Origin of the sequence: Nonomuraea sp. NPDC005983, from assembly GCF_040614375.1 — a bacterium.
GTDB lineage: Bacteria > Actinomycetota > Actinomycetes > Streptosporangiales > Streptosporangiaceae > Nonomuraea.
The window spans coordinates 1-57,671 of the sequence record NZ_JBEXUP010000012.1 but is presented as its reverse complement, the minus strand read 5'-3'; the positions used below and the strand labels follow the sequence as shown (position 1 = coordinate 57,671).

Genomic DNA, 57,671 nt, shown 5'->3' with positions numbered 1-57,671 from the left:
CGGAGTCGCCGGTGGCTACGGCGGCCTCCATGACGTCGTGGTGGCCGAGGATGTCGAGTGCCTGGCCGGCGTGGTTGCGGCGCATGCCGTCGAGGTACGCCTGGTAGAGGAGGAGCCGCCGCTCCGGGTCGTCGGGCAGCAGGTGGCGTACGACCTGGTCGAAGACGAGGTAGGCGTGCGTTCCGGTGTTGATGGCGGTGGCCTGGCCGAACACCGTGTGGACGGTGGGCCGTCCTCGGCGCATCGGGGCGTTGTCCTCGACGTCGTCGACGATGAGGCTGGCGGTGTGCATCAGCTCGGCGAGCGCCGTCAGTGCCCGGTACGGCCGGCTGTCGACGCCCTGCATCTCCATCGCGGCGACAGCGGCGTAGCTGCGCCAGCCTTTGCCCATGGCGTCGGCCAGGTGCCGGACGGGCTTCACCAGCGAGCGGTGCAGCGGCTCGGCGACGACGTCGACCGGCCACCGGGGGCCGGGGGCGAGCCCCGCCAGCACCGTGATGGAGGCGTGCTCCGGAACGTCGGGATACAGGCGCACGACCTCGGCGTGGGTGACCTCGCGCAGTCCCTCCATGTGGCGTTCGAAGTCGAGGACGCGGTTGACCGGCTGGACCTCCAGCCGGCCGTCTCCGCGCACCGGCACGCCCCGCAGCTCTCCTTCGGCGGTCGCAGCGGCCTCCAGCAGGGCTCCCAGCCCGACGATGGTGTGGCGCTCCTGCTCGGGGAAGCAGGCGGCCACCCGCAGTGACAGACCCGCCTGGGGCGCGTCGATCCGCCAGACGGTGGGATAGGAGGTGAGCGTGGTCATGGACGTCCAGGACTCGCCCGGTTCGAGGCGCGCCGGCGCCTCCTGCCGGGTGCCGTCCGGGGCCACCAGCACCACGGACGTGGGTCGCCGGGCCACCTTGCCGCCGGCGACGTCGGCGGTGCCGGAATGGCAGGCCACCACGTCCCAGCCGTTGTCGAGGTGCAGCGCGACCCATGTCCGGTCGTGGTCGACCTGCGGGGCGGTGCCGTCCTGCGGCAGCTCGGCGGCGCCGAAGGCCCGCTGGTACAGGGCCAGGCCGGTCATCCGGACCGCCGGACGCCCCGTACGGGTCCACGTGGCGTCGGCCGCGAGACGGGGCACGAGGAAGGTGGAGCGCGTCTCGTCCACGCCGAGCGGTGCCCCCCGGTACAACGATTCCCGTACGGCGGGCTTGAGCGCCCTCAGCCGCAGCTCCCAGGTCTCGTGGTCGTCGCGCAGGACGACGTGGTAGGCGCCGTCGGCCGGTGCGGACATCTCTGCGACGCCGCCGAAGTCGAGGTGCAGCCGGTCGGCCGCCAGGGTGACCGGGCCGGGCAGCAGGCGGTCGGGGGCGATCGACCGCCCGCCGGAACACGCCTCCCGCACCGCCTCGCCGACCGACGGGTCCCACCCTCTGGAAGTGTCGAGGCAGATCAGCTCCACCGCGCCGGCATCGCGCCACGTCTGGCCCCGGTACGCCGCGCTCTCGGGCATGCTGTGCGTCCAGCCGCAGCCGTGGGAGAGCAGCGGGCTGCCGTCCGGCCTGGTGGTGCGGTGGACGAGGAAAGTGATCATCAGCCGGTGCTGTTCCCCGCCTTCGTCGCGCAGGCCGGCGGCGAACCGCCACGCGTCGTAACCACAGTCGCGGCGCGGGAGGTCGTGCATGGCCGCCTCCACGACGTCGCCGGACGCACCACGACGGCTCTCCGCTCCCCCGATCTCGACGTTCGGCTTTGGCACCATGTGTCCACGCTCCTTCGTCGGCGACAGTACGCAGTCGCTTGGTTGCGGATCGTCATCATGGTGGATGGGGTGCCACAGCGGCCACCCAGACGCGGACCCTGACCTCAGAGGGCTCCTCAGCTCACACCGTCAGCGCGACGTTGATGACGACGATGACGGCCAGGACCAGCAGGATCCACGTCCACTTGGTCATGACGACCTCCCCTCAGCACGCAGGACGATCCGGGCAGGGATGAGGATCGACGCCATGCCCAGCAACGACGTCGCCCCGACGATCACCAGGTACATCAACGGCGGAACGTACGGCAGCGCCGTACCGGTGAGGCCGTAGCTCACCGTCGCCAGCGGTAGCGCGGCCGCCAGCGTGCCCAGCCCGGCGGCGAGCGCCACGACCAGCAACGCCTCGGCGCGCATCATCCGCATGATCTGCCCGCGCGTGGCTCCTGCCAGCCGCAGCAGCGCGAACTCCCTGCCTCGCTCGCTCACCGACAGCACGAGGGAGTTGCCGACGGACACGGCGATGTATCCGAAGATGAGCACGAGAGGCAGCACGCTGGTCAGCAGGCCGGCGGCCTGGTCGCGCTGCGCGGCGGCGGACATGTCGCTCTGGGTCACGCCTGGATGCCGGGAGACCATGGCCGAGATGTCAGCGCCGGGACGCACTCGCAGCAGCACCGAGTCGTCCCGGCGAGACGCGGTGTGTTGCAGGATCAGGTCACGTGGCAGGGTGAGATCGCCGAACCCGAGCCCGCGCCGGTAGACGGCCACCACGCGGGCGCGCAGGGGTGTGCCGTCGCCGAGCCGGATGCTGATCGTGGAGTCCAGCTTCAGTCCGAGCGTCTCTGCGGCGCTGACGCTGACCGCCACCGTTCCCTTCCCCAGCGCATCGAGGCTGCCTTCGGTGACACCCAGGTCGAGCGCCCGCGCCGAGCTGATTCCCTGCGCCTGGTACTCCAGCGTTTCCGGGCTGTCCAGCATGGTCGTCTCCACGAGGGCGCCCGTACGGGCCACCGGGGTGACGGCCTCGACGCCCGGCCAGGTGCGCGCGTCGGCGGCCACCGCCGGATCCAGCCCGTACGGCCCGCCGCGCAGCACGTGCGTGGCGAGCACGCCTGCCGCCACGTCGCGCTCGGCTCCGGCGGCCGCGGTCGTGGCGGTGCCGAGTTGGATCAGCGCGAACCCGATGGCGAGGATCATCGGCGACACGGCGGACGCCAGGCGGCGCGAGCCGGACAGCGAGTTCGCAGCCGCCAAGTACCCTTCGGCACCGAACCTGCGGCGCAGCAGCGGCCCCAGCAGACGGGCGCCGCCGCGGACCAGCGGCGGTCCGAGTATCACCAACGAGATGATCATGATGAGCCCGCCCGAGGCGGCCAGCGCCACCCCGAAGATCCCGTGCAACCAGAGCGGCAGCAGCGCCGCTGCCGCTCCGGTGAGCAGGAGCAGCGTCCCGGCCGCCACGGCGCCCGGCCTCATGCGCGGCTGTTCCAGCGACGCCTCGGCCAGGGCCCGGGCGGGCGGAACGCGCAGCTCGCGGCGGCTGACGGCCCAGGCGGCGAACTGCCCTATCAGCACACAGGCGGCGATCGCGGCCACGTAGGGGATCGGCCCTGAGGACACGGCGAAGTCGGCGGGGACCATCCCGGCCCAGGCCAGCGCCTGTAGGAGCAGCCTGGCGAACATCGCGCCGGGCAGGCCGCCCAGCAGTCCGGCGATCAGCGCCATCACCAGCATCTCGTGCGCGAACATCTTGCTCACCTGGCGAGGCGAGGCGCCGACGATACGCAGCAGCGCGGTCTGGCGGCGCCTGCGGTGCGCGGCCAGCGAACGCGTGCCCGTCACCACCATCATGGTGATCATGATGGTCACGCCGATGAAGGAGCCTGCCATCGCCTGCAGGTCGCCGCGAGCCTGCCCGACGTCACCGAACTCGACGCCACTCCTGGACGAGCCGGTGACGACACGCACCTGCTGGCCCGACAGCGCCTGTTCGATCCGATCTGCCAGATCGTCGGCGTCCGGCGCGCCTGGCAAGGTCAGGACGCCGATCGCGTCGGCTTGGTGCGGCCTGCCGTACAACCTGGCGGCCTCGCCCTCGGTGAAGAACACCAGCGGCCGTCGGGCGGCGCCCGCGACCACGCCCACCACGCGGTAGGAGCCGATCTTGGCGTCGGCGGGGATCGTCTCCGAGACGACCACCTCGCCGTCGGCGGCAGGTGGGCGGCCCGAGCGCAGCCGCAGCGGGGCGAGCGCGGCCGAGGCCCAGCCGTGCCCCTGGGCGGCGACGAACTCCTCGCCCGCCACGTCCACGGGGAAGCCGACATCGGGGACGGCCGCGCGGACGCCCGGCACCCGCGCGATCCTGTCGGCCAGGGAGCGCGGTACCGGGGCACGTTCGGGCAGCGGCCTGCCGTCCACAGCGTCGAGGCCGCCGACGACGATCGGCGCGGCGGCGTAGCGTTCGGGCGCGACGCCGCCGCCGAGGCCTGACGCCAAGATGACGCCGCAGGCGGTGATCAGCGCGGAGGCGGCCAGCAGGGCGATGAAAGATCCGGCCAGGCCGCCTTTGTCTGCCTTGACGAGCTGCCAGATCACCAGTCCCCCAGCTTCGTCATGCGCTCGGCAACCAGGTGCGACGACGGCGCGTCGAGGTGCCCGGCCAGGCGGCCGTCGGCCAGGAAGACGACCCGGTGGGCGTAGGAGGCGGCCACCGGGTCGTGGGTCACCATCACCACGGTCTGACCGCTCTGATCGACCAGTTCGCGCAGCAACTCCAGCACCTGCCGGGCACTGCGGGTGTCGAGCGCGCCGGTCGGCTCGTCCGCGAAGATCACCTCGGGGGTCGTGATCAGCGCACGGGCCAGGGCCACCCGCTGCTGCTGCCCGCCGGACAGCTCGGCCGGGCGGTGGGTGAGCCGGTCGGCCATGCCGACCCGGGCCGCCGCCTCGGCCGCATGGCGGCGATCAACGGACCGCCCCGCCAGCCGCAGCGGCAGGGTGATGTTGTCGGCCACGTCGAGGGCGGGCAGCAGGTTGTACGCCTGGAAGACGAACCCGAGCCGCTCCCTGCGCAGCGCCGCCAGGCCGCTCTCGTCCAGCTCGCCGACCTCGACACCCGCCAACCTGACCCTGCCGGACGTCGGCCGCTCCAACCCTGCGGCGCACTGCAGCAGCGTGCTCTTGCCCGATCCGGAAGGTCCCATGACCGCCACGAACTCGCCAGCACCCACTTCGCAGGTGACCCCCGCGAGAGCGTCCACCCTGCCGTAGGTCTTGCGTAGTTCTTCAACCTGAATCACGGACGAAAACGTACGTTCGGCTGCATAGATGCCGATATCCCATCGACGGGTGAACCGAGGGTGGTGCTGGCACCACCCTGACATCGCAGCCCGCGTCATCCAGCACCTCGCGGTAACCAGCACTCCGCGGTAACCAGCACAATGTCGGTCGTGGACGTCCGCACGCGCTTTCTCGCCTCCTGCAGGGCGACCCGCTACCTGGTCACCGACCTGGGCCTGGGGCTGCTCGCGCTGATCACATTCGCGGCGGTCACGGCAGCCGCCGCGCTCACCCCGACCGGCGTGGGGCTTGCCGCCGTGCCGCCGCTGACGTCCTGGACGCGCAGGCTGGCCTCCCGGCAGCGGCGCAGGGCCGCCGCGCTGCTCGGCACCCCAGTGCCCGAGCGGTACCAGCCGCTGGAGGGGGCGCTGTCGCGGCGAGTACGCACCGCGCTGTCGGACCCGGCGGCCTATCGCGACGTCGCCTGGCTGTTCGTGCACGGAGTGGCAGGAACGGCGGCCGGATATCTCGCGCTGGCCCTGCCGCTGTTCGCTGTCAACGCCTTCACCGTGCCGCTGTGGTGGCAGGCGGTGCCGGGCACATCTCTGCTCGGCTACTCCATCGACTCCTGGCCCGCCGCGCTCAGCGGGATCGTCATCGGGCTCGGCTACGCGCTGCTCAGCCTTCTTGTGCCGGTACCGCTGGCGAAGGCGACCGCGCGGCTCAGCCGCGTCCTGCTCCGCCCGCCGAAGCAGGCCCAGCTGGCCGCCGTGAGCGCCGCCCGCGCCGCCGCGCTGGAGGCGCACGAACTGGAGCTCAAACGCATCGAACGGGACCTGCACGACGAGACGCAGAACCGCCTGGTCGCCGTGCTCATGAACCTCGGCATGCTGGAACGCGCGCTGGCCGAGGCCCCCGAGCCCGCCCAGCGGCTGGCGGTACGCGCGCATGAAGCGGCCTCCGACGCGCTGACCAACCTGCGCAAGGTGGTGCGGACCATCCACCCGCCTGTCCTGACCGAGCGCGGCCTCGACGGCGCCATCGCGGCGCTGGCCGCGAGCTCTCCCGTCTCCTGCGCCATCGCGGTCGACGACTTCCCGCGGCTGCCGGCCGCGGTGGAAACCGCCGCGTACTTCGCCGTCGCCGAGGCGCTGACCAACCTCGCCAAACACAGCGGTGCCACCTCCGCCCAGGTGCGCCTCAGGACCGAGACCGAGTTCCTGGTGGTCGAGGTCGAGGACGATGGTCGCGGCGGCGCCGGCGCCAGACCGGGCGGCGGGCTGGCGGGAATCGACAGGCGTGTGGCCGCTCTGGGCGGCCGTACGATGCTGATCAGCCCGCCGGGCGGGCCAACCGTGGTGAGAGTGGAGCTGCCGTGCGGGTTGTGATCGCCGAGGACGACGCGCTGCTGCGCGAGGGCCTGGCCATGCTCCTGGCCAGCGAGGACATCGAGGTGGCCGCCGCCGTGGACAACGCCGCCGACCTGCTCGGGGCCCTCGCCGCGCACGCACCGGACGCCCTCCTGGTCGACGTGCGGCTGCCGCCGGACTTTCGCGACGAGGGGCTGCGCGCCGCAGTCGAAGCCAGGACCAGGGTGCCGGGTCTACCGGTCCTGGTGCTGTCGTCGTACGTGGAGGACAGCTCCGCCGCCGAGCTCCTTCAGGACGGCGCCGGCGGGGTCGGCTACCTGCTCAAGCAGCGCGTCGGGAAGGTGAACGAGTTCGTCGACGCCCTGCGCAGGGTGGCAGGCGGCGGCACCGTCATCGACCCCGAGGTCATCGCCCAACTCCTGGTACGGCGCCGCGCGAACGACCCACTTCACCGGCTGACGCCTCGCGAACGGGAAGTGCTGGGGCTGATGGCCGAGGGACACTCCAACACGGGTATCGCCGAGCGACTGGTCATCAGCGACGGCGCGGTCAACAAGTACATCAGGAACATCTTCAGCAAGCTGGACCTGCCGCCCTCCGAGAGCGGCCACCGCCGGGTGCTGGCCGTGCTCGCCTATCTCAAAGCCTGACCCAGCCGGCTCTCAAGGCCTGACCCACCCAGCTGGGACGCCGTCCCGCGCCCCGACCGCGGCCCGGGACGGCGCCCACGATGCCCTGCAGGGCCGAGGACCTCTTGGGCGGGCCGCCCGGCGGGCCCGCGACGTCGAGAACGATGCCGTCTGTCGCAGCGCGTGGCCGCTCCTGCACGATGCCGCGGACGACGCCGGCGAGCGCGCCTCTGTCACGAAAGGGCAGCGCGGTTCTCTATCGCCATTTCCTGGGGTTAGACTGATCGTCAGTTGAACTGATGATTTGCGGAGCTGAACATGATTCTGATCACCGGCGGGCTGGGCTTCATCGGCACGCACACCACGCGGGCACTGCTCGACCTGGGCGAGTCCTGCCTGCTCGTCCAGCGCCGCGCCCCCGTGGCGCCCGAGTGGCTCGCCGACGACCGCATCGTCGTCGAGCAACTCGACCTCACCGACGAGACGGCCCTCCTGTCGCTCGGCGAGCGTCACAAGATCACCGGCATCGTGCACCTCGCCGGCTCCGTCCCCTGGCCGCCGGGGGCGTACCAGCCCCTGGAAGGTGCAGACAGGGCCGTGCGCAGCCTCCTGAACGTCTTCCGCGCCGCGAGCGAGTGGCAGGTGACGCGACTCGGGCTGGCCAGCACGATCGGCGTGTACGGCGGCGTGCCCGGCAGCGTCGCCCGCGAAGGCGCGCTCAAGGAGGACGTGCCACTGCCGATGACGTCCCCTCACCCGATCCCGGCGTTCAAGAAGATCGGCGAACTGCTCGGCGCCCACCTGGCCGGCGCCCTGGGTCTCGACGTGGTGAACTATCGCATCGCCGCCATCTGGGGCCCGCTCGGCCACCCCCACTCGCCGTTCTTCGCCGCGCCCCAGCTCGTGCACGCCGCCGCCCGCGGCGCCGTCCCCGACCTGTCGCCGCTGCGGGCCGGCGCGCACGCGGGCGACGGGATCGACCTGTGCTACGTGAAGGACTGCGGCCGGGCCATCGCCCTGCTCCAACTGTCGGACCGGCTGGCCCATCGCACCTACAACGTGTCCTCGGGCAGGCTGACGACCAACGCGGAGGTCATCGCGGCGATCCGGAAGCTCGTCCCCGACGCCCGCGTCGACCTGCCTGAGGGCCGCGACTCCGCCGCGCCCGGCACCTGGCTCGACACAACCCGGCTGCGCGAGGACACCGGCTTCGAGCCTGAGTACGACACCGAGCGGGCAGTCGCCGACTACCTGGCCTGGTTGCACGCCGGAAACGAGCGCTAGAAGACCATTGAAGATCTTGTGTTCTGGCCCCGTTCTTCCCGGGATGGGGCCACAGTAATAGATGTGCAGGGCGTGGCTGTAGTCGTCCCTCTTCGGTGGGTAATGTCACGCATATCGGAAAACGCTCGTGCGCCCGCAGGACCTGCTCGTCGCCAACGGCAAGGACCGGCGCCGTCGATGGGCCCTTGGCGCGCATCACCAAACGCTGTACCGGCGGCAGGGCACGGTGGTGGATTCCGGAGCGAGGGGGCGGGATGGGATGATGAGCCCACCATGACCGCCTCCCTGCCATTTCGCCTAGCCCGCGCCGCGGTGTTCGCCGTGGTCTGCCTGGGATTGAGTGTGCTGGCGCACCTCCTGGGCGGGGGGTCGGTCACGGGGCCGGTGATGGTCGGAGGACTGTTGCTGGCGTTCGCGGCGGCTGCTGCCGCCTCAGGGCGCGAGCGCCCGCTGGCGGTGATCTTGCCGCTGCTGGCAGGAATGCAGGCGGTGCTGCACGCGCTGTTCTCCATCGGCCACGCTTCTGCCGCACACGCGGCGCTCGGCCACGCCCACCAGGGGCTGGCGACCAGCGTCGGCATGCTTGTCGCGCATGCCGGGGCAGCAGTGCTGACCGCCCTGTGGCTGGCCCGCGGCGAGGCCGCCCTGTGGGGGCTGCTGCACCGGCTGGCCGCGCGGCTGTACCGGGTACTGCTGGCCTTCCTGTACCCGGTCCATGAGCCGGTCGCCGTAGTGACGGCGCCCGAGCCGGGCCGGCTGCGCTCGGTAGCACTGGCGCACGCTGCGCCCCGGCGCGGCCCACCGTCCACGCAGGTAGTCGTATTCTCCAGCTGATCTCTGCGGTGAGGCTGGAGGCCGTCACCATGCCCGGCCCCGGCCGGGCCCGCGCGGCCGCCGTCGTCGCGGCCGCGTCAAGCGACCCTGCGTGATCCGCCTACGGCACGGTGGCACCGCCACCGGCCGCCGAGGCCTGCCGTGAAAGGCCCCACCATGTACTCTCTTCGTCCGCGTGCCCTCCTCCTTCCCGCCGCGGCGCTCGCCGCGGCTGTGCTCGTGTCCGGCTGCGGCGGCCAGGACGCGACCTCGTCCACCACGTCCGCCTCACCGTCACGCCCGGCGGCCGCGGCGCCTACCTCCACCCCCTCGCCCGCCTTGACCATCACCGACCCCTGGGTGAAGACCAGCGAGAAGGGCATGACCGCCGCCTTCGGCACCCTGGTCAACAACACCGACACCGAACTGACGGTCGTCTCCGGAGCCTCGCCGCTGTCTCCCAAGATCGAGCTGCATGAGGTGGTGGATTCCGGCGGCAAGATGGTGATGCGCCCCAAGAAAGGCGGCTTCGTCGTCCCCGCCCACGGCTCCCACCAACTGGCGCCCGGTGGCGACCACATCATGTTGATCGGGATCACCGGGAAGGTGGAACCCGGTGCCGAGGTGCCCTTCACCCTGACTCTCGCCAACGGTGCCACCGTCCCCTTCACCGCGATCGGGAAGGAGTTCGCCGGGGGCAAGGAGGACTACCAGCCCGGCAAGGGCGGTATGGACATGGGCGGCGAGGACAAGAGCTGATGGATGCTCACACCGGTAGCAGACCCCGCCTGACCCGGCGGGGCCTGCTGGCCTCAAGCGCTGCCGCCGCGGCCGGAATCCTGGCGACGCCCCCATCCGCACATTCTGCTCAGGTTCAGGTGGACGGCTCAGCCGTGGAGCCCTTCCACGGCCCGCACCAAGCCGGGATCGCCACCACCCCACAGGCCCACGCCGTCTTCGTCGGCCTGGACCTGCGCAGCGGCGTCGGCCGTGAGGCGGTGGCCCGGATGATGCGGCTGCTGAGCGATGACGCCCGCCGCCTGAGTCAGGGCAATGCCGCCCTGGCCGACACCGAACCGGAACTGGCGGTGCTGCCCGCCCGGCTGACCGTCACCTTCGGATTCGGCCCCGGCCTGTTCGCCGCGACCGGCCTGGCAGATTCGCGCCCCGCATCGGTGAAGGCTCTCCCACGCTTCGCCATCGACAAACTGCAGCCACGCTGGAACGGCGGCGACGTGCTCGTGCAGATCTGCGCCGATGACCCGCTGACCGTGGCCCACGCCCTCCGCATGATCATCAAGGACGCCCGCGCCTTCACCCGCGTCCGATGGATCCAGCGTGGATTCCGGCGCGCCGCAGGCGTCCAGGCCCCCGAAACGACCCAGCGCAACATCATGGGCCAGCTCGACGGGACCGCGAACCCCGTCCCCGGCACTCCCACCTTCGACCGCGCGGTATGGGCCGGCAACGACGCGCCGGCCTGGCTGCACGGCGGCACCACACTGGTGCTTCGGCGTATCCAGGCCGAGTTGGAGACCTGGGACGCAGCCGACCGGGTCGCCAAGGAGTTCACCATCGGCCGACGCCTGGACACCGGCGCCCCGCTGACCGGAACCGCCGAACACGACTCCCCCGACTTCGCCAAGCTGACGGAGGTCGGGTTCCCCGTCATCTCCGAATACGCGCACATCAGGCGCGCGCACAGCACCGACCCGGGCAAGGGAATCTTCCGCCGCGTCTACAACTACGACGAAGGCCTCACCGCAGCCGGACACGCCGACAGCGGTCTGCTCTTCGCCTCCTACCAGGCCGATATCACCGCCCAGTTCCTGCCCATTCAGCAACGGCTGGCCGAGGCCGACCTGCTCAACGAATGGACCACGCCGATCGGATCGGCCGTGTTCGCCATCCCGCCGGGCTGCCCGCCCGGCGGCTGGATCGGACAGAGCCTGCTGACATGATCCGCTCCTTAGGACCGCGCCCACCAGGGACCGCCGACCCGCACCCCGCCACGACGTCGGCAAGAGCATCAAGCGAGAAACTACCCCCGCCCGGCGTGGACAGACAGGTTAAAGATCAGGCTCAGGCAATCGAGCCTCCATCAGACTCTAGGTACCCGCGATCGCGAAGAGCTTGCAGGCCAGAGGCGTATCTGTTGGATCTCGGCCGCAGCTACGGGGACCCCGTCAATCCGTCGCGCCGGCGAGCCGGGCTGCCAGCGTCCTGACGTGCTCGACAAGCTCCGGGGGTTCGTGCACCTGGAAGTCGAAGCCTTTGGTTGTCACGTAGATGGCCAGCTCGTCCAGCGAGTTGGACCCGGCCCGCAGGGTGCAGCTGTGCTCGTCGATCGGCTCCAGCGCTCCGGTGGTGGGGGCGATCCGCTCCGCCGCGGTCTCGGCGCTGACGTGCAGGGTGAACCGGGCCTGGTAGCGGTAGGCCGACGTGGAGATCGCCCGCGAGGTGTAGCCGCTGATATCGGGGTCTGGCGGGGTGCGCGGGGTGAACCGGGGGCCGGTGGGCGTGCGCGGGACGAGGCGGTCCACGCGGTAGGTACGCCAGTCCTGGCGGTCGACGTCCCAGCCGATGAGGTACCAGCGCCGGCCCGCGTGCACCAGCCTGTGCGGCTCGGTCGTGCGGATGCTGCTGGTTCCGTCGTGGGCGCGGTAGTCGAAGCGCAGGCGCAGCGAGTCGCGGCAGGCGGCGGCGATGGCGGTGAGGGTGCTCGGGTCGACGGTGGGGCCGGTGTTGTTCATCGGCACCGTCACCGACTGCAGGGCGTTGATCCGGTGGCGCAGCCGGGACGGCAGTAGCTGTTCGAGCTTGGCCAGCGCCCGCACCGAGGTCTCCTCGATGCCGGTGATCGAACCGCCGGCGGCCGTGCGCAGACCCATCGCGACCGCGACGGCTTCGTCGTCGTCGAGCAGCAGCGGCGGCAGGTCCGCGCCGGCACCCAGCCGGTAGCCGGCGGTGCCCGCGGTGGCCAGCACGGGGTAGCCGAGGCCGCGCAGCCGGTCGATATCGCGGCGCACGGTGCGCGGAGTGATCTCCAGCCGCTCGGCCAGTTCGGCGCCGGACCAGTCGCGTCGGGTCTGCAGGAGCGAGAGCAGTCGCAGCAGCCGTGCCGAGGTTTCCCACATGATGTGAAGTCTGCCATTGGCCTAGGACCGATTCTGACCTAGCTGGTGCCTAGAGTTATCGGCATGGAGAACAACAGCGAGATCCGGCCCTTCACCATCGACATTCCCCAGGCTGACCTGGACGACCTGCGGGACCGGCTCGCCAGGACCCGGTGGGCCGCCGACCTGCCCGATGTCGGCTGGAGCCGCGGAGTGCCGGTGGACTACCTCAAGGGGCTGGCCGCGTACTGGCGCGATGGCTACGACTGGCGCGTCCACGAGCGGGAGCTGAACAAGTACCCGCAGTTCACCACCGAGATCGACGGGCAGAACATCCACTTCCTGCACGTGCGCTCGCCCGAGCCGGACGCGCTGCCGCTGATCCTGACCCACGGCTGGCCCGGCTCGATCGTGGAGTTCATGAACGTCATCGGCCCCCTGACCGACCCCAGGGCACACGGCGGCGACCCGGCGGACGCGTTCCACCTGGTGATCCCGTCGATCCCCGGCAGCGGGTTCTCCGGGCCGACCGGCGAGGCCGGCTGGGACACCAACCGGGTGACCAGGGCGTTCGCCGAGCTGATGAACAGGCTCGGCTACGACCGCTACGGCGCGCAGGGCGGCGACACCGGCGCGGTCATCTCCCCCGGGCTCGGCCGGCTCAACCCCGACAAGGTCGTCGGCGTACACGCGAACGGGCTCTCCGCGTTCACCGAGGTCAACCCGGACGAGGTGGCGGAGCTGACCGAGGCCGAGCGGGCGCGGCTGGATCACCTGAAGTACCTGAAAACCGAGCAGTCCGGGTACGCGATGATCCAGATCACCCGGCCGCAGACCCTGGCGCACGGGCTGCACGACTCCCCGGTCGGGCAGTTGGCCTGGATCGTGGAGAAGTTCAAGGAGTGGACCGATCCGGCCGCCGAACTGCCCGAGGACGCGGTGGACCGTGATCTGTTGCTCACCAACGTGATGCTGTACTGGCTGACCGGCACCGCCGGGTCCTCGGCCAACAGCTACTACGAGACCGCGCACGCCGGAGCCTGGGGCGCGAGTGAGCGTTCCACGGTGCCGACCGGGGTCGCGGTGTTCCCTCTGGACGTGTCGATCCGGCGCACCATCGAGCTCGAACACACGGTCGTGCACTGGTCCGAGTTCGGCCGCGGCGGCCACTTCGCCGCCATGGAGGCCCCCGACCTGCTCATCGGCGACGTCCGGGAGTTCTTCAGCAAGCTGCGCTGAAACCACCGCGGCGCCAGCGCGTCGGCGTGATCATCAGCGGCGGGACTGTCGACCTCACCGCCCTGGTGGCTCACCTCGGCCATGACTGACGTGCGTCCTTCCTCGGCGGGAGATCTTCATCCGGCTGAGGCGGCCTTCCCCTCGTCGCGTGGGAAGAAGGGGAGCTCGAGGTAGACGTGGTCGGCGGCGGCCAGGATCTTCGGGGCGTCGTCGACCGGCGGGTGGATGTGGTGGTTGATCCGCTTCTTGACCTCCTTGCCTTCGGCGCCCGAGGCCATCACCCTGCGGTCCCAGCCCCTGGTGAAGACCGCACCGGCGCCGCCCAGGTCCAGGCAGGTGACGTACGGGCCGGGGGTGAAGTCGCGCAGCGGCACGTCGAGCAGGTCGGCCGCCGCGTTGTACCCGGCGACCTTGCCGAGCGGGGTGGCGTGCTGGCAGGCCTGCATGACCGTGTGCTCGGCGTCGAACGCCGCGGCGGCCGTGTCCCCGGCGACGAACACCTCGGGTAGGGCGCGCAGCCGCTGGTCCACCGGCACCCGGCCGAGGTGGTCGAGGTCGTCGGAGATCTGCCGGGTGAGCTCGCTGGCCCTGATCCCCACGGACCAGACCACCGCGTCCGCCTCGACCTTGGTGCCATCGGACAGGACGGCGTATCCGTCGCCGACCTCCGTCACCGTCGTCCCGAGGCGGCGTTCGACGCCCAGCCGGTCCAGCGCCGCCTCGATCTCCTCGCGCGGGCCCGGGCCGAGCTGGTCTCCGACCACCTGCGACTGGTCCACCAGCAGCACCCGGCCCCGGGCGGCCAGTTCGGTCGCGGCCTCCAGGCCGACGAACCCGGCGCCGACGACCACGGCGGAGTAGTCCTCGCGGTCGCGCAGATGGTCGGTGAGCCGCCGGGCCCCGTCCAGGGTGTCGACGTCGAAGAGCCGTTCGGCGCCGGGCAGGCCCTGGGGCTGAACGAGCTTGCTGCCCGCCGCCAGCACCAGGCGGTCATAGCCGATCTCCTGGCCGTCGGCCACCACCACGCGGCGGTCGGTGTCGATCGTGCTCACCGAGGCCCGCAGGTGCTCGACGCCGATCGGCTCGAGGATCCTGCCGAGCTTCACCTTGGCCAGGTCCGGCTCCGGCTCGTACAGGCGCGGCCGCAGCACCAGGTGCTCGTTCGGCGCGATGAGCGTGATGCGCAGGTCCGCGTCTCCGCGGGCCAGCGCCGCTCCCGCCGCGCTCCACACGCCCGCGAAACCGCCTCCGATGATCACAACGTGTGCCACTGTCTCGTCCTCTCAGCCTCGCCCTCCGGGGGATCGGAGGGTCTGCAGGGAGACAAGATGGCGGGTTCAGATGTGACCGACGTGGGCGAACTTCTCGGGATTGGCCAGTCTCCTGAACGCCGTGATCCGCCCGTCGGCGATCTCCACGGTGTCGAGCCAGACCAGCTCGCCGCCGTGGTAGGTCGCCAGGGCCGGGCGCCCGTTCACCTCGATGATCTGGAACGCGTCGGGGCGCCTGATCTCGATCTGCCTGACCGCCAGCAGCGCGATCCGCTCGGCGCCCCGGACCGGCCTGCGCGCGGCGGTCACCTTGCCGCCGCCGTCGGCGACGTAGACGGCCTCGGGGTGGAGCAGCTCGACGAGCCCGGCCATGTCCCCCGCGTCGGCGGCCGCCTTGAACGCCTTGAGCACGCGTTCGGTCTCGGCCCTGGACGCCCGGGGCCGCTCCTGGACTGCGGCGACCCGCGCCCGCGCGCGGGAGGCGAGCTTGCGGCCGGCGGCGGGCGTGCCGCCGAGCACCTCGGCGATCCGGCCGAACGGGAAGTCGAAGACGTCGTGCAGCACCAGCGCGACGCGTTCGGCGGGGGTGAGCGTCTCCATGATCACCAGCATCGCGGTGCTCACCGACTCGTCCATGAGCACCTGGGCGGCGGCGTCGGGCCCGGTCAGCAGCGGTTCGGGCAGCCAGGGGCCGACATAGGACTCGCGCCGGACGCGCGCCGACTTCAACACGTTGTAGGACGTCCGGGCGGCCAGGGTCACCAGCCAGGCCCGCAGATCCCGCACCTCGGACAGGTCGGCGGCGGCGGCGCGCAACCAGACCTCCTGCGTCACATCCTCGGCCTCGACCACGGTGCCGAGGATCCGGTAGGCCGCCCCGAAGACCGCGGGGCGATGCGATTCCCAGTCAGCCGCCGCCAACGGGCCGGTCAGCTCCACCCTCGGCCTCCTGCCCCTCCGGATCGGTAATCGACCTCCGATCCTAGGCAGACCATCTCTGACCGCCCCAACCGCGGGAGGTGCGAAACAACGGGCTCCCCGTTGTGAGGCCGCTCACACCATGTCACAGCCGAGCGGAGCAAATCGTCTCAGAGGGCATGACGAACTCAGAACAGACCTCGGTGCTGATCACCGGAGGCAACAAGGGACTCGGTCTTGAGGCGGCCCGGCGGCTCGGGGAGCAGGGTTGGACGATCTTCCTCGGCTCGCGTGACGAAGGCCGAGGACGGGCAGCTGCCGCCAAGCTGATCGACGGCGGCGCGAACGTGGTCATGGTCCCGCTGGACGTGACCTCGGACGAGTCGGTGGCCGACGCTGCACGGCTCGTCCGGGAGCACACCGACCGGCTGGATGTGCTGATCAACAACGCCGGCGCGTCAGGACGGGTGATCACGCCTGCAGACGCGACGGCCGACGAAATTCACTCCGTCTACGACACCAACGTCTACGGACCGATCAGGGTCACGCATGCGTTCCTTCCCTTGCTGCAGGCGGCGGACAATCCGCGGGTGGTGATGGTGTCCAGCGGTGGCGGTTCCTTCGCGGTCGTGACCGACCCGGAGCAGCCCGTCTCGAAGATGCACGAGCTCGCCTACAGCTCGTCGAAGGCGGCGCTGAACATGATCACCGTCCGGTACGCCCAGGCGCTCCCGAAGATCAAATTCAACGTCGCCACTCCCGGAGAAGTCGCCAACCGCAAATTCGCCGCCACCGATATGAACCATCACACCGGTCAACTGACGGTCACCGAGGGCACCGACTCGATAGTCAAACTCGCGACGATCGACGCCGACGGGCCGACCGGGATCTTCATCGATCGCCTCGGCCCCGTTGCGTGGTGACTGCGAGGGCGTTCAGTAGTGCGACCGGCATGACGGGTGCCTGAGGATTGCCGTCATGGGATTGTCAACAGCGTTCACGGAACTGTTCGAGGTGGAGCATCCGATCGCCCTGGCCCCGATGGGCGGGTCGGCCGGTGGCGCCCTGACGGCGGCGGTCTCGCGCGGCGGCGGCCTCGGACTGCTGGGCAGCGGGAACGGGGACCAGGACTGGCTGGCCCGCGAACTGCCTGTCCTGGCCGACGAGGGCGCAGGGAAGCCTTGGGGCATCGGCTTTCTGACGTGGGCCATTGACGACGGCGCGATAGCGCGGGCGCTGGAGCACAACCCGACGGCGGTGATGTTGTCCTTCGGCGACCCCAGTCCGTTCGTGGAGCGCATCCGCAGCGCGGGCACGGCGCTGATCCTTCAGGTCACCGACCTGGAGGAGGCCCGGCGGGCGGTGGATCTGGGCGCCGATGTGATCGTGGCGCAGGGCACCGAAGCCGGCGGGCATGGAGCCCGGCACGGGCGGTCCACGCTGCCGTTCGTGCCCGTCGTGGTGGACCTGGCAGCGCCGGTGCCGGTGCTGGCGGCCGGCGGGATCGCAGATGGCCGCGGCGTGGCGGCCGCCCTGGCGCTGGGGGCTGCTGGAGCACTGCTCGGCACCCGTTTCCAAGCCACGACCGAGGCCCTGGTCGCCCCCGCGACCGCCAGGGCGATCGTCGAGGGACGCGGGGAGGACACCGAGCGCAACAGGGTGCTGGACATCGCCCGCCGCTCGCAGTGGCCGGCGAAGTACACCGCGCGCACCCTGGGCCACCCTTTCCTCGATGGGTGGCGGGGCCGGGAGGACGAACTCGCAGCCGCCCCGCACGCCCAGCAGGAGTACCAGGACGCCGTGGCACGAGGCGAGATCCCCGCATTGCCGCAGTGGGCCGGCGAGGCCATCGACCTCATCGACGACCTGCCGTCCGCGGCCGATCTGGTCGGCACCCTGGCCGCCCAGGCTGAGGACGCGCTGGCCCGAGCCGGCAGGCGCTGACCGCGCCCGCGAGGAAGCAGCGATCACGGTCGGACACCCGCTGAACGGGCAGCCTGGCCAGGCACTCGTGGTCGATCCGGTCTGGCCACAAACAGGTCGTACGGCGACGCCCCTTGTCGCGGGGCGCCGCTGCACGGCGGCGACCGTGCTGCGCTCCTGAGGACGTTCGGTCGGCCGATCAGGAGGGCCGATCGATGATGGGCCCTGTCGGACTCCCCCGTTCCACGTCCCGGAAACAGCAACAGAAGTTGTCGGTTCGCCACCAGGCGACGAACCATCGGGTCCGGAGGTGATCCGCCGGCATGGCGTCTGCCGCCGCCACCTGCTAGCCCACCCGTCCACGCCGCGGCGCGCCCGATCTCCCCCTCGCCCCCGAACCCTCACATCCGAACAAGGAGACCCGCACATGCCCGCACATCCCCCAGGCTCGGTCGACAGCATCACCGAGCAGGAGTCGGTCTCTCGCGGGAGGCTGCCGCTCGGCGTCTACCTGCTCGCGTTCAGCCTGTTCGCGATGGGCAGCGCGGAGTTCCTGCTCGCTGGGGTCCTGCCGGCGATCGCGGACGACCTCCAGATCACGTTGTCCTCCGCCGGTGCGCTGATCGCGGCGTTCGCCATCGGTGTCGTCATCGGCGGGCCGCCCTTGGCCATCATGACTCTGCGCTGGCCGCGACGGACCACGCTTGTGGCCGCCCAAGCCATCTTCGCCGCCTCGGTAACGATCGGCCTTCTCACTGACAGTTACGCGGTGCTGCTGGCCACCCGCTTCATCTGCGGCCTCGCCTATGCGGGGTACTGGGCGGTCGCAGCGGTCACCGCGATCAGCCTCGTCACATCCGACCGCACCGCACGCGCCTCCGGAGTCGTCGTCAGCGGGCTCAGCCTCGCGATGATCGCCGGCGGCCCGGCAGGCGCGTTGCTCAGCTACTTCACGGGATGGCGGGGCGGCTTCTGGGGTGTGGTCGCCCTCACTGCCGCCGGCGCGATCTTGACTCTCCTCGCGCTGCCTGCGACGAGCGCGAACACGGAACCCAGTGTGAGGCGTGAGCTTCGCACCATGAGACGACCACAACTGTGGGTCGTCTACGCCGTCACCCTGCTGAGCACTGCCGCCTACATGATCTCGTTCAACTACCTCGCGGCACTCCTGACCGACATCACCGGCATCCCTGGCGTCTGGGTTCCCGCGATCCTCACGCTCTTCGGCGTCGGCGCCTTCATCGGTCTGTCCATCGGAGGCAGGATCGCCGACAGGCGACCCTTTCACGCGCTCCTGATCGGAGCGATCGGGATACTGGTCAGTTCCGTCCTGCTCGCGGCACTCGCCCAGCACGCGCTGGCCGTTGTCCCCCTCGTCCTGGTCCTCGGGATCGCCGGCTTCGTTCTGAACCCAGCCATCTACGGACGAGTGTTCACCATCGCATCACAGGCGCCGACACTCGCCGGGGCCACCACCGTCTCCGCGTTCCAACTCGGGATCAGCCTTGTCCCCGCGCTCGCCGGGGCCGCCCTCAGCGCCGGCGCCGGCATCACCTCCGTCACATGGATCGGCGCCGGCCTGGCAGCAGCCACCGTGCCGACCATCCTGCTCGACCGCGCGATCTCACGTCGCCGGTCGCAGGAGAACCCATGAGGAGGCCCGGGTTGGCGGCGGCGGTGGTGCGAAACCTTCGCGTGGCGCGTGCACCGGTCGCTGCGGATCGGTAGAGCGCCGGAGCGTACGCGGCTGGCCGGCGGCGTCACGGCGGGATCGCCTCGATCGCGTCCCGCAGGCGGTGCAACGCCGGCCCGAGCTCGCCCAGTGGCGGCGTGCCCAGCGCCAGCCGGAGCGCGCGGGGACGGTAAGACCCGGTGGCGAAGGCATCGGCGGTGGACACGAGGATCCCTTCCTCTGCGAGCACGGCCGCGACGTGGTCGGGACGCTGGTGTGGCTCCAAGCCGAGCCACACCACGTAAGACTCCGGGTGCGCCGTGACGTCCATGCCGGCGAGCGCGGATCGGGCGATGTCCTGCCGGGCGGCGGCGTCCCCGCGGCGGACCTTCTCCAGCCGCGCGACCGTGCCGTCGGCGATCCAGGCGGTGGCAAGCGCGGTGACGAGTCCCGGCGCGCCCCAGGCCGCCACGCGCAGACTCCTGGTGACGGCCCGAACGTGCCGGTCGGGCACCACGGCGAAGCCGAACCGCAGGCCGGTCGCCACGTTCTTCGACAGGCCGGCGACGTAGCAGGTGCGTTCGGGGGCGAGGGCCTGCAACGGAGGGGGCGGTGCGGCCTCGAGGAACGCGTACGTACCGTCCTCGACGATCACGCAGTCGCAGGCGCGGGCTGCGGCGACGATGCGGGCGCGCTGCTCCCGGTCGAGCACCCAGCCGAGCGGGTTGTGCACGGTGGGGATCGCGTAGATCGCGCGGACGGGCCGCGTACGGCACAGCTGGTCGAGCGCGTCGAGATCCGGCCCCGTCGCCGTCACGGGGACCGGAGCGAGGTCGAGACCGTGCGCCGAGGCGAGAACCGTGATGCCGGGATAGGTGAGCGCGTCCACGGCCAGGACGTCGCCGGGCCGGGTGAGCGCGCGCAGCACGGTGTCGAGCGCCTGCTGGGCTCCGCTCGCCAGCAGGACGTTCGCCGGCGCTGTGTCGATCCCGCGGCCTAGCAGGTAGGTGGCCACGACCGCCCGGTCGTGCCGGCGCCCGCCCGGCGGGTCCTGCCGGAGCAGCGACTCGATCTCGCCCGATGTCGCAAGGCTCCGCAGGGCCAGGCGCAGCAGATCGGCCTGCCCCTGGGCCAGCGGCTGGTTGAACGACAGGTCGGCCACGCGCGGCACCGGCAGGGCGCGCGATGGCTCCGGGCCGTCGTAGCCGGATCGGACCCGGACGAACGTCCCGCGCCCCGGCTCGCCCACGACCAGGCCCATGGCGGCGAGCTCGGCGTAGACGCGGGTGGCCGTAGCCAGCGCGATCCGCCGCTCGCGAGCCAGATCGCGGTGCGTCGGGAGCCGGGTGCCTGCAGGGACCGTGCCGGAGCGGATCGCCGTGGCGAGCTCGTCGACGATGGCCTTGTAGGACGGTGGCCGCATGGCGGTCCCTGTATCTAGGACAATAAGTGGATTGTCATAGATTATGACTTCTAGCCTCGGTGTGTCCACGGCCAAGCGAACGGAGCACCGGCATGACCGTCCACATCGACCAGGACGACCACCTCGTCACGATCACCATCGATCGCGAACGGAAACTCAACGCCCTCGACTACCCGACGATCGACGCGCTGCTCGCCGTGCTCGACCGCGTCGACTCCGATGACTCCGTCCGCGCGGTCATCTTGACCGGCGCCGGCCGCAGGGCGTTCAGCGCGGGCGCGGACATCCCGTCTCTCGCGGGGAGCATCGCGGGCGGGACCGAGTGTGCCCTCCGCGAGATCGTCCGGCGTGGCCACGGGCTGACCCGGCGGATCGAGGAGTTCCCCAAGCCGGTGATCGTCGCGGTCAACGGCCTCGCTTACGGCGGCGGTTGCGAGATCACCGAGGCTGCTCCGCTCGCAATCGCCGCCGAGCACGCGACGTTCGCCAAGCCCGAGATCACCCTCGGCTTCCCTCCGCCGTTCGGCGGCTCCCAGCGGCTGCCGCGCCACGTCGGCCGCAAGCGCGGCCTGGAGATGATTCTGACCGGCGACCCGATCCCGGCCGCCCGCGCCGCCGAGATCGGCCTCGTCAACGCCGTCGTCCCCGCCGACGAACTCCTCGACGCCGCACGGAACCTGGCCGCCCGGATCGTCCGGCACGCGCCGACGGCCGTGGCGGCCTGCCTGCGCGCGGTCACCCGGGGCATCAACCTGCCGATCGACGAGGGACTTGCGGTCGAGGCGGCCTCCTTCGCCGCCACCGTGCCCACCGAGGGCGTGCGGACCGGGCTGCGCCGATTCCTCGACCGCTCCGCCGCCTCATGAAGGCCGTGGACACCGCTCTGTGCCCTGTGGCCAGGTAGACAGACCTGGCGACACCTTCCAGGCGTGGCAGCACGGCCGCCGGTGGCCGGTGGCCGGTGGCCGGTCACAGCATGATCGCTTCCGGGCCGAAGAGCTGTTTGATGTCGGCGGCGAACGACGACTCCGGGTTGATCCGGAACTCCGGCAGGGACAGCACCATGGTCTTACCCCCGATCCGCCGCCGCAGGTTGATCAGCACGGGCACCTGCCCTTCGTGCAGCCTCAGGATGTTACGCAGCTCGTCCAGGAGCTGCGGGGTGATGCGCTCCTCGCGCAGGAGCAGGGTGACGGGGTGGCCGGCGTCGCTGCCGATCCCCGACACGTCGATCACGGCCAGGTCGGTCGCGAAGATGGAGATGGCGCCGTCCCGGTTGTTGATCTGCCCGCGCACCGCCACCACCACGTCCTCCCGCAGCTCCGGCCCGTAGAGCTCGTAGCTCTTGGGGAAGAACAGGCATTCGACGGCGGCGTCCATGTCCTCGACGGTGGCGATCGCCCAGAGCTTGCCGGCCTTGTTGACTCGCTTGTCCACCTTCGTGATCATGCCGCACACGCTGATGTCGCCGCGGTCGTCGCGGCCCGATTCGAGCAGGTCCGCGATCGTGGTGTCCCGGTTGCGGGCGAGCAGCCGCTCGGCGCCGGCCAGCGGGTGGTCCGACACGTACAGGCCGAGCATCTCCCGCTCGAAGTCGAGTCGCGTCTTCTTGTCCCACTCCGTGTCGGGGATGGTGACGGAGAACGCCGCGTCGCCGTCGTCGTCCGCGCCGCCGAACAGCGAGTCCTGGCCGTGGGCCTCGTTCTTCTTGATGTCGATGACCGACTCCACGGCCTGCTCGTGCACCATGAGCAGTGCCTTGCGCGGGTGGTCGAGCGAGTCGAACGCCCCGGCTTTGATCAGCGACTCGATGACTCTCTTGTTGCAGGCCGTCAGCGGCACCTTGGACAGGAAGTCGTTGAAGTCCGTGTAGAGGCTCTTCTCCTTGCGGGCCTTGACGATGCCCTCGACGACGTTCTCGCCGACGTTGCGGACCGCGCCCAGACCGAAGCGGACCTTGTCGTCGCCGACCGCGACGAAGTCGAGCTGGGAGTCGTTGACGTCCGGCGGCAGGACCTCGATGCCCATCTTGCGGCACTCGGCGAGGTAGACGGCCGCCTTGTCCTTGTCGTCGCCCACGGAGGTGAGCAGCGCGGCCATGTACTCGGCGGGGTAGTTGGCCTTCAGGTAGGCGGTCCAGTAGGCGACCAGGCCGTACCCGGCGGTGTGGGACTTGTTGAAGGCGTACCCGGAGAAGGGCAGCATGACGTCCCACAGCGCCTGGATCGCCTCGTCGCTGTAGTTGTTGTCGCGCATGCCCTTCTGGAAGTTGACGAACTCCGCGTCCAGGATCTCCTTCTTCTTCTTGCCCATGGCGCGGCGCAGCAGGTCCGCGCCGCCCAGCGTGTAGCCGGCCAGTTCTCGGGCCACGGCCATGATCTGCTCTTGGTAGACGAGCAGGTGGAAGGTCGGGCCGAGGATGGGTTCGAGGGCCTCTTTCAGGTCGGGGTGGATGGGCTCGATGTCCTGGCGGGCGTTCTTGCGGTGCGCGTAGTTGGTGTGCGCGTTGGCGGCCATCGGGCCCGGCCGGTACAGCGCGAGCACCGCGGCGATGTCCTCGAACCGGGTGGGCTCCATCAGCTTGAGAAGTTGCCGCATGGGGCCGCCGTCGAGCTGGAACACGCCGAGGGTGTCGCCGCGGGCCAGGAGCTGGTACGTGCGTTCGTCGTCGAGAGGGAGGGTGAGGGTGTCGAGCTCGATGCCACGGTTCTGCTTGATGATCTTGATAGCGTGGTCGATGATTCCCAGGTTCCGCAGGCCCAGGAAGTCCATCTTGACCAGGCCCATGTCTTCACAGGACGGGTAGTCGAACCCGGTGATGATCACACCGTCCTTGTCCCGCATGTGCATCGGGATCAGGTCCAGCAGCGGCGCCGATGACAGGATGACCGCGGCCGCGTGGACACCGGTTCCGCGGATCAGGCCCTCGATGCCGCGCCCGGTGTCGATGACCTTGCGCACGTCGACGTCGTTCTCGTACAGGGCGCGGATCTCTGTGCCCTCGTTGTAGCGGGGGTGCTCCTCGTTGAACAGGTCCGCGAGGGGGACGCCTTTGCCCATGACGTCCGGCGGCATCGCCTTTGTGATCTTGTCGCCCATGGCGAACGGGTAGCCGAGGATGCGCGAGGCGTCCTTCACGGCGGCCTTGGCCTTGATGGTGCCGAACGTGTTGACCTGGGCGGTCATCGCGCTGCCGTACTTCTCGGTGACGTAGGCCACCATGCGGTCGCGCTGGCGGTCGTCGAAGTCGAGGTCGACATCGGGCGGGTTGATCCGCTCAGGGTTGAGGAACCGCTCGAACAGCAGGCCGTGCTCCAGCGGGTCCAACTCAGTGATGCGGGTGGCGTAGGCGACGATCGATCCGGTCGCGCTACCACGGCCGGGCCCGACCGCGATGCCGTTGTCACGTGCGTACTTGCAGATGTCAGCGACCACGAGGAAGTAGGAGGAGAACCCCATCGGGCCGATGACCTTCATCTCGGTCTCGTACCGCTCCCACACCTCCGCGGGGACCGGTGTCCCGTACCGCATCTCCAGGCCGCGCTCGACCTCCTGACGCAGCCAGGATTCCTGCGTCTCCCCTTCAGGAATGTCGGGATAGTCCGGCATCCGGTCCACCTGGGCGAACACGTCGCTGTAGTCGTCCACCATCTCGGCCACGAGCAGCGTGTTGTCGCACGCCTCGGGAAGATCACGGAACAGGGCGCGCATCTCGTCGGCGCTCTTGAGGTAGTAGCCCGAGCCGTTGAACCGGAACCGGTTCGGGTCGTCCTTGTTCTTGCCCACGCCGACGCACAGGAGGCTGTCGTGGGCGTCGGCCTGGTCCTCGGTCACGTAGTGGGAGTCGTTGGTGACCAGCAGCGGGATGTCGAGCTCCTTGGCCAGCCGCAGCAGGTCGGCGCGGACCTGACGCTCGATGTCGATGCCGTGGTCCATCAGCTCCAGGAAGTAGTTCTCCTTGCCGAACATGTCCTGGTAGTCAGCGGCGACCTTGACCGCTTCGTCGTACTGGCCGAGCCTGATCCTGGTCTGCACCGCCCCGGACGGGCAGCCGGTCGTCGCGATGATGCCGGCGGCGTGCTGGGAGATGAGGTCCTTGTCCATGCGGGGCTTGGAGTAGTAGCCCTCGAAGCTTGCGAGAGACGACAGCTTGAACAGGTTGCGCAGCCCGCCCGCGTCCTTGGCCCACATGGTCATGTGGGTGAACCGGCCGCCGCCGGAGACGTCCTTGCCGCCTTCGCCGTCCGCGACACCGGTCTCGGCTCGCTGCCCCCAGAAGACCTGCTTCTTCACGAACCGGTTCTCCGGAGCCAAGTACGCTTCGATGCCGATGATGGGCTTGACCGGGCTGTCCTTCGCGACCTTCTGGAACTCGTAAGCCCCGAACATGTTGCCGTGGTCCGACATCGCGATGGCGGGCATCTCCAGCCGGGCGGCTTCCTTGAACAGCGGCTTCATCTTGGCCGCCCCGTCCAACATGCTGTACTCGGTGTGCACGTGCAGGTGTACGAAGGAGTTGCTCACCCATACCCTCATCTCTCGCTGGCCCCGATGACTCGCAAGAGACTATTGAGTCTCGCCTGGCTCAGCAGGCGTTCAGGCAACATGTCGCCGAAGCTCCACCCTGGCGAAACAGCCAGTGAGCTGCGAAAACGCAGCTTCACCGGCTATCTGCGGCCGTCTAACTGACCGTCGCCCCCGGCCCTGGAGCCTGTCGCGGATGGCGACCGGGCAGCTCGTCTGCACCATCGCCGCCGCCACCGCCGCCAAGCGCGGCGTGGACGTGGACGACGTGCCCGTGACCGTACCGGGCAAGGGGCAGGTGCGCTGTGAGGACTGAGTTGCCCGGGGCGACCATGTCTGGCCTCATCGATCGCCTTCAGTAGCTGGGCGCCTGCGTCAGCCGGCCGCCGCTGCGCTGCTGAGCCGGGTTGTGGTAACCGACCTCCGCAGCTCCGGCAGAACCGTCTCGGGCTGGGGGTGGAGATAACTACAGGAGGTGTGGAGAGTCAACCGCAATGGCAGCGGCCGCGCGGTCCGGCAGCCTCTGGTGCATGGCAAACACGTCTTTCGTCACCGGTCGGCGGAAATATGCCTGGTTGGCGGCAGGTATAGCGCTCGAACTGTTCAGCATGAACAGCGAATGGTCGATTCCCATCGCGGGTTGGTTGTTCTCCATCGGCCTCATGCGGTTCACCCGAAGCTCCGGCGTACTCGCCGGTTTCGGGTGCGTCGGCCTGTCGGCGACGGCGGTGACGGTTGTTTACGTCGCGGCCGCCGGCCAGCTCGGTGTCCTGCCGATCCTGCTCGGCTGTCTGATACTGAACCTGATCCTGAGTACTCCACTGCTGGTCGACCGGCTGCTGTTCCGGCGGCTGAATCCGTTCGTCGGCACGCTGGTCTTTCCAGCGGCTCGGGCGGCGGTCGAATTCCTGGTCGCGGCGATCAGCCCGCTCGGGACGATTTTCGGGCCATTGGCCGCGACGCAGTCGACGAACCTGCCGTTGTTGCAACTGGTGTCCGTCACCGGCATTTACGGGATCAGCTTTCTGATGGCGTGGGTCGCGCCGGTCGTCAATGTCGCGCTGGAACGCAGGCTGAGTTGGCCGTCGATCCGGACCGTCACGCCGGCCTACGTCTCGGTGCTTGTTCTCGTCCTCATCGGCGGTGGCCTGCGGCTCGCCATGGCGCCAACGGCACCGAGTCTGGTACGCGTCGCCGGCATCAGCGCGTCGCTCGCCGCCGAGAACCGCATGCGAGAGATCGACAACTTCCATACACCGCAGGTCCTGCCCGAGCAGAAGCCGGTGCTGCGTAAGGCGTTCGCGGTGCTCAACGACGATCTGTTCGCCCACAGCCGGATCGAGGCCGACGGCGGTGCAAAGATCGTCGCGTGGTCGGAGACCGCCGCAGTCGTGCTCAACGAGGACTACGCCGATTTTCTGCGGAAGGCCCAGGACCTGGCCGAAGAGAAGCAGATCTATCTCGACATGGGGATAGCCGTCATCCTCGATGGGCAGCCGCACTCACGCGACATCGCCGTGCTCGTGGCACCGGACGGCCAGGTGCTTTCGACCTTCGACAAGGCGCATCCGGTGCCCGGCATGGAAAGTCTGCGACCGGGTGATGGAGTTCCGCCGGTATCCGAGACGCCGTACGGGAGGCTGGCCAACGTCATCTGCTTCGACGCCGATTTCCCCGGCACGCTGCGCACCCAGGCCGACATCATGTTCGTCCCCGCCAACGACTGGAAAGGCATCGAGCACATGCACTCGGCGAACGCGGTGTTCCGTGCCGTCGAGAACGGATACGCCCTCGTCCGGCAGACCAGTAATGGCATCGCGATCACCGTCGACGCCTACGGTGTGAACCTGGCCAGGACGAACTACTTCAGCACCGCGCAACAGAGCATGGTCGTGTCCGTACCGACGCGGGGCACCTGGACGGTCTATGGCTTGGTCGGCGACCTGTTCGCCTGGCTCTGCGTCGCGACCGTCGTCGGGCTGGCGGTACTGCCACTTTTCCGGCGAACCAGACATCAGGGCTGGTCATGAGACTTCCGAATGAGAATGCGATGATGCCACCAGCACGGAATGGGGAGACAGGGATGAAGGCGAGGTGTGCGACACCGGTTCGCGCGCTGGCCATGATCTGCCTGTCGGCCGCCGGTCTCTGCGCGGCCGCCCTGGTCGTGGCCGGCGCGGCACTGATGGTGGTCGGCGTCGGCCGGTATGTGTTCCCGCCAGCGGTTTCGCTGCTACGGAAGGTCGCGGACGCGGCCCGGCGGCTGGCCGGTCAGCTTGGCGTGGACATCGAGCGTCCCTACGGTCCCCAAACGGGCGCGGTCGCGCTGCTGAAGGCGCCTGCGACCTGGCGGGACGTGCTCTGGGCCGTCCTCGACCCGATCATCGGTACGTGGGCGGCGGCATTGGCGCTCGGCATGCCGATCTTCGGGTTGTACGGCGTGGCGCAGCCGTTCGTATGGCAGGCCAACGCGCGGGCCGGCGGCACCAACTCCTACGGCGTCATCCATGTGACCTCGACGACCAGCGCGCTGGCTGCGGTCCCGGTCGGGCTCGCGTTGATCGCGCTCGGCCTGTACATCGGGCCGAAGGTGCTGCGGTTGCGCGCCACTTGGACGCGCGCGCTGCTCGGGCCGTCACGGACGACCGAATTGGAGCACCGGGTCGACACGTTGGCGCGGACGCGCGCGGACAGTGTCGACGCACAGGCCGCGGAACTGCGCCGGATCGAACGTGACCTGCATGATGGCGCCCAGGCACGACTGGTCGCGCTGGGCATGGGTCTCGGCGATGCCGAGCGGCTCTTCGACAAGGATCCGGAGGCGGCCCGCGAACTGGTGGTCGCGGCGCGGCAGGCGTCGTCGAAGGCGTTGGACGAGCTGCGCGACCTGGTGCGGGGCGTGCATCCGCCGGTCCTTGCCGACCGGGGCCTCGCCGACGCGATCCGCGCCTTGGCGCTGGACGCCTTGCTCGATGTCGAAGTGTCATCTGATCTGCCCGGACGTCCGACGCCGCCGGTCGAGTCGGCCGTCTACTTCGCCGTCAACGAACTGCTCGCCAACACGAGCAAACACGCGGGTGCGGCGACCGTAGGTGTCACACTCCACTACCGGAACGGCCTGCTGAGCTGCGATGTCATCGATGACGGCGCCGGTGGCGTCGATCCGGCCAATGGCACCGGGCTGCGCGGCATCCAAAGCAGGCTGGCCGTCTTCGACGGGAAGATCGCCGTCCACAGCCCGCCCGGTGGCCCTACCCGCGTCCACTTGGAGGTGCCGTGCGCGATCAGGTCCGAGTAGTCGTCGCCGAGGACCTGTTCCTCATCAGAGACGCGCTGGTCCGCATGCTCACCGAACACGGGTTCACGGTCGTGGCCGCCGTCGACAACGGCCCGTCACTGCGTAGGGCGTTGGCCGAGGAGCGGCCCGACCTGGCCGTCGTTGACGTGCGGCTACCGCCGTCGTTCACCGACGAAGGCTTGCAGGCCGCGATCCAGATGCGCCGCCAGCAACCCGGCTTTCCCGTGCTGGTGCTGTCACAGTACGTCGAGCAGCTCTACGCCCGTGAACTGCTCGCCGACGGCGCCGGGGCGGTCGGCTATCTACTGAAAGACAGGGTGTCCAACGCCGAACAGTTCATCAACGCGGTCACATCGGTGGCCCATGGCGGCACGGCGATGGATCCGCAGGTCGTCGCCAAACTGCTGGCCCGCGGGGACGCGCGCGGCCGCACGGCCGAACTGAGCCCCCGTGAACGCGAGGTGTTGAGTCTGATCGCCGTAGGGCGCTCCAACATGGCCATAGCTCATCAGCTGACGATCTCTGCCAGCGCGGTCACCAAGCACATCGCGAGCATCTTCGGCAAGCTCCACCTTCCGGAATCCGAGGATGACAACCGCCGCGTCCTGGCTGTGCTCGCCTATCTCCACCGCTGACCGGCCGGCGGCCGGGATGTCCGGGCCACGCATGGTCCGGTGACGGCCTGATCTTGTCGGGCATTGATCACGCATGTGACATGAGCAGGGGTTTTCGGGGTAGGTCGAACCGTCAGGCGGCCGGATCCACGACGTCGCCCGGACAACCACAGTCAGCGTCAGCGCATTTTGCAGAGGGCACGCGGCCGCCAGTACTCGCGGTGGAGGGCTCGATGGACACGCGGACAGCTCAGCCCCAGGTTGGGATCACCCCGAACATGTTTGGAATCTCCTACGGGTTGGCCGGTCTGGCCACCTGCTGGGGGTATGCGGCCATGCTGGGGGTGGCGCCCGCGCTGGTGGCCGATGTCCTGTTCATCGTCACCGCCGTCGTGTGGCTGGTGCTCCTCGTCGGCTACGTGTCGCAGGTTCCGCGCCGGCCCGGCGGCTGGCGCGCCGAACTGGCCGATCCGGTGCTGGGGCCGTTCGTGTCGCTGATCCCGATCGTCGGCATGCTCCTGGCGACCGGTCTGATGCCCCACGCCCCCACCGCCGGCCGGTGGCTGTTCGCGGTCTTCGCCGCCGCCACCACCATCCTGGCCGGGTGGATCACCGGCCAATGGATCGTCGAAGAACTCGACCTGGACCGGCTGCACTCCGGCTACGTCCTGCCCGCCGTCGCTGGAGGACTCATCGCCTCCATCGGCGCCGCCCGCGCCGGCTGGACCGCCATCGCCCACGCGTTCATGGGCATCGGCGTCGTGTCGTGGCTGCTCATCGGCTCCGTCATCATGGCCCGGCTACTTTTCCGCCCCCGCCTGCCTGCGCCACTGATGCCCACCCTGGCCATCGAGATCGCGCCGCCCGCTCTCGGCGGCCTTGCCTACCTGGCCATCACCCACGACAAGGTTGACGCCGTCGCCCTGGTGTTCGGCGGCTTCACCGCGCTCGCCGTCATCGTCCAACTCCGGCTGATCCCCGTGTACCGCCGGCTGGCGTTCGGCCCCGCGTTCTGGTCGTTCGCGTTCCCATACGCCGCCGTCGCCATCTTCGCCCTGCACTGGATCAACTACGGAAGGCCCGTCGGGTACACGGTGTGGGCCTGGTGCGTACTGCTCGCGATCACAGCCTTCATCGCCGTGCTCGTCGCCGAGACGACGGCCGCCCTCGCCCGCCGTAGATTCCTGCCCCAACTCCAGTAACCGCAGGCAGCGCGGTCACGGGCTGCCGGCCGACAGTGGATCACCGGCAATTACTTTCCCCAGACGAGGATCTACTCGCTCTGCGGGAGAATCCGACCAGCACGGGGCCGACCGGCCGGCTTTCAAATCGGCTAATATCCCGCTCCCGTTTTCGCTCTCGTGGCCAGTCGCCACAGATTTTGTGTCTGAGCCATTTTATTGACACTCCAGATTGAGTTTGGGCTTACCCGCGCTGCGGAGTGGATGGTCCGGCTTGCAGAGGGCTTTGCCTCGGCGATGTTTACGCGCACGTGCTGTCGGCTATGGTGGTGAATGCGGCAACATGTCCGGCGCCGAGGGCGTCGGCGAGCGCCGCGCTGTAGCGGCCGTGAACAGGAAATACTCGCCGCCAGCCACCCGATCGTGCAGTGTCTCCGTTTCAGGAGAGAGTCTTCTGCATTCGAAATGCGAACCCAGCGAGCAACGGGCGGAGGGGCTCTGCTCTCCGTGAAAGGACAACGAGCCTGAAACTTTTGGTTGCGTCCTGGCATTAAGCTGCTTTTCGCCGTGATCTGGAGCGGCTTCCGCGACCGGACCAGCGATGCGCGGCGCGTTTTGACGACGCAGGCCCAAGCAAGCCCTACGAGCCGGCACGGTAACGATTCAGCACGGCCAATTCCCGACGGGGAACGCCCGTTGGCGTAGAGACGCAGAAATGGCCTGTCATCGATCCTCCCTCCGCTACCCGACAGGAGAAAGATCGTGAGGACTTTCACGCCTCCAGAGCAGCAGAGAACCCAGCGGCGGCCTGTGCTCGCGCTCGCGGTGGCCGTCCTGACGCTCGGCGCCCAGCACGTCGCGGCACCCGCGGCCTACGCCGCCCCGCTCTCGGCCGCGAACGCCGTCGCGCCGCCGACTCAGGGCAACGTGGTGATCGAGTGGAACCGGACGCTGCTCAATATCGTGCGCAGTCCGCACGCACAGCTGGCCACCATTCATCCCACGCGGAACTTCGCCATCATGAGCGCAGCCGTCTATGACGCGGTCAACGCGATCAGCCGCGCTCATCCCCTCTACGGCTCCAGCCTCGCCGCACCGCGGGACGCCTCCCGCCCCGCCGCGGCCGCGGTGGCCGCGCACGACACCCTCGCCGCCCTGTATCCAGCACGTAAGGCCAGCCTGGACCGCCAGCTGTCCACCGATCTCGCCGGCGTCCCCGACGACCGCGCCAAACAGGAGGGCATCAAGGTCGGCGCCCAAGCGGCTCACGCCATCATCGCCCTGCGCGCGCACGACGGCGCCAACGCCACCCCGCCGCCCTACGCCACCACCGGCAAACCTGGCGATTTCCGGCCGACCCCGCCCGCCTTCAAGGCACCGGAGTTCACCCACTGGGGCAAGGTCACCCCGTTCGTACTCCGTACCGGCCACCAGTTCCGTCCCGCCGCGCCCCCGGCACTGAGCAGCCCTGCCTACGCGGCCGCCATCAACGAGGTCAAGGCCATCGGCTCCGCCCACAGCACCACGCGCACAGCGGACCAGACCACGCTCGCCAAGCTCTGGAGCGGCCCCGCCCAGAACTACTGGTACGACGTAGCCCAACAGGTCGCCCTCGCGCGCCACAGCGACCTCGACCAGTCAGCGAGCCTGTTCGCCCTGCTCAACCTGACCCTCGCCGATGCCACCATCGGCATCTACGACGCCAAGTACACATACCGGTTCTGGCGGCCGATCACCGCCATCCGCCTCGCCGCCGACAACCCGCAGGTCAAACCAGACCCGAAATGGACCCCGCTCGTCGCCACCCCTCCCGACCCGTCCTATCCAGGCATGCACAGCGATATCAGCACAGCCGCCGCCACAGTACTCGCGGCCTTCTACGGCGACCGCAACGCCTTCACCCTCACCGCACCTGCCGCCACCGGCGGCCCTCGGCCGTACACCAAGCCCTATACCAGCTTGAGCGCCACCGCGACCGAAGCCGGGCTCAGCCGCATCTGGGGCGGCTTGCACACCCGGCTCGACCATAACTCCGGCAACGAACTCGGCACCGCCATCGCCCGCTACGCGCTCGGCCAGTCCAAGCTCGCCCCAGCCGTCCCGGGTTCGCCGATCGCAACGCCGGCGGCCGGAAGCACCAGCCCCGCGAGCGCCACCGTCACGGTCCAAGACTCCAAGCTCGGCAAGATCCTCGCCGACGCCCACGGACGCACGCTGTACCTGTTCGAGGCCGACAAGGGCACCAGCTCGACCTGTTACAGCGCATGTGCGAGCGCCTGGCCGCCGCTGACCACCACGGGCAGGCCGCAGGCCGGCAGCGGAGTATCACCCGCCTTGCTCGGCACCTCCACCAGGACCGACCACACCACCCAGGTCACCTACAACGGCCACCCGCTGTACTCCTTCCTCAGCGACGCCAAGCCCGGCGACACCACCGGGCAGGGTCTCAACTCCTTCGGCGCCAAGTGGTACGTGCTCAACCCGGAGGGCAACAAGATCCCAGCGCACTGAATGCCGCCGGCCACGACAGCCGCCACAGTCCATATTCCGGATCTTGAGGGCTCCCCCCTCGTCTCCTGTCCGTGGCTCTCTGGGCGCCAGTCGCTCCACAGCGACAGGTCACGGTGTTTCACGACGCAGGGGTGACGGCTTGCTCGGCGACGGCCTTGTGCAGGGTCTTGGCGAGCTTGACGGCGTCATCGTCGGCCCAGAAGTGCATGTAGAACAGACGGGGCTGTTCACGCAGGGTGTGGTTGTGGATTTCCACGATGTCGATGCCGCCACCGCGCAGGGCTTTGACGATGCGCTGGATCTCGTCGGCGGTCATGACGAAGTCGCCATTGATGGCGGCCTTGCCGCTGCCGGTGGGCTGGAAGTTGATCGCAGTGGCCACTCCCATGCCAGGGGGAATGACCTCGCCGTGCTCGCTGACCGGCTCGGTGCGCTTGAAGGTGAATCTGTAGATGCCACCGTCGTTGGTGCCCTTGGAACCCATGGCTCGGTCGATCGCGGTGGTGTCGATATCCAGGGACGGCGCCGGGCTCGCGGGTGCCGGAGTGATCGGGGTGGCGGTGACGTCCAGGGCGGCCCGGACCGATCGGGCGATCTCCGTCGCATCGCGGCCCATCGCATGGATGTGCGTCCACCAGACCTCGGGTTGGTGGGACAGCAGGTGTTTGTGTACGGCGGTCTGCTCGATGCCGTGGCGTTGCAGGGCATCGGTGACCTTCTGCAACTCCGGTTCGGTGACCACCAGATCGCCCATCATCATGACGTTGCCATCTGGGTAGCGGGTGAAGGCGGCGTAACTACCCAGGGCAAGGCCGGGCTTGATGGTCACCCCATACGAGGTGACCTTCAGATCCGAACGCGGGAACGTGACGCGATATACCTTCTTGTCCGAAGACAGCTTCCCTGGCCGTCCCAAGGCGCGTGCCACCCCCTCCCATCCTGCCTGATCACCCGTCGGCGGCGAGGCGTCGCCGGGATCACCACCACCCTGAGCAAGGCCCCCGTTGTGGGGGGTGTGCGCATCGCCTTCAGTGAGGACGCTTCCTCCGGCCAACGGCGCGAACGCCATCAGCAACACCAAGAGTTTCACTCGCACCACGGTCATTCCGCCTCAAGCCGCCGCCACAACCGACTGCCACCCTTAGTACCCAAATAGATACGGAGAGCAACTTTTCGTAGCGTTCGGGTTCGCCGCCGGGCAGGTAGAAGCGGTCACGGCCGTGGGTGCGGGTGGCCGGGAGACGGCCGGCATCCAGGTGGATCCAGGCCACCTTCTCGATCACATCGGGCACGGCAGGCTCAGGCGGTGGGGGCACCGGCGACACGGCGCTCGCCGCCGTTGCGGTCCTGCCAGAACCGGTAGACCTCGACGGCGTCCTCGCGCGGCTCGTAGCGCATGGGCAGCCGGCGGTTCTGCCAGGGCTTGGCGAACTCGTCGTAGAAGGTGTTCAGTTCGAAGTACTTGCGGTCGTCGACGTAGTGGGGCTCGTAGGCGTCGCGGGTGGTGAGGAAGACGACCTCGTCCGGGGAGCAGTAGTACAGCGAGCCCAGGCACATCGGGCAGGGGTGGGCGAGCACGTAGATGGTGGTGCCGGTCAGGTGCTCGGTGCCCAGCTTCGTGCAGGCCTCGCGGATGGCGAGGATCTCCGCGTGCGCGGTGGGGTCGTTGGTCTGAGCGACCTTGTTCGGGCTCTCGGCGAGGATCTCGCCGTCCTTGACGATGACGGTCGCGAACGGGCGGCCGCCCTCGGCGACGTTCTGGCGGGCTATGTCGATGGTGCGCTGGACGAAGTCCATGGAGGTCCTCCGGAGGTGAAAGCGGGGTAGAGGCGTGCGCGCCCGGGCGGCGCGGGGGCGGGCCGGGCGGGTGGGTGATCCGGCCCCGCCCCGCTACGCCGCCCGGCCTGTGACGCGGCCTTGGTGTCAGAAGGGCTTGGTCGGCAGGTACTTGCCGTCCAGGGTGATGACGGCGCGCTCGCCGCCCTCGGGGTCGGCGACCTTCTTCACGTCCAGCTTGAAGTTGATCGCGGAGATGATGCCGTCGCCGAACTGCTCGTGGACCAGCGCCTTGAGAGTGGTGCCGTAGACCTGGAGCATCTCGTAGAAGCGGTAGATGGTCGGGTCGGTGGGGATGCCGCCGGGGATCGAGCCGCGGGTCGGGATCGTCTGCAGCAGCATCACCGCGTCCGCGTCCAGGCCCAGCAGCTCGGTCACGGCCTTGGCGGACTTCTCCGGCAGGGCGTGCTGGCCGAGGACCGCGGCGGTGACAAACGCGACGGACAGGCCGGCGGCGTCAGCGATCTGCTGCCAGGATAGGTTCTTGCGGGTCTTGGCCTCGACAGCGGCGTTGGCCAGGGCCTGGCGGGCGGCGGGGTCGAACTGGGCGTGCACCATGATCGGTACTTCCTTCTCGCTTAGTGGACCACTTCCCGAGAAGAGGGTGAAGTGGCAGGTCAGTGGGGTCCCCGGCGCGGTGTCGCGGACGGGAGACCAGAGCCGGGAGGGTCAGGCCGCGGGCACGGAGCCGGCGGCGGGCAGTTCCTCGACGCGGCCGGTGCCGATGTCGTAGACCCAGCCGCGCAGGGTGACCTTCCGCTCCGCCAGGGCGCGGGCGACCGACGGGTGGGTGGCCAGGTTCGCCAGCTGCGCACGCACGTTTTCGCGTACCAGAGCCGTCACGTCGCCGGGAGCGGCGGTGCGGGCCTGGGAGGCGTCGGCGTGCCGCAGCCAGGTGGCGACCGCCGGGGCATCGCTGAGGTCGTGGCCTTCGGCCAGGGCGGTCATCGCGCCGCAGGCGGAGTGGCCGCAGACGACGATGTCCCGCACGCCCAGTGCGGCGACGGCGTACTCGACGCTCGCCGACACTCCGTCGGCGCCGGGGGCGTAGGCGGGCACCAGGTTGCCGGCGGTGCGGATGACGAACAGCTCACCCGGCTCGCAGCTGGCGATCAGCTCCGGCACGACGCGGGCGTCGGAGCAGGTGATGAACAGGGTGTGCGGGGTGTGGTGGGTGGCCAGGTGGGCGAAGAGCTCCGCCTTGGCCGGGAAGACGTCCCGCTGGAAACGGGCTACGCCCTCGGCGAGGTCCTGCATGGGTCACTCCCTTCTGTGGCCGCCGCCCCCTACGGGCTGACGAAATCCACTATGCATGACCTGCATCTATAGCGTCCAAGACGTGTTAACGATAAGAGCTAGTGGCCACATCTATAGTTGTGTCATGGCCGCTCTGGAACTGCGTCATCTGCGCTATCTGCTCGCCGTCGCCGAACATGGCAACTTCACCCGCGCCGCCGAAGACCTGCACATCTCCCAGCCCACCCTCTCCCAGCAGATCAGGCAGTTGGAGCGCACTCTGGGTGTGCAGTTGCTGGACCGCACCGGCCGCACGGTGCGCCTCACCGACGCCGGCGCCGTCTACATCGACCATGCCCGGCGCGCGCTGCGCGACCTGGCCGCCGCCGAACGCGCCGTCCACGACGTCCAGGACCTCTCCCGCGGCCACCTGCGCCTGGGCGCCACCCCCACCTTCACCGCCTACTTCATCGGCCCGCTCACCGCCGAGCTCCACACCCGCCACCCCGGCATCAGCCTGACCCTGACGGAGACCACCCAGGACCGCATCGAAGCCGCCCTGCTCACCGACGACCTCGACCTCGGCATCGCCTTCGCCGGCCCCCACCTGCCCGGCATCACCCCCACCCCGCTCTTCACCGAAACCCTCAGCCTCGTCACCGCCACCCAGCACGCCCCGATGACGCCAGACCCCCTACCCATCCACGCTCTCGAAGGCGAACAACTGGCGCTGCTCAGCGGCGACTTCGCCACCCGCGGCCACATCGACGCCTACTTCGCCGGCCACGGCCTCGCTCCCCGCATCACGGTCGAGGCCAACTCCCTCCAGGCACTCACCGAAATCGTCCAACGCACCGATCTGGCCACCGTCCTGCCCGACGCCATCACCCACGACCACCCCCACCTCACCCCCGTCTCCCTCGACCCGCCTCTACCCGCCTGCACCGTCACCCTCCTGCAGCGCGAAAGCGCCTACCACAGCGCCGCCACCCGCGCCTTCGCCGAGCTCACCCGCGACCTCGTCCACACCCGCGGCTACACCCCACCCCTGTCCGCCCTCGACGGTGACAAGGGATACCAGTCCATCGGCCGCCTGTTGGAGGTCAGGATCACGGATTCACCGGTCCGCGTTCGCTGATCAGCTCGTAGAGGTCGTCGGCCTGGGCTGCGATCAGCGCGCATGGCGAAGTCGTCCAGGATCAGCACGGCGGGCGGGCGAGTTCGGCCAGGCGACGGGGCCACCTGCGATGCTCCCGAGCCTTGCAAACTTGGCCGCGCATTTGCCTCGCATATATCCGCGAGGCAGCGCGCTAGGCTGCGACGATGGAGCGCGTGACCAACGTGCCCGAGAGTCTCGCACCACGGGGTCCTGCCTGGGCTTCGATCGCAACCCAGCCTGCAGATCCGGCCCAGGCGAACGACTACGACAGCTTCGCCGAGGCGTACTCGGCGGAAACCGAGAACAACATCCTGAACGCGTACTACGCGCGGCCCGCAATCATAGCCCTCGCCGGAGACGTGGCCGACCGCCGGATCCTGGACGCCGGCTGCGGCTCGGGCCCCCTGTCCGCCGCACTACGCGACCGCGGTGCCGTCGTCACCGGCGTCGACTCCAGCGCCGGGATGCTGGCGTTGGCCAGGCGGCGGCTCGGTGACGACGCGGCCCTGCACGTGGTCGACCTGAGCGACCGCCTGCCGTTCGACGACGGTGCGTTCGACGACGTGGTCGCATCGCTGGTGCTGCACTACCTGGAGGACTGGGGGCCGACGCTGGCCGAGATGCGGCGAGTGCTCAGGCCCGGCGGCCGACTGATCGCGTCGATGCAGCACCCGTTCGTGGACTACATGATCCAGGATCCTCGGCCCGACTACTTCGCGACCACCAGCTATAGCGCCGAATGGACGTTCAACGGACAGTCCTTCCCGATGACCTTCTGGCGCAGGCCGTTGCACGCGATGACCGACGCCTTCACCGCCGCCGGCTTCCGCCTCGCCGTCATCAGCGAGCCGCAGCCCGACCCGGCCGCCCGTGAGCTGTTCCCCGACGACTTCCATGCCCTTTCGACCAAGCTCAGCTTCCTGTTCTTCGTCGTCCAGGTACCGCCGTCGGCCGCGGGCTCGGACGACTAGATCGGTCTAGATCGCCGACCGGGAGTGAACCCGCCGTCAGCCTTGGTCGGGGTACGTCTTGGGCGCCGACTTGGCCTTCGTGCCGACGCCGTCGCTACTGAGTGAAATCGCTCAGCCCGGTCTGGTAGGCGATCACCACCAGCTGCGCACGGTCGCGCGCGCCCAGTTTCCCCATCGTGCGGCTGACATGCGTGCGCGCGGTGGCCGGACTGAGAAACAACGCGGCGCCGATCTCGTCGTTGCTCATGCCCTGCCCCACCAGTGCGAGCACTTCGCGCTCACGGTCAGTCAGCACCGCGAGCCGGTCCTCGCCGGACTTGGCAGCCCTGCGCCGCGCGGTGAACTGGCTGATGAGGCGGCGGGTGATCCGGGGTGCGAGCAGCGCATCACCGGCGGCGATCACCCGGATGGCGTGCAGGAGTTCGGCGGGGCCCGCGTCCTTGAGCAGGAACCCGCTCGCGCCCGCTTGTAAGGCCTCGAAGACGTTCTCGTCGGTGTCGTAAGTGGTGAGGATAAGGACCTTGACCTGCTCCAGCCCGTCGGCCTCGGCGATCTGGCCGGTGGCGCGGATCCCATCCAGCCGTGGCATGCGGATGTCCATGAGGACAACGTCGGGGCGGGTGGCGCGGACCAGTTCGACCGCTTCTGCACCATTGGTGGCTTCACCGACCACCGTAATGTCGTCTTCCAGGTCGAGCAGAAGTTTGAAGCCGGAACGGACCAGACGTTCGTCGTCCGCGAGGAGTACCTTGATCGGCGACGTGTGGTTCATGAGCGCGATCCGAGCGGGACGAGCGGCAGGCGGGCAGTGACCTCGAACCCGCCACCGGGACGCGGCTTCGCGTCGAGTTCGCCGCCGAGCAGCCGGCAGCGTTCGCGCATTCCGACGATCCCGCGGCCGGCCGTTGGCGAGCTGCCGGTGCGAGCCGGGACGTGCGAGGGGGCGCGGCTGCCCTCGTCGATCACCCGTATCCGCAAGGCGTCGTCGCTGGGTTCGAGCACCACCGTCACCCGGGTCGGGCCGACGTGACGGATCACGTTGGTGATCGATTCCTGCACGATGCGGTACGCGGCGCTGCCTACCGCGCTTGGTAACGGCGTTACTGGGGAGGTCTGCTCGATGGCGATGTCGAGGCCGGCATCGCGGGCCTTGCCGGTGAGTTCATGAATCTGGTCGAGACCGGGGTGGGGCTCGCGCTCGTCGCCTTCGCGCAGGACACCGAGGATGGCGCGCATCTCGCGCAGTGCCCGCGAACTGGTCTGCTCGATGGTGCGTAGTGCTTCGCGGGCCTGTTCCGGTCGCTTGTGGAGCACGTGTGCGGTGACACCGGACTGCACGTTGATGATGGCGATAGCGTGGGCGACGGTGTCGTGGACTTCGCGGGCGATCCGCAGCCGTTCGGCATCGACCCGCGCCCTGGCCTCCTCGTCGCGGGCACGTTCCGCCAGCTCTGCCCGCTCCAGCGCATCGGCCGCGATGACCCGGCGGGATCGGACGGACTCGCCGAGCGTCGTGCTGATCACTGTCGCGCCGATCCGGAGGAACACCCAGCCGAGGGCCACGCGCGGCTCGATGTCGGCCGCGGGGATCAGCCAGCCGACGGAGAGCGCCGTGGTGCCCGCACCGGCGATCAGCAGCGATCGGCGCCCGTCGCCGTAGGCGGCGACGGTGTACATGGCGACGAAGAGACCGAGGCAGGAGAGCCGTTGGGGGTAGCCGAGACCGAAATAGATCAGGCTGGCCAGCGCCGTGATCGTGAACACCAGAACAGGCCATCGGCGGCGGGCGACGACGGCCACGCCACTCGCGATCAGCAGGGCATAGCCCGAATGCCCGAAGTCCGAGACCGGCCTGGCGGCCGGCTCGGGGAGAACAGCCGCATAGTCCGCGACACTCTGAACCTGAACTACGGTGACGAACAGCGCCAGCAGAACATCCGAGAACCAGGCAGGCCGACGCGAGAACCAGGCGGACAGCTGTCGCGGCACCGCTCGCAGATCCATGTTGTGATCGTACGAGATCCGCGCGGGTTCACACTCTCGCTCGGACGCGCGATCGGCTACGACGACCGACGTAACCGATCGCACTATTCGTACGCGTTTTTACGTAGATGGCGTCGCCCGTCGCCGGAAGCGGAGCAGGCCTGGTCGTTGCAACGATCAATGACATGAGAAAAGTGTTCACTGGCCTGGCGGCCCTGCTGCTGCTTGCCGTCATCACACAGTTCTATCTGGCCGCCAGCGGTGCGTTCGACGCCGCGCCCATCGAGGAGGCCTTCCAGCCACATCGCGTGCTCGGTTACTCGATACTCGCCCTCGCGGTCGTGGTCACGATCGCCGGCGCCGTCGCCCGGATGCCGGGACGGCTCATCGGGATGGCGGGCCTGGTCGCCGGGTTGGTGCTTGTTCAGTCGCTGATCCGGGAAGTCGCCAAATCGTTCGGTGACGGCTCGACCGTCGGCCATTTCGTCTTCGGCCTGCACGCGCTCAACGCAATGTTAATCGTGGGTGTGACCGGGACGATCCTCCGGCAATCGCGTCAGATTTCGCGGAATCCGGCCAAAACCGACCAAATGGCGTCATGACGACAGCCACCTTGACCATCCTGGACCATGCCATCGCGCTGCTGAGCGTCATCGTGTGGTTCGCGGCAGGCGTCACCATGTCGCTGCGACGTGCCAAGCCCGCCCTCGCTCTCCTGGCCGTGGCGCTGCTGGTGACGTTGACCAGGGCGGCGTCGGTGGCGGTGCTGGCCGGTCGTGGCTGGTGGTTCGTCCAAGAGAAGGTGCTGCTCGGCCTGCCGATGCTCGCGCTGGCCGCGCTGGCCGCCACGGTGATCGCCGGCCCCCGGCTGCGCGCACGGACCACGGGTGCCGGGCGGCCGGAAGACATCGATGTCGCAGGCGTCGTCGCGCTGCTCACCACCGCTTACGCCGCGTTGGCGAGTTTCGTGCTGACCTTCCTCATCGGATACCCACTGACCCTCGGCACCGCGCTGATGACGATCGCGCTGGTGCTCGCGGGCGCGCTGTTGACCATGCGAGTGCTCGTGAAACCGAACGCGAACGCGGACGAGGAACCGGACGCCGATCCGGACCGGCCGAAAGTTTCGCGCCGCCGCTTCCTCGGCGTTGCCGGTGTCGTGGTCGGTACGGCCGGCGCCGGCGCTGGCCTGTCGGCGCGGCCGGTCGCGGCGGTGACCGACGGAGGTGGCCCCGGTCCGACGTCCCGTGCGACCGTATCGGTGACCGACCTGCGGGGCGCCGACACACCGGCACCGGGCGGCGTCCGGCGCGAACACGTATTGACCGCCCGGAAAGCCACCGTGCGCCTGGAATCCGGACGCGACATCGACGCGTGGACCTTCGACGGCACGGTGCCCGGTCCGCCGATCACGGCCACTCAGGGCGATCTCATCGAGGTCAAACTGGTCAACCACGACATCGACGACGGAGTGACCCTGCACTGGCACGGCTACGACGTGCCGTGCGGAGAGGACGGTGCAGCGGGCGTCACCCAGGACGCCGTGGTACCCGGCGCCGAGTTCGTCTACCGGTTCCGCGCCGACCAGGTGGGAACCTACTGGTACCACACCCATCACGCGTCTCACCTCGGCGTACGCCGGGGGCTCTACGGTGCCCTCGTCGTGAAACCCCAGGAGGAGCACGACACCGGGCAACTGGATCTGACTCTGCCCGTACACACCTTCGACGGCACCGCCACGATCACGGGCGGCGCCGAACACATCGCACCGGCAGGCACCACGGTACGGCTGCGGCTGATCAACACCGACTCCGATCCCCACCGGTTCGCGCTGGCGGGCACCTCGTTCCGGGTGGCCGCCATCGACGGCCGCGACCTCGAGCAGCCCGGCGAGATCAGCCGGAACGGGCTGCGTCTGCCCGCAGCCGGGCGCTACGACCTCGTGTTCGTCATGCCGAGCACATCCGTGGCGCTGGCACTCGACGACCACGCCGCCACAGTGTGGTTGCGGCCCCAGGCAGGCGCTCCCGACGGTGAGCCGGCCACGCAGGACATCACAGGATGGCCCGAACTCGACCTGCTGACGTACGGAGCCCCCACCCCTGTCGCGTTGCGCGCCGAGGCCGCCGACCGGCACTTCACCCTGGTTCTCGACCGTGGGGTGGCCATGGTCGACGGATCACCGGCGTACGCGCAGACCGTCAACGGCCGCGGACACCCATCAATCCCCGATCAGCTCGTAGCCGAAGGCGACATCGTCCGGTTCACCGTGGTCAACCGGAGCCTCGAGACCCACCCCTGGCATCTGCACGGCCATCCGGTGCTGGTTCTGTCGAGGGATGGGAAGCCGTCGTCGGGCAGCCCACTGTGGGTCGACACCTTCGATGTTCGTCCTGGAGAGGTATGGGAGGTCGCGTTTCGGGCCTCGAATCCGGGCATCTGGATGAATCACTGCCACAACCTGCCGCACCAGCATCAGGGGATGATGCTGCAACTCCGCTACGACGGTGTCACCACCCCATTCGGCGGCATGCACACGGTCGGCTCGAGCCACGACCACTGACGACCGCGCGGCTGCACGAGAACAGCGCAGAGAGGACTGAGTTGTGGTGACGAACACGGAATCAGCAAGCGGAAACCCGGTCCAGATCGGCGCGTCACTCGGACTGGCCGCTCTCGGCACCACCGCCGCCCAGCACACCGGTCAGACCGCCCACACCGCGAGGCCCTCAACGAGGGATACGCGCTCGGCATGACACTCGGCGCCGCCCTCCCGGCCGGTGCCGCCGCATAAAGGAGCTCTCGGCATGGCTGTTACCCCGATCGATCTCTTCGCGTCCTCTATCCGCCTTCACCAGGGCGGCAAGATTCACGTCGAGAAAAGACCAATGGACTCCGAACAGAGTGGCTGGCAGCTGATGGCCTTCCACGCGAAGGTCGGCGCCGACGTCCACGCCGACCACTGGGAAGTCCACCCCGAGGCCGAGGAGGTCGTGTCCTGCCTCATCGGGAAGATACGCCTCTACCTCCGTCCGGAGCGGCCGGGACAAGACGAGGAAGAGATCAGGCTGGCGGCCGGAACCGCTGCCATCGTCCCGCGCGGGCGATGGCACCGCATCGAGCTTGACATCCCCAGCAACATCATGGCCGTCACCCTGCCGCGTGGCAGCCGACTGGAGAAGCGGACCGAAGCCTAGGCCAGCCCCCTCGAACCCCGTCCTCATCCACCATCGGCTCGGCCACGTACCTGATCGCGACGAGATTGACGAAGTCGGGAGAGCGATGAACGCCACTGACCTTGCCAAGGCGAGGGAGCGGGGAGCACAGCTTTCGATGGCGGAACGTCAACCCATCGCCGCCAGGGTGTCACGCCACCGGCGCAGGTCACGCATGCGGGCCTCGTACGTCGCCCCGACCACCACGAGCAGCAGCCCGCCCACGGCGATCGGCACCCAGCGCGGCACCGCGAGAAGCATCTCCGACACGTACGGGGCCAGTTCCCGCACCACGACCCCGGCGACCACGACGGCTCCGATCGCCGTGGGCGCCTGGAGCCGGAACCGGGCTCCGGCGAACAGCACCGCCAGCGCCAGCACGCCGAGCAGCAGCGACCGCCGCCATTCGGTGTCCGAGTAGACCGCCACCAGGCTGGGCAGCATTGTGAAGGAGAGGCCCGCACCATAGGCCGCCCAGGACGAAACCGGTGCGCCGCGCCGCCGCCACCAGCCGGATCCCAGCAGGACCAGCGAGCACGGCACCGTGTACGCCTCGACGACGGTGACCTCGTCCGCCCCCAGCCGCAGCCACGAGGCCAGCAACAGCAGGGTGGCGCCGGCGTACCTGAGGCCGTTCACGCCGCTTCGGCCGGCCGACCCCGCCCACAGCGACATGAGCAGCACCAGCACCCCGGCCACGGCGAATCCCACGCTCGCCGCGACCAGGACGCGCAGGCCCAGTGAGAACCCCACCGCCACCGCCTCCAGCCCGAGGAACAGCGCGGCGAAGCCCACTCCCCAGACCCGGAGCTCCTTCAACCTGGCCAGCAGCGCCATTGCGGCGGCCGCCACCGCCAGGATCGGCAGCACGGTCAGCGTCGCCGGCTCGCTGCCGAACGCGTACGCCGCCGCACGTACCGAGATCGGACCGGCGACGAGCGCGCATGCCACCGCCCACCAGGGCGCCCGGCCCAGTGTGGCAGCCACCGCCAGCGCGACGGCCAGCACCACCTGCACCGCCACCGCGGCCGGGTAGGGCATCGCGAAGGCTTGGGAGGCGACCGCGACCATGAGTGCACCGGACACCAGCGCACCGGAGGCCGCCGCCTTCATCGGCCGCCCGCCGGTGCCGCGCACGACCGCCGCCAGGAGGCTGGCCGCCAACGCGCCCAGCACCACCACATCCGCCGGCGACGCCGTCTCGAACGGCTGCCACTGCCGCCCGTTCCACGTGCCCGTCCACAGCACGTCCAGCCAGGCGAACGGCGCCGCCAGGGTGGCCACGAGCCGAGGCAGCAGCGCCAGCGTGGTCAGCAGCGCCACCAGCCCGCCGGTGCCCATGCCCGCCAGCCGTACCCTCCGCCAGGGCAGCCGGTCGGCGGCGAGCACCACCGCGAGCGCGGGAACGAGGTAGGCCAGGGGACGCCAGTCCGTGCCCGGGCCGTCCAGCGCCGGCTGCGCCAGCGCGGCCGGCACGGCGATCAGCGTGAGCGCGGTTCCGACGGCGACCGCGGAGGCCCAGATCTCCCCCTCAGCCTTGCCCAGCCTGACCAGCAGCCATGTCACGAACCCGCCGAGCAGAGCCAGCGCGACCAGCGGCGCCGACCTGACCAGGGCCTGAGCGACGGAGGGGGACCCCAGCGCGTACGGCGCGCCGCCCAGCAGGGCGAGGGTCGCGACCCCGCTGCCGGCCAGGGCGGCCGTCACCCTCACCGCTCCCCGGCCGTAGCGGACCAGGGCGACGTCCAGCGCCACCGTGGCCACCAGCATGGCCACCAGCCAGGTCTCCGACAAGTCCCCGGCCAGCAGCGGCAGGACCGGCTGCGCCAGCACCACGGCGACCGGAGCGGGTCCGCGAAGCCGGGTGACCCGGCCATAGGCCACCAGGATGAGCGCGGTGAGCCCGAACACCCCCGCCGTGTAGTGCAGCACGTCGAGGGAGTCGACCCCGAGGAATCCCACCCGCCTGGCCGCGTAGCCGTCGAGCAGCAGCAGCGCGACCGCGAATCCGGCCATGGTCTCGGCCGTCGCGGTGAGCCTGCGCCGGATCAGCACGACCGGCGCCAGCATGACCAGTGCGGTGAACGCGGCCAGCACGGCCGCGCGCCCGCCTATGCCCAGTTGCCCCCAGCTCACCACGGTGAACACCGCCGCCGCCACCGTCAGCAGCAGGCCGCCGAGGATGAGCAGGACGTTCTTCGCGGTGCCCGGGGAGACCTCCGGCGTCGGGGCACCGAGCCCCGCAGCTCCGAGCCCGGCCGCCGCCTCCGGGGACGGCGGGAGCGCGCCCGCGTAGGGAGGCGCCGCACCTGCGGGGCCCTGACCCGCCCCACCCGCACCTGCCGCCCCCTGACCCGCCGCGTCGGCGCGCAGGACGCCGAGCAGTTCCGTACGGCGGGTCTGCAGCCTGGCCTGCTGATCCCTCAGCCCGGCGAGAGCCTGGTCCACCTGCCAGAGCTCGTGCGCGGCGGGTCCCTGCAGAGGCAGCGCACACCTCGGGCATCTGGACACCGGCTCCTGGAGCCCGGTTCCCGGCAACATCGCACCGCAGTCCGGACACTTCATACTTCCACGCACCGATACTCCGTTTAAGCCTGTCGAGATGACCCATATTGCACCGCGACGTCCTTGCGGACCACTGTCACTGAGAACCAGGACGGCTCGGGCTCCTTCCGCGGCCCTGATCACGGAGTCGCGGTCGTGGGCCGTAGAGCGCCGTTAATGACCATGAACAGTCGGACACGACGCGAGCGGCCCGTCACCGCGTTTCCGCTGGTGACGGGCCTCTTTCTGCTGGTGTGACAGGTGCGAGGTCCGAACTTGCGCAGGCTGAGCCGACGGTTTTACAGATCCGTCGCGATCACGCTCTGACCTGGCAAAACGCAGATCGGGGGGCGGCCCGGCGAGAGCGCATGCTCGTCATCTCACCACTTTGGCGACCCAGACTCTGTTCAGCCGGGGCCACGCGTCGCTCAGACTCCGGTAACGATCGCGGGGCCCGTGCTGTGCGTAGAAGACGCCGGCGCGTTGCGAGACCCAACTGACCACCGCGAGGTGGTCGAGCCATCCGGACACGCCTTTTTGATCGAAGAAGATCACGTCTCCGGGCTGCACATCCCACCAGCTGTAACGCCAGACCAGGCGGTGCCGCTTGTTCTGGAAGTGGTTGTAGAAATGGTCGACGCTCATCCAGCTGTAGGAGCGGAACGCGGCCCCTGTGCGACGATGCTCGAACCAATTGTTGTCGTTTGATCTGGAATACCACCCGTGTTCGGGTGCTTTACCTCCCTTGTTGACGGCGTAAGAGGTGAAGTTGGTGCAGTTGTTGTGCGTAATGGCGTAGGGCCATTTGTAGACGTTGTCGACCGCCCACCTCGCGATCCCTGACTGACTGACGCCTTGCGTGGAGATCCGGCCAGATCCTACGGAGAGGTCCGGCCATCCCGCGGAGTCCAGGGGAAGCGACGCCGGTAGGTCGGCCGGGGTTCCGGTCGTGTCTCCCGTGATCGTGGCGTTCAGTTGCCCGTCCCCCGATGAGGGCGAGGCGTCAACAGCCGTCGCATCCAGATTCTGCGCGATCGCGGCCACCGATGTCGACTGCTTCTTGAACACGAAGTCCCGGATGGCGATGTCGTCGTTGGTCTTCTGCTCTGGGGAAGTCGTGCCCACACCGTCGGCGGTGGTCGTGGTGGTCTTGACGGTGGCGCGGACGGTGACCGAGTCGGCAGTCGTCTGCGATACCAGGACATCCGACAGGGTGACGCTGGAGCTTGTCTGGGCGACTTGGTGGCCGGCCGCGTCGTCGGCCCACTGCGTCAGACCCACGGACTGCGTGTCGAGCACGGCGGCGAACCGTGTGCCCTCGGTGTTCTGGGTCGTGGCCTCCGCCGACGTGGTGATCGTTCCCTCGAGTAGCTTGTTCTGCGAGGTGAGGTACTGCTTGACCGCGTCGACGTAGCTCTGGGTTCCGCCGGCGACGGCCTGGGGCGTCGCCATGGTCGGGGATGTCCAATCACTGACGCCATAGGGCGTCTGCGCTCGGACCTGGACGGTGTAGGCCGACCCGTTGGTCAGGCCGGGCACGACGATGGCCTGATCGGCAGTGCTCAGGGTCTTGAGCACTTGATTGTCGGAGGTTCGCACCTCGATGTCGTAGTTGGTAATGCCGCTGTCGCTGCCGGTGTCGGCGAGCTGATCCCAGGTGACCAGAGCGCCGGCGTCGCCCGCCCGTGCGCGTACGCCCTGCGGGATGGTCGGCGGCCTGGGCGGCAGATACGAGATCACCAATTGCGGAGCACTGAACTCCGCAGAGGCACTGTCCGTGGATGCCTGAAGCGCCAATCCGTTGTTACCGGTTGGCTGGGCGAGCCAGTCAGTGACCAGCGCTGACAGGTCCAGGTCCGCTGTGCCCACTGGAGCGTCGGCGTTGCTGTCCGTGCCGATCGCGTTGGTGACATCGGACGAGGTCGGGGAGCTTGGCAACGCGCTGTCGAGTGCGTAGGCGGAAACGGTACCCGAGCAGGTGGCGGCACAGGTGGGAGCGCCGAGTTTGAGCGTGGCCGAGACGATGCTCGCGCCCGCCGGGATCCCGCTGAGGTCGGCCGAGAGGACGGTCATGTCGCGGTCGGTGCCCGCACCGCCGACCTTGACGGTTGACGAGGCCTGCATCGGGCAGGGGGAGCCCAGGCAGGCGTCCGATGCCGCCTTGGCCGCTGAAAGAGTCAGCTTGTCGGTGCCCAGTGTGACGGTCTGTCCCTGGGGGGCGGGCTGTGGCGCCGGAACCGTGAAGGACACGGGGGCGGTCTTGTCCGTGCATGTGCTGTCGACGCACGAGCGCATTTGCCACTTATAGGTTTGCCCCTGCTGGACCATGCCGTCGGAAAGCCGCAGGGATACGCGCCCGCCATCGGTCACGCCGCCGGTTCCGAGCGGAGTGGGGCCGACGGCGTTTCCTGAGCTGTCGGTGAGGAAGAACTCGGCCGTCACCGCAGCACCGGAGGGGCGGCTCACCACCCCGGACAGGACCGGATTGGCGGGTTCGTCGAGCGCGGTGGCCTGAGCCGTCGGCAGATCCGGAGCATCGGTGGTCAGCCACAGGGGATCGGCGGCAGTGGTGTCGGTCCCATCGCTCACCTGCACGGAAAGCTCATATCGCGTGGCGTTGGTCAGGTATCCCGGCGGGACGGCCCACTGTGCGGATGTTCCAGAAGGAACACCGGAGACCGTCTGCGTGCGGGTCGGCTGGGAGCAGGTGGTTCCCAGCGGCTTGCAGGTGAGGGTGAAGGTGTAGTTCAGGCTGCTGCCATCGGAGTCGGTCGCCTTGGCGGTGATCGTGGGGGTCAGGCTGGACACCGTCTTCGCGTCCGTAGCGGACGCCGCCTGGGGGGTGACGGAGACCTGCGGGGTCGTGGGGCGGCTGTTGTAGGTCACCGTCAACGCCGGATCGGTCGGCCCCTGGCTACCGGAGGTGTAGTTGGAGGAATGGTACCGACGCCAGGTGGTGGAGTCGGTCTGGTCGGCGCCACGCACCTGGACCCCGTAGTTGGCCGACCCATCGGCCCATGCCTGCACGATGGCGTCGGTGTCCCAGTGCGTGAACGCGGCCGGGCATGTGCTGTCGTGACCGTAGGCGCTCGTCACCGTCTTGGCGCCAGTGGTGGTGGTGGTCGGCTCGGACCCATATCTGATCGTGTCGGGGTCCCAGCTCGCGGTGACGCGCCGGACCTGCACACCGGGTCCCGCGGTGGAGCACGTCGACGACCAGTACGTCCACAACCGCAGATCGGTGTCGAGAACATGCTTTCCGCGCAGGCCGCCGACCCCGTTGAACAGCAGGTACGACCGCGCGACGGTCGTGCCGCCGTCGAAGGTCCCGGCTTTCAACTCGGTCGAGCCGCGCTGAGAATCCGGGAAGTTCGTCGCCACCCAGGTGTCGGTGCTGACGGTCAACGTGCTCGTCGGGTCGATGGTGACCGGATACCGAAGCTGGGGATCGTTCAGGAATCCGGGGTCCGGCTGAAGTGTCAGCACGGCTCCGCCGGCGTCGGAGTGGATCGAGGTCGCGACCTCTGCCTGATGGGCCGCCTCACCCGAAGCAGGGTCCGTGGAAGAGTCCCACATGTGCGGGGCGGGCGCGGAGATGACGGTCTTGCCGGTGCTGTCGACGAGACGGAGCCCGTGGTCGGCGTCCTTGACGAGATCGAGCCCCTTCGTCTTGATCGGCAAAGCGATCTCCAACGGACCGGACGGCGGGCGGCGCAGGACCAGCGAATGCGTGAAACCCTGGGCAAGCGACGTGACGATCAAGTCCCCATCAGGCACCACGCCGGCATAGGTGGCGGTGCCGCCTCGCACCGTCGGCGTGGGGAGCGGGTGGCCCCAGCCCACGGCGAAAGACCGTGCGCCATTGTCGATCGATGCGAACGGTTCGGTGCCGCCATTGGACACCCTCACGTTCGCCTGCGTCGCTCGGGGGTGGAGTCCCCCATCACCGGCGACCAGCGAAGCATCGATAGGGGTCCACGAGCCGTTCCGCTTCATCCGGATGGGGGCGGTGTGCGCCTCCGTCGTCAGGCTGCCATCCGGGTTCGCCCACGTGGTCGAGTAGTCGGTACGGGCGTCCGTCACCTCGACGCGGTTCTTCTGGACCCGGGCGGCGTGCTGCGCCGATGCCAGGTCGGATTGCGAGGTCACGGCTGTCGGCGTCGGTAATGGGCCAGGCTCGGCCCGCGCTCCGGTCACTCCGGCACCGAGAGCCGTGATCGTCATCGAAACCAACGCGAGCGAGAACCGGAGCCGGGGCCGAGTCCGCAGCCCTCTTTTCTGGACAGGAGCTAAACCTGCATCAAACGCCACAGAATCCTCCATAAAGCGAGCGAATATGGGGATTGCTGACCGGAGGATCCCGTCTCGTCCAGGGCGAGCCGGTACTCCGCAGCGACCGACACGCAGTTCGGTCCGCCCTCACCACCTTGGTGAGTGATTGGTAGCCAGTTTGCGCACAAGTGGCCGTGGCCGTACAGATGCTTCCATTTGAGTGCAAATTTCCTGTTAGCAGGCGAGCACCTCATCGCTCGGGATGTGGTGGCCGCGATCAGCCGCGGGCACCTGCGGCGGATCTTGCGAGCTGGTGGACCGCCTTCGACGTCCACCCGACATCCCCACCTGGCGAACCGCACGAACAGCACCCCCCGATCTGCCAATCCAGAATGAACACGGTTATCGTTTGCATCGGAGTACGGACCTCTGGATCGGAGATCGGGATGCGAAAACGAGCCGCGATCATGCTGGCGGCGCTCTTGGGAGTGCTCCTCACGGGGTGCGGCGGCCAGGAGCCACCAGGGCGGAACGACCGGCAACTGACCCTGGCTGCCCCGCGCGACCTCGTCGCCGGTCCCGAGGATCCGTACTACACGCACCAGACGTTACGGGTGTGGGAGCCCCTGGTCACCGTGGACGACAAGCTGCGGCCGGTCCCCGCGCTGGCCACCGGCTGGGACAGCGCGGACCAGGGGCGGCGCTGGACGTTCACGCTGCGCGACGGCGTACGGTTCAGCGACGGGACACCGTTGACCGCCGAGTCGGTGGTCGCCAACATCAAGCGGTTCCTGCGGATCGCGCCCCGCCAGTCGGCGTTCTTCAGCCTGGACGCCGGTATGGAGGCGGCCTACGGCAAGCTCGACGATGTCCAGGCCGAGGGCAAGCTCGGCGATGTCCGGGCCGAGGGCGGCAAGGTGACGTTCGTCCTGGACCAGCCGGTGGCCGACCTGCCGAGCAGGCTGGCGGGCTTCTACAGCATGGTCCAGTCGCCGAAGGCGTTCACGTCCTCGGGCGACTTCGCGGGCAAGCCGGTGGGGACGGGGCCGTACACGCTGGTGAACTGGGTCAAGGGACAGCAGGCCGAGCTTGCCGCCAACCCGTACTACTACGGCGCCGCCCCCGCCTACGAGAAGATCGTGGTCAGGGTGATCCCGGACGCCAACGCGCGGGTCGCGGCGTTGCGTGCCGGTGAGGTGGACGGGCTGATCGACAAGGGCGCACTGCTGCCGGGGCAGGTCGCGGCGGTCGCCGGCGACAGCGGCTTCCGGGTCGTCCGCAGCCCCTCGGTGCTGACGCACTACCTGACCTTCAACGCCTCGCGCGAGCCGTTCTCCGATCCCCGCCTGCGCGAGGCGGCCGATCTGGCGATCGATCGACGGTCCATCGCCGGCAAACTCCTCAACGGCACGGCCAACGCGGGCGCCGGGTTCCTGTCACCGGTCTTCGGCGACCTCGCCGAGCCCGGATCAACCGTGAGGTACGACCCCGGCAAGGCTCGCGAGTTGGTCACCGTCGCGGGTGCGCCGACCACGCCCGTCTCCATCCTCATCTCCTCGGCCGAGACCGGCCAGTTCCCCTACACCGACATCGCGGAGGTCCTACGCGCGGCCTTGGAGCAGGCGGGCCTGCCCGCGAAGGTGACCGTGGCCGAGACCACCAAGTCCGTGATGGAGTCCGGGGACTACGACATCTTCCTCAGCGCCTACAGCGTGCCCAACGGCGACGCCGACTATCTGTTCCGCCGATTCCTGCGCTCCGACGCCTCCTGGAACGTCGAGCGCCGGCTCGGCTACCGCAACGCCGAGTTCGACAGACTGATCGACCAGGCCGCGGCAGAGACCGACCCGGCCCGGCGGCGTGACCTCTACCACCGGATTCAGCGGCTGCTCGCCACCGACCGCCCGATGATCCCGCTCGCGTACCAGGACAATCCCATCGTGACGACGAGTAAGGTCGGCGGGGTGGCACAGAGCGTGGCGTACGTGGTCGACCTTGGCAAGCTGGCCCCACTGAGGTGACGGCCACCGTCCTGCGGCGCGCCGCAGAGCTCCTGCTCGTGCTGATGGGGCTGTCGGTACTGGTCTTCCTGCTCACCTCTCTGGCGCCGGGCGATCCGGCCGAGGAGATCCTGCGGCGCGGCGGCATCCAGCCGACCGCGCGCAGCGTGGCGGCACTTCGCGCCGAACTCGGTCTCGACCAGCCGCTGTTCAACCAGTACCTGCGGTGGCTGCTCGCCGTGCTGCGCGGCGACTTCGGACACTCCTACACCGACCGCTCCCCCGTCGCCGCCGAGATCCTCTCGCGGGTTCCAGCGACACTGCGGCTGGCCGGAGCGGCGGCGGTGGTCGCGGTGGTACTCGCCCTATTCGCCTCCATCAGGGCCGCGCTCAGGCCGGAGGCGCTCGACAGCCGCGCCATCGCGCTCGTGACGGTGGCGATCGCCGGCGTCCCGCCCTACATCGTGGGGATCCTGCTGATCAGCGGCGTCGCGGTCGGATTGCGCGCGCTGCCCACGGGCGGCGCGGGCAGCCCCGGCGCCGTCGTGCTCCCCGCCCTCACCCTCGGCCTGGCGGGCGCCGCGACGCTGCTGCGGCTGCTCCGGGCCGACCTGGCCCAGGCCTTACGGATGCCGTTCGTCAAACTCGCCGCCGCCAAGGGGGTGCGGCCCCGGCGGGCAATCATGGTGCACGCTCTCCGCGTGGCCGCGCCGAACGCCATCACGGCAGCCGGTACGGTGCTCGCGGAACTGCTGGCCGGCGCGGTGGTGGTGGAGACGCTGTTCTCCTGGCCGGGCGTGGGACAGCTCGCGGTGTCGGCGATCAGACAACGGGACCTGCCCATTGTGCAGGCGTACGTGCTGGTCACCGCGGTCACGACCGTGCTGATCCTGGCCCTGGTCGAGCTCTGCCTGGCGGCCTCCGACCCGCGGGTGCGCCGCCGATGACAGGCCGCGCCGGCACCGCGCTGCTCGCCCTGGTCGTACTGTTCTGCCTGCTCACCCCCATGCTGTCCGGGTACGACCCGTACCTGCCCGACCTGGAGCACGCTCTTCTGCCGGCGAGCACGGAACACTGGCTCGGCACCGACCAGCTCGGCCGCGACCTCCTCACCAGAACCGCCACGGCCGGCCGCATCTCCCTGCTGTTCGCGCTGGCCATCACCACGATCACCACGATCCTCGGCACGCTGTTCGGCACCGCGGCAGGGCTCGCCGGAGGCATACCTGACCGGCTGCTGCGTCTGGCCGCCACCATGGCACTCGCCCTGCCAGGCCTCACCCTGGCGCTCGCGCTGGCCGGCGTGCTGCCGCCTGGGTACGTCACCGTCGTGGTCGCCCTCGTACCACTCGGCTGGGTCAACTGCGGCCTCGTCGCCCACACGGCGACCCGGCGGGTGGCCTCCTCCGACTACGTCCTGGCCGTGCGGGCCATCGGAGCCTCTCCGCTGTACCTGCTCCGGCGTACCATCGGGCCGCACATCGCCGGGCCCGTCCTGACCGTCGCCACCGCGGACTTGGCCAGGGCGCTGATCGCCGTCACCTCGCTGAGCTTCCTCGGCATCGGGCTGCCGCCGCCTGAGACCGACTGGGGCGGCATGGTGAGCGAGGCCACGCCGCTGCTGGTCGCCGCGCCACGCCTGGCGATCGTGCCCGCGCTCGCGCTGGCCGTCACAGGCTTGGCCGTCGCGCTCGTGGTGGACGCCCGCCACGAGCCGGGTCAGCCTCCCGAAGGCTAAGATCCGGAGCTCCTTGCTCAGCAACGTGCAACAGCCCTCCAGCCGCTGCCGGATCAACTGGGTCATTATCCGGTCAATAGAGCACAAATGGCAGAGGCGGTCATATCAGCCGGGTACGTCCACTACGCCATGAGAAACGAAGCTGCATGTGGCCGAAGCCTGGTGACCTGACGGAGGACAGCACCCATGACAACTGCCGCCGACCCACAAGTCCACAGCAACAAGGAGCACCAGCATGGCCCGACGTGCGGGCACGTGGCCGTGCCACATCAGGGCCACGTGGACTACGTCCACGACGGACACCTGCACCGCCTGCACGATGACCACGCCGACGACTGCACTCCTCATGGCCACAGCGCCCACACAGACCATGATCATCGCCATGGGCCTGATTGCGGCCATGTCGCAGTGCCACACGACGACCACGTGGACTACATCCATGACGGCCACCGTCATGCGCAGCACGACGACCACTGGGACGAGCACTAAGGATCGGCCAGGACGGCGCTGCGGTTCTTGAGCTGGGAGAGCTGGGTGGCCTCGTCCTCGGTGAGATGGTCGGGGTGGCTGGTGAGCCAGGGTTCAGCTAGGTGGCACGCAGATCCGTGACTCGTTGTCGAGTCGCCGGGTGTGGCCCTGGGCGTCGAGGTACTCCAGGAGCGGTACGGCGACGCGGCGGCTCGTCCCCAGGGCCGTCCGCGCCTGGCTGATGGTGAAGGGCGCGGGCAGCTTGCTCAGCACAGCCACTGCCAACTCCGGCGCGTCCGGCAGGAGAACGACATTCCTCGCGATGGGCAGCAACGCTGCCGCCCGCACGGCCGCCGCGAGGGAGGCGCCGGTCAGCTTGAGTTCGGCCAGGCGCTCGGCGGTGGGGGCGTCGAAGGGACGGCCGGCGAGGTCGGTCCGCAGCCGGGCGACCGCCTTCTCGACCTGGGGAGGCAACGAAACCCGCTCCCGGTCGGCTCTCAGGATCACCCCTGCGCTGATCGTCAGCGGCTCGGCGACGAGCGCCCGTGCCAGCCGCCGGTCGGGCAGGCCGAGCAGCCGGGCGGCGGCCTCCACGGTGATCCCCTGGTCGCGCTCTGACACCTGCTCCGCCAGGGCGCGGCGGAGCTCGGACCAGTGGCCGGGGTCGGCGAACCAGTCGCCCGCCACCGGCCGTCCACTGGGAGCGGCCCCCATCGCGGTCAGCTCAGCCCGGCTCAGCAGTCCGTGCCAGCGCAGCAGATCCGCGGCGGTGGGCACGGTCACCCCGGCGAGCGCAGCCCCCCTGACCGCCGCGGCTCCCCGGCGCCGCAGGGGCGCCGGTCGCACGTCGAGGACGCGCACGCCCGCCACGATCATCCGGCGGCCGGGATCGCGGAGCAGCCCATGGTCACCGGCCCGGAGCGGCATGGGCCGGGCCAGGGTGAGGCGAGCCGTGTCCGCGCCCAGCGGGCGCAGCCGAGCCGGAACGGCGGCGGAACCCAGATGAAAGAGCAGCTCCCCGCCGATGCCCCCGCCGGGCTCCAGCCGCACGTCCGCCGACTCGGTGATGATCCACGCGTCCGGAGTCAGCAGCGCGGTGCCACGGGACAGCGTGTCGCGGTCGGCGCCCCGGACGTTGACGGCGATGCGGGCGGTCGCCGACACGGCGTCCCTCCGCTGGTTGAGCGTCTGAAGGCCACGGACCTGGACCCGGTCCGCCCCGGCGAGCAGTTCGTCGCCCGCCCGCACCGTGCCGTGCGTGAGCGTGCCGGTGACGACGGTTCCGGCCCCGGTGATGGTGAACACCCGATCGATCCACAACCGCACCGGGCCGTCCCGGCGCGGGTCCGGGAGCTCGGCCGCGAGCCGGTCGAGCGCGGCGGACAGCTCGGGCAGGCCCTGCCCGGTCAGGCCGCTGACGGCGACGGCTTCGATCTCCGACAGGCTCGTCCCCTCCAGGTGGAGGCGGGCCTCCTCCAGCGCGGGTCCCGGGTCGGCGAGGTCGGCGCGGGTGACCACCAGCAGGCCGTGCCGTACGTCCAGGGCGTGCAGGGCGGCCAGGTGCTCGGCGGACTGGGCCCGCCACCCCTCGTCCGCCGCCACCACGAACATGACCGCGGGGCACGGACCGACACCGGCGAGCATGTTGGTGACGAACCGCTCGTGCCCGGGGACGTCGACGAACGCCAGCTGCCGGCCCGACTTGAGCGTGGTCCAGGCGAAGCCGAGGTCGATGGTCATGCCCCGGCGTCGTTCCTCGGCCCAGCGGTCAGGCTCCATCCCGGTGAGCGCCCGCACCAGGGTCGACTTGCCGTGATCCACGTGCCCGGCGGTGGCGATCACCCACATGCGCGCTCGGCGGCTGTCAATTTCGCGTCGATGGCGGGTTCGCCCGGACCTCGCGGCCGGGTGAGGGCGGCGGGCCGGCTGACCTCGAGCCCTGCCGCGGTCCACGCCTGGAAGCCGCCGATCACGTCGGTGGCGTTCGCCAGCCCGATCTGCCTGAGGGACTCGGCGGCGAGGCTGGAGGAGTATCCCTCGTCGCACAGGATGATCCAGCGGATGTGCGCCGAGGTGGCCTCGGGGATCCGCGCGTCGCAGCGCGGATCGAGCCGCCACTCCAGCTGGTTGCGTTCGATCACGATGGCGCCGGGCACCTCGCCGCCGCTGCGGCGCTGGAACTCCGGCCGGGTGTCCACGATGATGGCTTCGCCACGGCTCGCCGCGGCGCAGGCCTCGGCAGGCGGTAGGCGGCGCAGCCCGGCACGTGCCCGAGCCAGTAGCCTGTCGATGCTCACGAGACTCCAGAGGTGGGATCTGGCGGAGGCGGACGGGAATCGAACCCGCCGCGCCGAGTTGCTCGGCGCCATCGGTTTTGAAGACCGAGAGGGCCACCAGGCACCCTGACGCCTCCGCTCGTGATCTTAGCCCTCTCCGGCGCCCGGGTTGAAGATCTCCTCCCCTGCCGTGATCAGCCGCTCACTTGCACGCGGTGACCACGGCGTTGAACAGGTCCTCGTCGTCCTCGACGGCCACGGCCCGCAGGTCCAGGAGACAGCGGCCACGCTCCACCCTGGCGAGCACGGGCGGCTCTGCCAGGCGCAGCGGCGCCGCGAGCGCGGCGTCGACCGCGACGGCTGCGCTGGGCAGCGTGATGCCGGGGGCGCCCCCGCCGCCGACCGTGGCGGCGCTCGCGACGGCCTCCGCTCGCACCCCCGCATCCGCGAGCCGTACGGCAAGCGCCTCGGCACGACGGCGCAGCCCGCCGGGGTCGGCATGGAGCGCGGCGGACGTCGGCGTGGAAGCGGTGCCGAGCGTCGCCTCCAGCGCCGCGAGAGTGAGCTTGTCCACCCGCAGCGCCCGAGCCAGGGGATGCCTGCGCAGCCGCTCCACCAGGTCGGCGCGGCCGAGCAGCAGGCCGCATTGGGGCCCGCCCAGCAGCTTGTCGCCGCTCGCGGTCACCAGGTCGGCGCCGCTTGCGAGCCAGGTCGCCGCGTCGGGCTCGTCCGGCAGCAGCGGCTCGGGACGCAGCAGGCCCGAGCCCGCGTCGGCCACCAGCGGCACGCCCTCGCGGGCGCAAAGCCCGGCCAACTCCCCGACGCCGGGGGTCCGGGTGAACCCCTCGATCCGGTAGTTGGAGGGATGAACCTTCAGGACGAACCCGGTGTCCGGGCCGATCGCCCCGGCGTAGTCGTCCACTGTCGTGCGGTTCGTCGTGCCGACCTCGCGCAACCGCGCTCCAGTGGAGGTGAGCAGTTCAGGAAGGCGGAAGCCGTCGCCGATCTCGACGAGCTCGCCCCGGCTGATGACGATCTCCCTGCCCGCAGCCAGCGCGGTCGCCGCGAGGGCGAGCGCCGCCGCGTTGTTGTTGACCACGTGGACGGCCCCCGCGGCCGGCACCGCCGCGGCCAGTGCCGCGAGCGCGGCGCGGCCCCGGC

General features: G+C 69.6%; 44 protein-coding genes and 1 tRNA gene (1 of these 45 running past the window's edge). 24 read left to right on the top strand and 21 right to left on the bottom strand.

The features are described 5' to 3' along the window. The 3 genes from ABZ297_RS08630 to ABZ297_RS08620 form a co-directional block, all read right to left on the bottom strand. On the bottom strand, positions 1 to 1,747 hold the 5' portion of the coding sequence (locus ABZ297_RS08630; RefSeq protein ID WP_355341548.1) for a polyprenyl synthetase family protein. Its footprint begins 536 nt before the window's first position; only the first 1,747 of its 2,283 coding nucleotides appear in the window; its start codon is at positions 1,745 to 1,747; its stop codon lies off the left edge, out of view. Positions 1,748 to 1,936: 189 nt separating this feature from the next. Further along, on the bottom strand, positions 1,937 to 4,342 hold the full coding sequence (locus ABZ297_RS08625) for an ABC transporter permease (RefSeq protein WP_355341545.1): 2,406 nt from the start codon (positions 4,340 to 4,342) through the stop codon (positions 1,937 to 1,939). After that, positions 4,339 to 5,046 (bottom strand): ABC transporter ATP-binding protein, encoded by a 708-nt coding sequence (locus tag ABZ297_RS08620; protein WP_355341542.1) that lies wholly within the window; start codon positions 5,044 to 5,046, stop codon positions 4,339 to 4,341. The genes ABZ297_RS08625 and ABZ297_RS08620 overlap by 4 nt, the downstream gene beginning before the upstream one ends. Before the next feature lie 150 nt (positions 5,047 to 5,196). On the opposite strand from ABZ297_RS08620, the gene ABZ297_RS08615 reads away from it, so the two are divergent. The 6 genes from ABZ297_RS08615 (at position 5,197) to ABZ297_RS08590 (ending at position 11,083) form a co-directional block, all read left to right on the top strand. After that, positions 5,197 to 6,414 (top strand): sensor domain-containing protein, encoded by a 1,218-nt coding sequence (locus tag ABZ297_RS08615; RefSeq protein ID WP_355341539.1) that lies wholly within the window; start codon positions 5,197 to 5,199, stop codon positions 6,412 to 6,414. Further along, the gene (locus tag ABZ297_RS08610) at positions 6,402 to 7,046 is read left to right on the top strand and encodes a response regulator transcription factor (protein ID WP_355341536.1); all 645 of its coding nucleotides are present in this window, start codon (positions 6,402 to 6,404) and stop codon (positions 7,044 to 7,046) included. The genes ABZ297_RS08615 and ABZ297_RS08610 overlap by 13 nt, the downstream gene beginning before the upstream one ends. A 297-nt stretch (positions 7,047 to 7,343) precedes the next feature. Beyond that, complete coding sequence (locus ABZ297_RS08605) at positions 7,344 to 8,309, top strand: NAD(P)-dependent oxidoreductase (protein WP_355341533.1); 966 nt, start codon at positions 7,344 to 7,346, stop codon at positions 8,307 to 8,309. 273 nt (positions 8,310 to 8,582) lie between these two features. Then, positions 8,583 to 9,143 (top strand): MFS transporter, encoded by a 561-nt coding sequence (locus ABZ297_RS08600; protein ID WP_355341530.1) that lies wholly within the window; start codon positions 8,583 to 8,585, stop codon positions 9,141 to 9,143. Positions 9,144 to 9,299: 156 nt separating this feature from the next. After that, entirely contained in the window at positions 9,300 to 9,881 is a 582-nt protein-coding gene (locus ABZ297_RS08595) for a copper chaperone PCu(A)C (RefSeq protein ID WP_355341528.1), read from the top strand. Further along, a complete protein-coding gene (locus ABZ297_RS08590; RefSeq protein ID WP_355341525.1) occupies positions 9,881 to 11,083 on the top strand; it encodes a Dyp-type peroxidase in 1,203 nt (400 codons plus the stop codon). Before ABZ297_RS08595 ends, ABZ297_RS08590 begins: the two co-directional genes overlap by 1 nt. A gap of 225 nt (positions 11,084 to 11,308) precedes the next feature. Here ABZ297_RS08590 and ABZ297_RS08585 read toward each other — a convergent pair whose 3' ends face one another. Further along, positions 11,309 to 12,259, bottom strand: a complete 951-nt coding sequence (locus tag ABZ297_RS08585) for a YafY family protein (protein WP_355341522.1) — start codon at positions 12,257 to 12,259, stop codon at positions 11,309 to 11,311. 63 nt (positions 12,260 to 12,322) lie between these two features. Here ABZ297_RS08585 and ABZ297_RS08580 point away from each other — a divergent pair, with 63 nt between their 5' ends. Beyond that, the gene (locus tag ABZ297_RS08580; RefSeq protein WP_355341519.1) at positions 12,323 to 13,477 is read left to right on the top strand and encodes an epoxide hydrolase family protein; all 1,155 of its coding nucleotides are present in this window, start codon (positions 12,323 to 12,325) and stop codon (positions 13,475 to 13,477) included. Between the two features lie 116 nt (positions 13,478 to 13,593). Here ABZ297_RS08580 and ABZ297_RS08575 read toward each other — a convergent pair whose 3' ends face one another. Together ABZ297_RS08575 and sigJ are read right to left on the bottom strand one after the other, a co-directional pair. After that, the gene (locus tag ABZ297_RS08575) at positions 13,594 to 14,748 is read right to left on the bottom strand and encodes an FAD-dependent oxidoreductase (RefSeq protein ID WP_355341516.1); all 1,155 of its coding nucleotides are present in this window, start codon (positions 14,746 to 14,748) and stop codon (positions 13,594 to 13,596) included. Positions 14,749 to 14,814: 66 nt separating this feature from the next. Then, positions 14,815 to 15,687 carry an RNA polymerase sigma factor SigJ gene (sigJ, locus tag ABZ297_RS08570; protein ID WP_355341513.1) on the bottom strand — a complete coding sequence of 291 codons (873 nt, stop codon included), beginning with the start codon at positions 15,685 to 15,687 and terminating at the stop codon, positions 14,815 to 14,817. Positions 15,688 to 15,869: 182 nt separating this feature from the next. On the opposite strand from sigJ, the gene ABZ297_RS08565 reads away from it, so the two are divergent. The 3 genes from ABZ297_RS08565 (at position 15,870) to ABZ297_RS08555 (ending at position 19,243) form a co-directional block, all read left to right on the top strand. Next, entirely contained in the window at positions 15,870 to 16,589 is a 720-nt protein-coding gene (locus ABZ297_RS08565) for an SDR family NAD(P)-dependent oxidoreductase (RefSeq protein WP_355341510.1), read from the top strand. Between the two features lie 55 nt (positions 16,590 to 16,644). Beyond that, positions 16,645 to 17,610 carry a nitronate monooxygenase gene (locus ABZ297_RS08560; RefSeq protein ID WP_355341507.1) on the top strand — a complete coding sequence of 322 codons (966 nt, stop codon included), beginning with the start codon at positions 16,645 to 16,647 and terminating at the stop codon, positions 17,608 to 17,610. 406 nt (positions 17,611 to 18,016) lie between these two features. Then, positions 18,017 to 19,243 (top strand): Cmx/CmrA family chloramphenicol efflux MFS transporter, encoded by a 1,227-nt coding sequence (locus tag ABZ297_RS08555; protein ID WP_355341504.1) that lies wholly within the window; start codon positions 18,017 to 18,019, stop codon positions 19,241 to 19,243. A 106-nt stretch (positions 19,244 to 19,349) separates the two neighbouring features. On the opposite strand, the gene ABZ297_RS08550 is transcribed toward ABZ297_RS08555, so the two are convergent. After that, complete coding sequence (locus ABZ297_RS08550) at positions 19,350 to 20,684, bottom strand: PLP-dependent aminotransferase family protein (RefSeq protein ID WP_355341501.1); 1,335 nt, start codon at positions 20,682 to 20,684, stop codon at positions 19,350 to 19,352. 92 nt (positions 20,685 to 20,776) lie between these two features. On the opposite strand from ABZ297_RS08550, the gene ABZ297_RS08545 reads away from it, so the two are divergent. After that, positions 20,777 to 21,550, top strand: a complete 774-nt coding sequence (locus tag ABZ297_RS08545) for a crotonase/enoyl-CoA hydratase family protein (RefSeq protein WP_355341498.1) — start codon at positions 20,777 to 20,779, stop codon at positions 21,548 to 21,550. A gap of 103 nt (positions 21,551 to 21,653) precedes the next feature. Here ABZ297_RS08545 and dnaE read toward each other — a convergent pair whose 3' ends face one another. Beyond that, entirely contained in the window at positions 21,654 to 25,208 is a 3,555-nt protein-coding gene (dnaE, locus tag ABZ297_RS08540) for a DNA polymerase III subunit alpha (RefSeq protein ID WP_355341495.1), read from the bottom strand. A gap of 530 nt (positions 25,209 to 25,738) precedes the next feature. Here dnaE and ABZ297_RS08535 point away from each other — a divergent pair. From ABZ297_RS08535 to ABZ297_RS08515, 5 genes are all read left to right on the top strand, one after another. Beyond that, on the top strand, positions 25,739 to 27,238 hold the full coding sequence (locus ABZ297_RS08535; RefSeq protein ID WP_355341492.1) for a nitrilase-related carbon-nitrogen hydrolase: 1,500 nt from the start codon (positions 25,739 to 25,741) through the stop codon (positions 27,236 to 27,238). After that, the gene (locus ABZ297_RS08530; RefSeq protein WP_355341489.1) at positions 27,235 to 28,506 is read left to right on the top strand and encodes a sensor histidine kinase; all 1,272 of its coding nucleotides are present in this window, start codon (positions 27,235 to 27,237) and stop codon (positions 28,504 to 28,506) included. Before ABZ297_RS08535 ends, ABZ297_RS08530 begins: the two co-directional genes overlap by 4 nt. A 44-nt stretch (positions 28,507 to 28,550) precedes the next feature. Further along, positions 28,551 to 29,141: a response regulator transcription factor gene (locus ABZ297_RS08525; protein ID WP_355341671.1), complete on the top strand. Its 591-nt coding sequence runs from the start codon at positions 28,551 to 28,553 to the stop codon at positions 29,139 to 29,141. 257 nt (positions 29,142 to 29,398) lie between these two features. Beyond that, a complete protein-coding gene (locus tag ABZ297_RS08520) occupies positions 29,399 to 30,322 on the top strand; it encodes a hypothetical protein (RefSeq protein WP_355341486.1) in 924 nt (307 codons plus the stop codon). A 741-nt stretch (positions 30,323 to 31,063) separates the two neighbouring features. After that, positions 31,064 to 32,812 (top strand): phosphatase PAP2 family protein, encoded by a 1,749-nt coding sequence (locus ABZ297_RS08515; RefSeq protein ID WP_355341483.1) that lies wholly within the window; start codon positions 31,064 to 31,066, stop codon positions 32,810 to 32,812. Positions 32,813 to 32,930: 118 nt separating this feature from the next. Here ABZ297_RS08515 and ABZ297_RS08510 read toward each other — a convergent pair whose 3' ends face one another. From ABZ297_RS08510 to ABZ297_RS08495, 4 genes are all read right to left on the bottom strand, one after another. After that, the gene (locus tag ABZ297_RS08510) at positions 32,931 to 33,902 is read right to left on the bottom strand and encodes a DUF1259 domain-containing protein (RefSeq protein ID WP_355341480.1); all 972 of its coding nucleotides are present in this window, start codon (positions 33,900 to 33,902) and stop codon (positions 32,931 to 32,933) included. 209 nt (positions 33,903 to 34,111) lie between these two features. Next, positions 34,112 to 34,609: a nucleoside deaminase gene (locus ABZ297_RS08505; RefSeq protein WP_355341477.1), complete on the bottom strand. Its 498-nt coding sequence runs from the start codon at positions 34,607 to 34,609 to the stop codon at positions 34,112 to 34,114. A gap of 126 nt (positions 34,610 to 34,735) precedes the next feature. Then, the gene (gene cynS / locus ABZ297_RS08500; protein ID WP_355341474.1) at positions 34,736 to 35,206 is read right to left on the bottom strand and encodes a cyanase; all 471 of its coding nucleotides are present in this window, start codon (positions 35,204 to 35,206) and stop codon (positions 34,736 to 34,738) included. 111 nt (positions 35,207 to 35,317) lie between these two features. After that, on the bottom strand, positions 35,318 to 35,905 hold the full coding sequence (locus tag ABZ297_RS08495) for a carbonic anhydrase (protein WP_355341471.1): 588 nt from the start codon (positions 35,903 to 35,905) through the stop codon (positions 35,318 to 35,320). Positions 35,906 to 36,029: 124 nt separating this feature from the next. Here ABZ297_RS08495 and cynR point away from each other — a divergent pair, with 124 nt between their 5' ends. Next, positions 36,030 to 37,022, top strand: coding sequence for a transcriptional regulator CynR (gene cynR, locus ABZ297_RS08490; protein ID WP_355341468.1), 993 nt, complete (start codon positions 36,030 to 36,032; stop codon positions 37,020 to 37,022). A 185-nt stretch (positions 37,023 to 37,207) separates the two neighbouring features. After that, positions 37,208 to 38,014 carry a class I SAM-dependent methyltransferase gene (locus ABZ297_RS08485; protein WP_355341465.1) on the top strand — a complete coding sequence of 269 codons (807 nt, stop codon included), beginning with the start codon at positions 37,208 to 37,210 and terminating at the stop codon, positions 38,012 to 38,014. Between the two features lie 94 nt (positions 38,015 to 38,108). Here the strand turns inward: ABZ297_RS08485 and ABZ297_RS08480 are convergent, their stop codons facing one another. Beyond that, the gene (locus tag ABZ297_RS08480; RefSeq protein WP_355341462.1) at positions 38,109 to 38,786 is read right to left on the bottom strand and encodes a response regulator transcription factor; all 678 of its coding nucleotides are present in this window, start codon (positions 38,784 to 38,786) and stop codon (positions 38,109 to 38,111) included. After that, a complete protein-coding gene (locus ABZ297_RS08475) occupies positions 38,783 to 40,018 on the bottom strand; it encodes a sensor histidine kinase (RefSeq protein ID WP_355341459.1) in 1,236 nt (411 codons plus the stop codon). The genes ABZ297_RS08480 and ABZ297_RS08475 overlap by 4 nt, the downstream gene beginning before the upstream one ends. A gap of 164 nt (positions 40,019 to 40,182) precedes the next feature. Between ABZ297_RS08475 and ABZ297_RS08470 the strand changes: the two genes are divergently transcribed. From ABZ297_RS08470 to ABZ297_RS08460, 3 genes are all read left to right on the top strand, one after another. Continuing rightward, positions 40,183 to 40,599, top strand: coding sequence for a DUF6220 domain-containing protein (locus ABZ297_RS08470; protein WP_355341456.1), 417 nt, complete (start codon positions 40,183 to 40,185; stop codon positions 40,597 to 40,599). A 155-nt stretch (positions 40,600 to 40,754) separates the two neighbouring features. Continuing rightward, on the top strand, positions 40,755 to 42,560 hold the full coding sequence (locus tag ABZ297_RS08465; RefSeq protein WP_355341453.1) for a multicopper oxidase family protein: 1,806 nt from the start codon (positions 40,755 to 40,757) through the stop codon (positions 42,558 to 42,560). A 325-nt stretch (positions 42,561 to 42,885) separates the two neighbouring features. Then, on the top strand, positions 42,886 to 43,194 hold the full coding sequence (locus ABZ297_RS08460; RefSeq protein WP_355341450.1) for a cupin: 309 nt from the start codon (positions 42,886 to 42,888) through the stop codon (positions 43,192 to 43,194). Positions 43,195 to 43,341: 147 nt separating this feature from the next. Here ABZ297_RS08460 and ABZ297_RS08455 read toward each other — a convergent pair whose 3' ends face one another. Together ABZ297_RS08455 and ABZ297_RS08450 are read right to left on the bottom strand one after the other, a co-directional pair. Further along, entirely contained in the window at positions 43,342 to 45,660 is a 2,319-nt protein-coding gene (locus ABZ297_RS08455; protein ID WP_355341447.1) for a hypothetical protein, read from the bottom strand. Between the two features lie 471 nt (positions 45,661 to 46,131). Then, entirely contained in the window at positions 46,132 to 49,980 is a 3,849-nt protein-coding gene (locus ABZ297_RS08450) for a DNRLRE domain-containing protein (RefSeq protein ID WP_355341445.1), read from the bottom strand. 494 nt (positions 49,981 to 50,474) lie between these two features. Here ABZ297_RS08450 and ABZ297_RS08445 point away from each other — a divergent pair, with 494 nt between their 5' ends. The 3 genes from ABZ297_RS08445 to ABZ297_RS08435 are packed head-to-tail and all read left to right on the top strand — an operon-like array spanning position 50,475 to position 53,766. Further along, the gene (locus ABZ297_RS08445) at positions 50,475 to 52,049 is read left to right on the top strand and encodes an ABC transporter substrate-binding protein (protein ID WP_355341442.1); all 1,575 of its coding nucleotides are present in this window, start codon (positions 50,475 to 50,477) and stop codon (positions 52,047 to 52,049) included. After that, entirely contained in the window at positions 52,046 to 52,975 is a 930-nt protein-coding gene (locus tag ABZ297_RS08440) for an ABC transporter permease (protein WP_355341439.1), read from the top strand. Before ABZ297_RS08445 ends, ABZ297_RS08440 begins: the two co-directional genes overlap by 4 nt. Continuing rightward, positions 52,972 to 53,766: an ABC transporter permease gene (locus ABZ297_RS08435; RefSeq protein WP_355341436.1), complete on the top strand. Its 795-nt coding sequence runs from the start codon at positions 52,972 to 52,974 to the stop codon at positions 53,764 to 53,766. The genes ABZ297_RS08440 and ABZ297_RS08435 overlap by 4 nt, the downstream gene beginning before the upstream one ends. A gap of 105 nt (positions 53,767 to 53,871) precedes the next feature. Here the strand turns inward: ABZ297_RS08435 and ABZ297_RS08430 are convergent, their stop codons facing one another. From ABZ297_RS08430 to selA, 5 genes are all read right to left on the bottom strand, one after another. Then, positions 53,872 to 54,240, bottom strand: coding sequence for a hypothetical protein (locus tag ABZ297_RS08430; protein ID WP_355341433.1), 369 nt, complete (start codon positions 54,238 to 54,240; stop codon positions 53,872 to 53,874). 108 nt (positions 54,241 to 54,348) lie between these two features. Next, on the bottom strand, positions 54,349 to 56,082 hold the full coding sequence (gene selB, locus ABZ297_RS08425; RefSeq protein WP_355341430.1) for a selenocysteine-specific translation elongation factor: 1,734 nt from the start codon (positions 56,080 to 56,082) through the stop codon (positions 54,349 to 54,351). After that, entirely contained in the window at positions 56,073 to 56,531 is a 459-nt protein-coding gene (locus ABZ297_RS08420; RefSeq protein ID WP_355341427.1) for a rhodanese-like domain-containing protein, read from the bottom strand. Before ABZ297_RS08420 ends, selB begins: the two co-directional genes overlap by 10 nt. Positions 56,532 to 56,551: 20 nt before the next feature. Beyond that, positions 56,552 to 56,647 (bottom strand) — tRNA-Sec (locus ABZ297_RS08415). Positions 56,648 to 56,712: 65 nt separating this feature from the next. Then, a partial coding sequence (selA, locus tag ABZ297_RS08410; protein ID WP_355341424.1) for an L-seryl-tRNA(Sec) selenium transferase occupies positions 56,713 to 57,671 on the bottom strand: 959 nt, incomplete at its 5' end.

What these genes read in the sequence shown, in the direction of transcription:
- ABZ297_RS08525 (WP_355341671.1), top strand. Translation starts at nt 28,551, where the DNA reads ATGCTCACCGAACACGGGTTCACGGTCGTGGCCGCCGTCGACAACGGC.
- ABZ297_RS08480 (WP_355341462.1), bottom strand. Translation starts at nt 38,786, where the DNA reads ATGAACCACACGTCGCCGATCAAGGTACTCCTCGCGGACGACGAACGT.
- ABZ297_RS08590 (WP_355341525.1), top strand. Translation starts at nt 9,881, where the DNA reads ATGGATGCTCACACCGGTAGCAGACCCCGCCTGACCCGGCGGGGCCTG.
- ABZ297_RS08475 (WP_355341459.1), bottom strand. Translation starts at nt 40,018, where the DNA reads ATGGATCTGCGAGCGGTGCCGCGACAGCTGTCCGCCTGGTTCTCGCGT.
- ABZ297_RS08585 (WP_355341522.1), bottom strand. Translation starts at nt 12,259, where the DNA reads ATGTGGGAAACCTCGGCACGGCTGCTGCGACTGCTCTCGCTCCTGCAG.
- ABZ297_RS08535 (WP_355341492.1), top strand. Translation starts at nt 25,739, where the DNA reads ATGGCAAACACGTCTTTCGTCACCGGTCGGCGGAAATATGCCTGGTTG.
- ABZ297_RS08595 (WP_355341528.1), top strand. Translation starts at nt 9,300, where the DNA reads ATGTACTCTCTTCGTCCGCGTGCCCTCCTCCTTCCCGCCGCGGCGCTC.
- ABZ297_RS08450 (WP_355341445.1), bottom strand. Translation starts at nt 49,980, where the DNA reads ATGACGATCACGGCTCTCGGTGCCGGAGTGACCGGAGCGCGGGCCGAG.
- ABZ297_RS08495 (WP_355341471.1), bottom strand. Translation starts at nt 35,905, where the DNA reads ATGCAGGACCTCGCCGAGGGCGTAGCCCGTTTCCAGCGGGACGTCTTC.
- ABZ297_RS08605 (WP_355341533.1), top strand. Translation starts at nt 7,344, where the DNA reads ATGATTCTGATCACCGGCGGGCTGGGCTTCATCGGCACGCACACCACG.
- ABZ297_RS08505 (WP_355341477.1), bottom strand. Translation starts at nt 34,609, where the DNA reads ATGGACTTCGTCCAGCGCACCATCGACATAGCCCGCCAGAACGTCGCC.
- ABZ297_RS08555 (WP_355341504.1), top strand. Translation starts at nt 18,017, where the DNA reads ATGCCCGCACATCCCCCAGGCTCGGTCGACAGCATCACCGAGCAGGAG.
- ABZ297_RS08460 (WP_355341450.1), top strand. Translation starts at nt 42,886, where the DNA reads ATGGACTCCGAACAGAGTGGCTGGCAGCTGATGGCCTTCCACGCGAAG.
- ABZ297_RS08560 (WP_355341507.1), top strand. Translation starts at nt 16,645, where the DNA reads ATGGGATTGTCAACAGCGTTCACGGAACTGTTCGAGGTGGAGCATCCG.
- ABZ297_RS08470 (WP_355341456.1), top strand. Translation starts at nt 40,183, where the DNA reads ATGAGAAAAGTGTTCACTGGCCTGGCGGCCCTGCTGCTGCTTGCCGTC.
- ABZ297_RS08600 (WP_355341530.1), top strand. Translation starts at nt 8,583, where the DNA reads ATGACCGCCTCCCTGCCATTTCGCCTAGCCCGCGCCGCGGTGTTCGCC.
- selB (WP_355341430.1), bottom strand. Translation starts at nt 56,082, where the DNA reads ATGTGGGTGATCGCCACCGCCGGGCACGTGGATCACGGCAAGTCGACC.
- ABZ297_RS08530 (WP_355341489.1), top strand. Translation starts at nt 27,235, where the DNA reads ATGAGACTTCCGAATGAGAATGCGATGATGCCACCAGCACGGAATGGG.
- cynS (WP_355341474.1), bottom strand. Translation starts at nt 35,206, where the DNA reads ATGGTGCACGCCCAGTTCGACCCCGCCGCCCGCCAGGCCCTGGCCAAC.
- ABZ297_RS08445 (WP_355341442.1), top strand. Translation starts at nt 50,475, where the DNA reads ATGCGAAAACGAGCCGCGATCATGCTGGCGGCGCTCTTGGGAGTGCTC.
- ABZ297_RS08580 (WP_355341519.1), top strand. Translation starts at nt 12,323, where the DNA reads ATGGAGAACAACAGCGAGATCCGGCCCTTCACCATCGACATTCCCCAG.
- cynR (WP_355341468.1), top strand. Translation starts at nt 36,030, where the DNA reads ATGGCCGCTCTGGAACTGCGTCATCTGCGCTATCTGCTCGCCGTCGCC.
- ABZ297_RS08550 (WP_355341501.1), bottom strand. Translation starts at nt 20,684, where the DNA reads ATGCGGCCACCGTCCTACAAGGCCATCGTCGACGAGCTCGCCACGGCG.
- ABZ297_RS08485 (WP_355341465.1), top strand. Translation starts at nt 37,208, where the DNA reads ATGGAGCGCGTGACCAACGTGCCCGAGAGTCTCGCACCACGGGGTCCT.
- ABZ297_RS08435 (WP_355341436.1), top strand. Translation starts at nt 52,972, where the DNA reads ATGACAGGCCGCGCCGGCACCGCGCTGCTCGCCCTGGTCGTACTGTTC.
- ABZ297_RS08520 (WP_355341486.1), top strand. Translation starts at nt 29,399, where the DNA reads ATGTTTGGAATCTCCTACGGGTTGGCCGGTCTGGCCACCTGCTGGGGG.
- ABZ297_RS08545 (WP_355341498.1), top strand. Translation starts at nt 20,777, where the DNA reads ATGACCGTCCACATCGACCAGGACGACCACCTCGTCACGATCACCATC.